This is a genomic window from Nostoc sp. (genome assembly GCF_036917675.1).
Lineage (GTDB): Bacteria > Cyanobacteriota > Cyanobacteriia > Cyanobacteriales > Nostocaceae > Nostoc.
Map to the genome: position 1 here is coordinate 1 of NZ_JBALCT010000067.1, position 57,671 is coordinate 57,671.

Sequence of the window (57,671 nt, forward strand, 5' to 3'; positions counted from 1 at the left end):
ATCACCCCCAATGGGCAACAGGTGATTTCTGCATCATTTGACAAGACCCTGAAAGTCTGGAATCTGGCAACAGGGGAGGAACTATTCACCCTCAATGGTCATAGTGACTCGGTAAAAGCCGTCGCCATCACCCCCAATGGGCAACAGGTGATTTCTGCATCATTTGACAAGACCCTGAAAGTCTGGAATCTGGCAACAGGGGAGGAACTATTCACCCTCAATGGTCATAGTAGCTGGGTAAATGCCGTCGCCATCACCCCCAATGGGCAACAGGTGATTTCTGCATCTGATGACAACACCCTGAAAGTTTGGAATCTGGCAACAGGGGAGGTTATTGCCACTTTCACAGGGGATAGTAACATCGATTGCTGTGCAGTTGCACCCGATCGCACGACAATTCTGGCAGGAGATGCATCAGGTAGGATGCATTTTTTGCGTCTTGAGAACATGATAGAGGGATGAGGGGAGAAATAATCTTATCTGCCAAAGATTTTATTGACAGTAATATTAACAACAATTATGAACTCGCCACCCAGACCACCCACTACTAATCATCTCAGAGGACATCCAACGGAATTTGAGCAAATCATTCAAGAAAAAAGCCACAACTTTGTCGGTCGTGAATTTGTTTTCACGGCTATTAACAACTTTCTCCACCACGATAACCAGGGTTACTTCACCATCATTGGCGCACCCGGTAGCGGTAAAAGTGCCATCCTCGCCAAATATGTGGCAGATAATCCTCAAGTGATTTATTACAATGCCGAACTTGAGGGTAAAAATCGTGCTGACGAATTTCTCGTAAATATCTGTACGCAACTAATTAATCAATACTCGCTTAATTACGCCTCCCTCCCTGATAACGCTACAGAGGGAAGTTGGTTTTTCTCTAATCTTCTCCAGCAAATCAGCGATAAGTTAGAACCTCATCAAAAACTGTTAATTGCCATTGATGGGTTGAATTGCATTGACCGCAACAGCCAACCACCTGGGACAAATCTGTTTTATCTCCCTCGCTATCTCCCGGATGGGGTCTATTTTCTCCTCACTCGTAGACCTTTCTTGCGGCAGAAGTCGGGTTTATTAATTGAAACGCCTTCGCAAAGTCTGGATTTAGCAGATTATCCCGAACAAAATCGGCGAGATATTCAAGCATATATTCAAAGTTACCTAACCCCCCTAACCCTGCTTCCCTACGAGGGAAGGGGGGGACAAGATTACTCCCCTCCCCTTGTAGGGGAGGGGTTGGGGGAGAGGTCAAATCTTAAATTTTGGCTGAGTAATCACCAAATTAGTGAGCAAGAATTCTGCGATCGCCTCACCACTTTTAGCGAAAATAATTTTATGTATGTCAGTCAGATAATAAGTGCGATACCTTCTCTAGGAGAGGCTACGCCAACGGTAAGCTTCTCTACGATACCCTCCGCGAACGCTAACGCAGAAAATTCCTACCCGGAACCTTTCCAGTACAATGAACTCCCGCCTAGTTTAGAAGCATATTATCGGCAGCATTTACACCAAATGATTCCACCCGAACAAGGGACGGAACATAGCACAGATGTGTTAAATGTCTTAATCCAGCAGCAAAAAGCAATCTCAGTAGAAGCGATCGCACAAATCATTGATACTGATGAATATGAAGTTGAGGAAGTTCTAGAAAGTTGGCTTGAATTCTTACACCAAGAACAAATTGACGGAGAAACCCATTATAGTCTCTATCATTCCAGCTTCCGTCATTGGTTAAGTACACAACAAATACAACCTGATGATTAACTATTGACTAATTCCTGCAATTCTTCTTTTAAAAATAACGGCTCATACCCTAATGCAAAAGCTTTGGAACTATCCAAAGAAACATCTACTGGTCTAGGTGCTGCCATTTTCACATCTTGTTGTCGGCAGGATTTAAGCCCTATAGTGGGGAGTTGAAATACCTCAACTAATATCTGTCCAAAATCGTAACGCGAAATCCGCTCTTTGCCACCTAAATGAATGATGCCGTTAACTTTTTCCAATACTAATAAAAGTCCTTTGGCGGCAGTTCTTCCACTTACTGGTGTGCGAAATTCATCTATAAATAAACTTAGTTCTTTTTCTGCTTGCAAAGTTTGAATAAATGGCTGAATAAAGCTTTTAGCTGTAGGTGTTGCTGCACCAAACATCAACGGCATTCGACACACTGCGGTCATGGGATACCTTTCTAGCATACCTGCTTCTGCGATCGCTTTTTGCTCACCATAAAGATTGACAGGACACACAGCATCTGTTTCTCGATAGGGGGCATTTAAGCCATCAAAAACTAAGTCGGTTGAGGTAAAAGCACAAGGAATAGAATTATCTGCACAAAATCCGGCAATATTGCAGGATGCTATGACGTTAATTGCGTGCGATTCTTCTGGGTGGGTTTGACAAAAATTTGGTTGCGAATGTGCAGCAGTATGAATAACTGCTGTTGGTTTAACATTACTAAATATGCGCTGCAATTCCTGAAAATCTGTTAAGTTCACTTTTAGCATTTTGATGCCAGGAATCTCTAGAGGATGGGAAAAATAAGTGCCATAAACTTCCCATTCTTGTTTTGCAAGCTGGCAAAGATGCCATCCTAAAAAACCACTTCCTCCGGTGATTAACAATTTTTTCATGTCTAATTGTAAACCGCTCAACAAAAAAATCCTTGTTATAGCAAGCTTCTATTCTACACTGAGTATTGGTGACAAAATACTATTGCAGTAATTCCTGAAAGCGTTTTTCACTACGCACTTTGCTAAAGTCTGGGTCAGTTTTTGCTAACTTCTTGTATTTATCAGGAACAAGCTGGATTGCTTTGTCTAAGTTCTCAATTGCTAATTCCAGATTGCTTTGTAATGCATAAGAGCAAGCTTTATTATAATATACTTGGTGCAAATCTTGCTTGATGGCGATCGCTCGATCATAAGATGCGATCGCATCTTGGTAGCGGTGCAGCTTTGTCAGAGCAATACCTCGGTTAATTAAGGCTTCATACTTGTCGGGTTTGATCGCGATCGCTTTGTCGTAAGATGCGATCGCGTCTTTATAGCGTTGCAACGATGTTAAGGCGATGCCACGATTATACCAAGCTTCATATTTGTCGGCTTTGATGGCGATCGCTTTGTCGTAAGATGCGATCGCATCTTTGTAACGTTGCAACGATGTTAAGGCAATGCCACGGTTAATCCAAGCTTCAGAATTCTCAACTTTGATGGCGATCGTTTTGTCATAAGCTTTTATGGCATCTTCGTAACGTTGTCCATCTAATAAATGATTGCCTTGATGAAAGAAATCTTCTGCTTTTTGTGTTGCCTTCGCTTCTATCAAAAGTTGGGTTACATTACTTTCTTGCACAACTTGCGTAGTATTTTCTGTCCATGACTTTGCCCCACCACTACATCCAAATGCGAAGAGAGCTATCAAGCCAGATGCAACGAAGCAGCGCTGAAAAAACATGCTGTACCTACAAAACTTATAAAATGATCTTAGAATCTGTTTGTTTTTTGAGTATTATCAAAATACACTAGTTTTTACCCCTTAATTTACTTATTTTTTGAGAAAGAACTTTGTTGACAATGCATAGAAGCTTCTTAAAATCAAGTGTATGTTACATTATCATATTAAATAGACATAAAGCAATTGCTTAGAGCTTATTTCAGTCAAAAAACGATAATTTGTGTTGCTATAGCAATCCGTGCAGGAGTTACGAACAAAAAGATCCCTGACTTCTTAAAGAAGTCGGGGATCTGAGCCTCTCGGTGGAGAGCGAATCAAAAAAGCAAAGGTATTAGAACAAGTTATCGGTTTTAGCGCAAACTCTAAATTTACCACTTGCATTTCTTGGATTTGCAATAAGTAGGTGGGCGTTAAAAAAGACAACTAAATTAAAAAATGTAAATCGTTTAAAAGCTTATATTCAAAGCCTTTTTGCTACTTTACATAAGTTTACATAGTTAGGTTTAATTATGCTTCGGATCTTTAATGTGAAATTAATTAAGTCAGAGGATTACAGGGCGGAGCCGGAGACTCCAAAAGCTCCGGGCTACATTGCATCCAAAAAACGATATTTCTACGGAGTTAGAGTTCAATTATTAACCACTAAAAGTGGTATCCCGGTTGAGTTTGTATTTATGCCTGGAAGGATTAGTGATCTTCGTGCATGGAATTAGGCATACATCTGTTTTTGCAAAAGTCAAAAACAGATGTATGCCTTGGTGATAATATACTCTATCTGTGCAACGCTTAACTAATCCCAAACACTGATTCAACAGTTGACTTAATCGAATCGCGTGCATCCTTTAAACTTTGACTAATAGGATGTTTTGCTTGCAAAAATGCGCGGGCACAATTGCGTCCCGGCATTCCTGAAATCGAACCGCCGGGATGAGTTCCTGCACCAGTCAAAAATAGATTATCAATTGGCGTTTTGTAGTTCGCTATTTCTGGCAAGGGACGGAAAAATATCATCTGATCTAAAGTCATGTCAACATGGTAATAATTACCTTTATATGCACCTAATCTTTCTCCTAGTTCTGCTGGACTTTCTACACGACGGGCGATAGTTGCAGTCTTGACATTCGGTGCATAGTCTGCCAACTTATCAATCACCCTATCTGCAACTTTGTTTTTCAATTCATCTGTCCAACCAGTACCTTTTAAACCAGTGCCTTCTGCACCGGCAATTTGATAAGGGGCAAAAAACTCAATCCATAGGGTGTGCTTACCTGGGGGTGCTAATGTGGGGTCTAAATAGCTAGGCATCACCAAATACATTGATGGATCAGCATCAGGAATCTCTCCCAAAGTACATTTACTATGAGCCTGTTCTACATGAGCTACAGAATCGGCAATTAAGATAGAACCAACGAGATATTCATCTTTGTGGGCGTGGTATGGAAAGCGCAGTGGTTCATCTAAAGCCAAATCTATTTTGAGGATGGTTTCGTTATTGTTAACGATGCGGCGTTCTAACCTTTCCCATAAATCTGGGTCGGCTGCATTAACATCGCTTTTATCAGTCATTTGCAAAAATAACCGCTTGGCATCAATATTAGAAATAACTCCGTGTTTAGCACGATATTCTTTACCACCCGCAACTCGCACAGCAACAGCTTTTCCATCATCAATTAAAACTTTTTCAACATGCTGATCTGTGAGAATAACGCCACCTTTACTTGTGACTAAATTCACCAAAGCTTGCACAAGTGCGCCAGTTCCACCGCGAGGTCTGGCCATTCCCGGATTATGACGCATTGCCATCATAATTGCACCAATGGCAAGGGTTTTTTGTGATGGTGGCGCACCAAGTTCTGATGCTAGTCTGGCTAGTGGCGCTTTCAAAAATTCTTCATCAAACCACTCGTTAAGTAAATCCTCGGCGCTGGTTAACATGGTGCGAATAAAGTCCAGCGTTTTGTTTGGAGAACCAATAACCGAAAATAAATCTTTCAGTTTGGTGATGTCGTAGTTACCAAGGATGTCTATAATTGACTTTGGCGGTGCATTAAACATGGGAATCATTGCACCTAGCGATCGCTGCCAAAAGTCTACAAATTCGGCGTATTTTTTGGCATCACGTTCACTATAACGGGCGATTTCTGCACAAGTCTTTTCCACTGACTTATGTCCTAAGAAATACTTACCATCAGGATGAGGACAGAAAACAACCGGATCGCACTCCAGATAATGCAAGCCGTATTTTTCTAATTCTAATTCTTCAACAACTGGCCCCAAGTGAATAAATTCATGGTCAATAGCACACAAATTAAATTTAAATCCCGGAGCTTCTTGGGGTAAACATTCTTCGGTTGTTGCTGCACCACCTGGAACAGAACGCTTTTCCAATAACAGGACACTATAACCAGCTTTCAGCAAATAAGCTGCACAAACTAGTCCATTGTGCCCAGCACCGATCAGCACAACATCATACTCTTGCATAGTTGTCATTTTTAAATTAAGTAGCTTTTAAAAGCTTATTAAACTTTTAATAAATTTACATCACTCCATAGTTACAAAAATTATCCTTAACTGGTGTCAATCCTACTAAGGAGATAGTTCAGTTAGTGATGATGGTATTTGCTTCAGTTGAGTTTCTACCAGAAGTATTAAACTCCCCTTTTCTACTTTTATCTCTTTAATATTGAACGCCATATCTTCCCATTTTAAATATGGCATATTCATCAATTCTTTGGCTTTCTGCATGAACGCTGTAACTAATTCTATTGAAATCCCGCCTCCCTCTGTGCAGTTAAAACTTTCCAACATCGCGGGTTGTGAATGAGTGCGGGGACGCGCGATCGCAGTGTAAGCTAAAAGGCGAGTATTTCCCATTTCCTTTAACAGCACCTTTCCCTTGCATTCTATTTTGCCATCACCAGGTAAAAATACCTGAATTTCTTCCGGCTCAAAACTCACAATTTCGCCATCTACATCAAAATCAAAGTTTTGCATCCGGCTGCGAACAAAGTCTGATGCCAAGGTGCGGTTAATATCGACTTCTGTGAGTATAATCCGAGCGATCGCATTTACTGGCTCATTGAGTTCTATTTGACCAAAAAGAGCGCTGAAGGGATTGATGGAAATACTATCTGTTTGCAGTTTTATTTCCTGTATGCGAATATCTTCTTGGATGACTAATCCAAGTCCAGCAACCGAAACACCATCCGCCTGTCCCTGAGCTATTTTCAACAGATCGGTTTGTACATCTATTTCTATTTTTTCTGCTTCATCTAGCTTTTCGGATATTCTCCTTTCAGCTTCCTGGGATAGAAATTTTTCTTCCAACCGATGCTCATCAGGCATGAATTAGTAATCTCCAAAATATCCTCTTACTATTTACTGTAAAGGCTAGTTCTGAAGAGCGAATCTATATTGGGGTAGATGTAAGTTGGAGCATGAAAATTTGCTGAACGCAACCATCAACCCCCGCACCATTAAAAAGTGGTTGTCTGTAGAATGGGAGACTTAAGCTGACGTTTACTCGTGACAACCATCTTAATAGGACGATTTGGCCCTGTCACCAAACCACGGCGTTTAGGTCGCACTTCACCATTATCAACTAATTCTAATTCAATGCTGGAAAGGATTTTAGCAAGTGCTAGCTTCATTTCCAACTGGGCAAATGCTAGACCAATACAACGCCTTGCACCACCGCCAAAGGGCAAATATTCATAGGGAGAAAATTGCTGTTCTAAAAAGCGTTCTGGTTTAAACTGCTTAGGTTGTGGGTATAAATCTTCCCTTTGGTGGGTCAAATAAATAGAACCAAGTAGGACTGTACCCGGCTCTAGTTCGTAACCGCATAACGTTATCGGTGTTCTTACTACCCTTGGAAAAGTTAGCATAGCTACTGGATAAATCCGCAATGTTTCGGAGCAAACAGCATTGAGATAAGGTAATTTGAAAACCGTGCTGGGGTCTGGGTTATCGCCCAAGCTATCTAATTCTTGCAGTAGCTTTTGGCGCACTGATGGTATTTTGTGAATCCAGTAAAATGCCCATGCTAAAGCTGTCGCTGTGGTTTCATGACCAGCAATTAACAGAGTCATCAATTCATCGCGCAACTCTTCATCAGTCATGGGTTGACCGGCTTCATCCCTAGCAGCCATGAGTAAGCTAAGAATATCCGTGCGTGATGAATCTCCTTGTTCTCGACGTTCCTGAATTTCCTCATAGATGAGTTGGTCAGCTTCTTGCTGAACGCGCATCCGTTTTCCCCAGAAGTTAATCGGGCCAAAATCCCTTTGCAAAGCTGGAAAATAGAGCAAAGCCACATTTAACCGAGAACTAGTTTTTTCTAAAAGATCGCCCAAAAAGTTCTGTAGTTTTTCGGCGCGAGGCCCTTCATGTAGCCCAAACACAGCTTGCATAATCACCCGCAGGGTAATGGCTTGGGTAGCAGACCGAATATTAAAGGGTTTGCCTATCTGGTATTGGCTAATGACTTTTTGGGTGACATCGGTAATCACTTGGCTATAATTCCGCATTCTTTCGCCGTGAAAGGGAGGCATTAACAACTGGCGTTGACGCTGGTGTTCTGCACCGCTAATGCTAATCACAGAATGCTTGCCTAGCAAAGGTTCAAACACCTGATTCAAATCACCAGGCGCTTCTAATTCCTTGGTATCATTTGTCAAAATTTGCTGTTGCGCTTGGGGATTGCTGACAATCACCAAAGGAGGAAGATTTTTGTCTAATCTGAGAGTAAAAATCTCGCCATAGCTTTTGGTACAAGCCTCCATAAATGACATGGGGGTGATAATCCAGCGCAGCATCAGTAAAAAGGCTGGAGTTTGCGGGCCATTTGGGAGTTTCATAAATTTTTTTGCTCCTTAAACTAACTGAAATTTTGGTTGCGTAACCATTTAAAGTTCTTATTCTAACGTTGCAAAAAAGCAATAAACTGTTACAACCTGAAAGATGTAAAATTTTTGTTAAATTCGACGAGCATCTACAGTTTCATTTGACTTTTCACGTTGTATGGAAAAACCCACGAAAAACCTAACCCCCTAACCCCCTTCCCGACACGGGAAGGGGGAAAATTTGAAGTCTCTCTCCTTTTAGAGAGAGAAATAGAAGTGAGGTTTTTCAGATGACCTGAATTGTCAGATAGTTTCATCTAATCGTTATAAGGTACTCAGCATGACTGCAATCTCCCCAAAGGCATCTTCAGCGCTTCCCGATTTTTCTGAAGGAATTCAATATTTTGGTGAAGCGTTACCAGATTTTAAAACTTATGGTGCAACACCTGCTATTGAGTCGGGCAAAATAGCGATCGCATCTCCCACAGACAAAGCAGCTGTATATCAAACTTTACTTGCTGCCGATGCCTTACGCTACCTAATTTTACAAGTCACCGCTAGTAAGGCTTCTGGGCATCCCGGCGGATTCGCCAGCCAAGCAGAAGCTTACGCATCTCTTGTCATGCTGGGATACAAGAATATTATCACTGAAGTCGGACACCACGCCCCTGGATTTTATAGTGCCATGTTCTTGGATCGATCGCTAGAGGATATGGGAATTTTTACAGTCCAACAATTGCGCGATCGCTTCCGAGAAAAGCATGGATTATTAGGACATCTTTCTGGTTTCATTCCCGGTATTCTCGCACCTGCAGGACCTTTGGGACAAGGGCAACACTTTGCAATGGCGGCTGCACTGTTGCACAAAGATAAGTTGTTCCCCTTTACAGTTGGTGATGGCGGATTGGGTGAACCATATATTGTAAGTGCGATCGCGCATTTTAATACTGCTTATCCTGCTGTCACCAACTTCTTACCAATACTGGTGTGGAACGGTTACAGCCAAGAACATCACAGTATGGTTTCCCTGAAAACCAATGAACAGATGCAAGCATATTGGCAAGGTAACGGTTTTGATCAAGTCGTGTTAGTTGATGCCAAAGATTTCGACGATCAAAACCAGCCAGGGGATTACGTTGATAGCACTGCCTTTTCCTTTGAGAAGCGGCTAGCATTTACTCAAGCAGTACTTTCCGGTGTAGATAAAGCAGCGCGATCGGCACTGGGCGGAAAACTTACCGTCTTCATTATTAAACAACTTAAAGGTGCAGGAGTCCACGCGCGGGGTGCAAAATCTCACAACCTTTATCCCAAAGATACGCTGAATGCACCTCATATTATCAGTGCATTGCAAACCCGTGCTTTGTCTGCGGAAGCTTGGCAATTAGTCAGAACAAATGCAGAACGCGCCGGTGGTGGCCCTGCGGCGAAAACTGTGGTGACAGAATTTGAATTTCCATTACCAGATTTAGGCGAATTACCTTTAGAAGAATATGCAGTTGGTGGCGAACCAAAAGTTTCCACAACAGCGATGGGACGATTGGTAGGAATAGTTGGAAAAAAAGATCAGAATTTCCTTGTCACCAATGCCGACGGTAACGAAGCATCAGGAATTGCCAACATCAACCAAGCATTAAAGATTATCCACCCTACAACCGATGACTTATATTATCAAGCACCAAATGGACAAGTTTATGAACCATTGAGTGAAGATGCTTGTGCCGGTTTAGCTGCGGGTTTGGCGTTAATGGGTGCGAGAACTTTGTGGTGTTCCTACGAATCTTTTGCCATCAACGGATTACCAATTTGGCAAACTGTGACGCAAGCAATGGCAGAATTGCGCCGTCAAACTCCCTCGACTATTACTTTATTCACAGCAGGCGCATTAGAGCAAGGGCGCAACGGTTGGACTCACCAACGTCCAGAAATTGAAGCTTACTTTGCTTCATTGATGCGAAATGGAAATGTTTTCCCATTATTTCCCCCCGATGCTAATAGTATTCAAGCCTGTTATGACTGGGCGTTGAAAACTAAGAATAAGGGAATTGTGATTACTGCAAGTAAATCGCCGTTGCCAATTCGCACAACTTTAGAACAAACTCGTCAAGGGTTGCGTGATGGTGCGGTGCTATTACATGAAGTCGCTGGTGATAAACAAGTTGTATTTGCTGTAATTGGCGATTTAACATTAATACCAGTATTTGAAGCTGCGGCTTTCTTAGAAACTGAAGGTATTGGTGCGAAGATTGTTTCTGTGATCAATCCTCGGCAATTGTACCGTAGCCATGATACCGCGTGGGAAACTTGTTCTCAAGCCGAAGGCGGTTTCTTAGATGATGCGAAATTTGCCGAATTATTTGATGGCGATGCGCTAATTGCTGTGACGGGTGGTGCTGCGGCGATGCTAGAACCAGTTTTGTTACGGAGTCAGGCGAAGCGCGATACTTTCGCGTGGAAGCGTGGGGAAACTACAGCGAGTGCTGGTGAGTTGATGGCCTTTAATGGATTGACTGCGGAAGCGTTAACGAAACGTGCGATCGCATTAGTGCATTAAAGGTAAAATTGTTTCTACTTTAATCGCATTTATACGTATACAAACGCTGAAAAATTGCGTTGCAATGCGTATATTTGCGTTTTTTTATTTAAGAGAACTTAGCAGACAGAAACAATGGGGGTAAATTTGCTGAAATCCGTTAACAAAAGTTAGTTTACGAGCTCAAAAGCTGCTTTTCAAGTCACAAAAGTTAGTTTACGAGTTCAAAAGCTGCTTTTCAAGTCACAAAAGTTAGTTTACGAGTTCAAAAGCTGCTTTTCAAGTCACAAAAGTTACTTTACGAGTTCAAAACTTGATTTATTTACAAGCCAGAACAAAGCGCGATACATTTTATTATGGAAAATATGGCGTTTAATGGATTGACTGTGGAGGGTTGAGGAAAGGTGCGATCGTTTTAGTGCATTAAGGCTAGAATTGTCTTTTATTTTATCGCATTTGTACGTATACAAACCCTGAAAAATTGCGTTGTATTGAAATTTAAATCAATAATTGAGGATAGCAAACCATATTTTCATTTATTTCTCGCAAAACAAATGTTAGGCTTAAGCCAAAATTACTACTTTCATAAAGATTAATTTTATCAATTCTATAAAATCCATCTTTTAGTAAATCTCCCAACTTTAGAGAAACTAATACAACATCTCCAGGATGTGAATATGCTTCTTTAGCTATAGGCTGCACCTTGAGATATATTACTTCTCCTAACCAGTTTTGATGTAACCCTTCGTTTGCAAAAACATTATCCCTATTTAAAATCATAGGCTTTTCATACCTCAAAGCTTGATACAGAAACTGATTGACGTTAAAAATAGAATCTCTTAACACAATCAAGCTCCTTATAAGCTTTCCTGTATAATATGTTTTTAAATCTTGTTGATTGAATAGTTCTAATTCTAAGTTACGTGTAATATCTGTGAAACTATTATTAATTATAGCTTGGCGATAATTTAAAACACAATTAAGTAACTCTTCTGGTCGTATAGAAGATTCAACACCACTCAAATTTTTAAGACAATCTTCTATTATATATATCGATGGATGATTTTTGAAATTTGTCTTTAATACATTTAAAGTATCACTTATTAATTTTAGTTCTGTTTCAGAATTGAATAACTTGTCTTTATTCAAAATGTAATTGTAATCGCTGTATGGGTTGATTGATAGTTGAGCATTAGGTAATAAATTATCTAAAACACATATTGCATCAGTTATGTGAAGTAATAAATTATGAACCTGCTCTAATATGTTTAATTCTTGTAAAGACAATAAGTAAGGATTTTGTTTTTGCTCTTTTGCTGAATGATTTGCGAGCAAGTAACCTAAAAATTGTCTATTTATTTGACTTGCAATTGTTGCAAGCATAACTTCTCTTCCTGATTTATCTAAGCGATAGAAGATTTCTTGAACTTTTTTTTTAAGGGGAAAAGACTGAATTAACTTACATAAATTATTAGTATCTTTTTGAATCGTCATGAAAAAAATTACCCTTTATCTTTGTTTTTTTCTTCTTGAAATATTGCCCTAATACGATCTTCAGAAACGGTTTTAGATAAATCTATCGGCTCATGCATTTCTTTAACAAAGTAAAAATGTGTTGTATAAATAAAATTTATTATCATGTTAGGTATTACTCTTTTACTAATGTTAATAAACTTTTCAATTACTCTCTTTTCTCCGGTTGAATCACTTCTTACAAATGGACTCCAAATTATAGGTTTATACCTAGAAAAATATCCAAGCACAAATAGCCCCATATACATATAGATGAGAAGTGGCAGTGTTATACAATTACTGACTTTTTTATGGTATTTTTTAAGAAAAACTTGGCCGAATACAGAATATTCAGTGATAAATTTACTTTCTATCTTTCTTCTTAAGAAAACATGACTATATTTAATATAAGGTGATTCTAATATTGGCTTTATGTATGTTGTATCAAAATATGATATTTTTGATAGCTCTTGCATTATATCTACATTTTTAAATTCCTGCTTGTCTATTCTTTCGACATAATCTTTTTGATCTTGCACAATTTCAACTGGAATAACATACGATAGAATATCGTAACATTCCTCAAAATCATTCTTTAATTCTGGAATTGAAGCTAAAATTTCCAGTAATGTCCATTTAGATTTACAGCCATACTGTAAAACGCTGATATCAGGACAAAATGATTTACAAAATTGAAATAAACCACCAGTAGTAGTTGCAAAAAATGGTGTGAACTCAATATCACCAAGTCTTGTTATACTGTTGCTGCTATTATCAAGTCTCATGCCATGATTTTCAATATTTATTTTTTTGCCAGATACAAGCATTGATGCTGCATACATAAGATTAACCGTTCCATAGTATAAAAGTAGTGGAGATGTATTAAGAGAGACTGAATTAGCAGCAGCAAAGTACTCTTGAGCTTGCAAAGTTGAACCAGAAATCAATTCTAAAAGCTCTTTATCATAATCTTGTATCCCATTTTTAGAAAAGAATCTGTCTATATTTGAGGGATATATAAAGTTTGAGAGCATTTGCCACTGCTCATAATCTGGATCTTCTGTAAAGATTTTTTGCATAATATATATTAAGTCGTACTGTAAGCGATCACAATTATAGCTTATGAACTATTTGACTCGACACGACTTTCAGTAACCATTCATATAATCTTTATTAGTAGATAAATCACTTGCCGCTTCAACACAACCAATGTATTCTTGAGCCAGAGTCAAAGCCGAAACCCCTGAATTTTTGTCTTGAGAAGATAACTTTTGCTTTTCCATTTTCGCAAGTAAAAATTCTACAAAATCTAACGCCTCTTGTTGCTTATCAGGAGGTAATATTCTTACCTTGTCTATAATAATTTCTTCAATGTTCATTTTCTCTAGCGTCTCGCCTAAACTAAATATATTTTAAACTTTAAAGCATTATTTGGCTGTATACCTTTCGCCGTGACTTCAGTTGTTAGGTACTCAAGAGGATAAATTTAGGAAGTGCGTAGACATAGCCAATCATATACATGGCACTGTTCACATTAATTTATCACGCGCGATCGCGCAATTTCTCTTCTTGCAATAGGACGCACTTGTATGCTAATGAAACAAGTGCCACAGTTTACCCATTCAATGTTACATTGAAAAAAGTTAATTTCCATCTTCAGTAAATCTTATGCTCAAAGTTTTACAAGCAACCTGTACTAACGGCGAAATTGTTCTGAATGAAAAACTTAGCCCTGAATTAGAAGGTAAAACTATACAAATTCTGATTTTGGAACCAAGTCAATCTAACCAACTACTTGATTATGGAGAATCAAAAATTGAGCATTTTTTAGCCCAAGTCAATAACTACTCTTTCCTACTTCCTCCAGATTATAAATTTAATCGAGAAGAAATATAACATATTTCGACTTCACTAATCACCTCACTCAGGTTTAAAAGTAGTCTATAATAGGGTCGTACCGAAAACTTTCCTCAATTTAGAAGTTAATCATGCTGATAAAATTTGAAGAAATATATAGAGATATTGATACTTTACCAGAAGAAGCTCAAATCCTACTACTTGATTTTATTCAGTTACTCAAAAAGCGTTATCCTCAACCAGAATCAGAAAATCATAGTCAGGAAAAAAGCCTCTATGAAAAGTTTGATGAAATTGGATTAATTGGTTGTTGTTCGGTTGACGAAAATTTATCAACAACTTATAAAGAAGTTTTATCTAATACATTAACAACTAAATATGATCATCGTTGATACAGGATTTTGGTTAGCTCTTATTGATAAAAAAGATACCTACCACGAAAGCGCAAAACAAGCTTTAAAAAAATATAATGAACGTTTAATTACAACATGGTGTGTTGTCACAGAAACCTGTTATCTTTTACTAATTCGCAAAGGAATTGACGCTGAAATTAATTTTATAAATAGTCTGCAACAAGAATTATTTACGATTTTTAATTTAGAACCTCACCCCTGCCTCCGGCTTCCCTCTCCTTACTAAGGAGAGGGATTGAGGGTGAGGTTTGATCTTATATTTAATTACGCCTACCTACTTATATTTATTCTAGACCTCGACTATACAAAATTAATTTATTATGAAATTTCAAGTAATTTTTACTTTTGATTCAGAATATGAAGGCTATGTTGCTGAGGTTCCTGAGCTTCCAGGCTGCGTGAGTCAAGGCAAAACACTAGATGAGGCAATTGAAAATATTAAAGATGCCATTACGGGATATCTCCATGTCCAAGCTAAACATGGCAAACCTTATATTGTTAAGGAATCGCAAGTGTTTATCGGAGAAGTTGTAGTATAAATGGGACGTTTATCAAATATCTCTGGTAAAGAAGCTGTCAATATTTTTGAAAAGCTTGGTTATGTATTAGATCACCAAACGGGAAGCCACATGATACTTTGGCGTGAATCAAAACCAACTTTATCAATTCCCAATCATCGGGAATTAGCACCTGAGTTACTTAGAAGTTGTTTGAAAAGTGTTTCGCTGTGACTTTAGGCACTTTTAGATCCCCCCTTAAAAAGGTTACGTATACACACAAGTCGAAAAATGCTCTACCCACATTTTTCTCGGAGTGAAACTGTCACGCAGACAGGTAATCCCGCCCAGAACTGAAGTTCAGGGCTGATAGCTGAAGTCCACTCAAGTGGACTGAATTGATCATTTAGTCCACTTGAGTGGACTTCAGCTATGAGACTCGGAATTCATTCCGAGGCGGGATAGAAACGCAGTGCGAGATTTATTAATAAAGATATGGCTGCGGCAAAACTTGTGTGTACACCGTAGCTTAAAAAGGGGGATTTAGAGATATCTAGAACTTTTGATACTGATTCGCATTGACAGAGAAATTGGCAAGCGTGGGGCTGATAAAGATTGGGTATCAAACAGAACCTGTTGAGCAAACGATACTAGTCCAAAGTTCAGCCATGAATCCCGCTTGATTAGGGTGAATATTAAACTACTGTTTAGCGATTGGGTTCAAGTGGTTTTAATGATCAAAAAAGTTGATAATATCTATAAGTTGCAAAAGTTTTGGATTAGCAGAGTAGATTATGACATTGAAAAACACCTTTGGTGAATATAGTTTTGTCACTAAAGTAGACGTTACGAATCTGGAAGCTAGTGTCGAGTGGTACAAGTCCAAGCTCGGATTAGTTCCTGAACCCAAATATGACACTCCTAGCTGGAAACAGTTCAGTCTCCCTGATATTGGGCGCGTTGCAATTGGACTAAACTTAAGTAACTCAGTTGAACCAGGTAGTACTGTTAGTACCTTTGTTGTAAACGATATAGTTACTGCTCGTCAAAACCTGATTGAAAAAGGAGTTGAAGTTGGACCAATTACAGATGTAGGTCATGGAGTGCAATTATCTGTCTTTAAGGATATTGACGGAAACTTGTTGGGGCTACGGCAAAATCCGCAGTCTTAACCATTAGCTACTGAAATCGGCGATTAGGCAGCAACTAAACTCATGTTGCTGCTTCTTGATCTCGTTCCCATGCAAAGCTAGGAATGGCTGATTAGAGGCTCTGGCTCCAGTCAGAGCCGCCTAGAGGGATGTACTAAGATCCTTGGTTGTGCTAACTATAAGAGCAAAAGACGCTTTTAAAATATCCTCTCAGAGGTATTTTAATTTTCTCCCTTTTTATTGAGTATAGAATCACACAAAAGATAGAGGTGTTAACCGACTTAAGTTGATTATTATTAACAACATATAAAGAAATATTACAGAAAGGAGTCGGCTATTAGCATCCAATTATCAAATAATATCGTCATCCCAAAATGGCATGATTCCAACATTGCCCTTGATCTAAAACGTGCCAGGGAAATTGCTGATTATTGTGCAAACAATGCCAGCGCTATAGATTGCAATAGTGCTTTTCCCAAGCAGGAGTTTGAACTGATTGCTAAGGCTGGGTTGTTGGCTGCACCATTGGCGAAAGAATTAGGCGGCTGGGGTGCAGGAATTGATGCTAATGTTACCTACGAGCTTTTAATGCTATTAAAACAGATAGGGCATGGCAATCTGGTAGTTGGCCGAATTTATGAAGGACATATCAACGCCCTGCAACTGATTCAGACCTTTGGTACTGTAGAACAAATCACAAGCTACGCTCGTGATGCCCGCGATCGCCATAAAATATTTGGTGTTTGGAATGCTGAAGCCTCTGATGGTGTCAAAGTAATTCCTTTTGAGAATGGACGTTATCGCCTAGAAGGTTCTAAAACGTTTTGTACTGGTGCAGGCCATGTTGAACGTCCTTTCGTGAATGGAGTATTGCCAGAAGGCGGTTGGCAAATGTGCATTGTGCCAATGGAGGAAGTGACAACAGTTAGTGATCCATCTTGGTGGCAACCTTCTGGGATGCGAGCTACTGCTAGTTACAAAGTTGATTTTAGCGGTGTCGAGTTGGAGCAGAGCGCTTTAATCGGCCAGCCAGGAGATTACTTTCGCCAACCTTGGTTGTCTGTGGGGGTGATTCGGTTTGCTGCTGTGCAATTAGGTGGGGCAGAAGCATTGTTTAACCTGACTCGCCAGTATCTCCAGAAGTTGGAATATACAAATGATCCCTATCAACAGGAACGGCTTGGTAGAATGGCGATCGCTATTGAAAGTGGTAATCTCTGGCTGCGGGGGGCTGCGGATCAGGTAGCAGCCTATGCGCCAGTATTTGGTGGCTATCCTACAGATCCCCACCCGCAAGCAGACCAACTCGTAGCTTATGCAAACATGGTGAGGACAGCAATTGAACAAATTTGCATTGATGTGATGCATTTGTGTCAACGTTCTGTTGGGACTCGCGGCTTATTACCACCAAATCCGATGGAACGCATTATCCGAGATTTGACTCTATATCTGCGTCAACCGGCTTTTGATGCGGCCTTGGCAAATGTCGGTCAGTATGTCTTGAAGCAAAGTAATCCGGCTTCAATGCTTTGGAATGATGAATAAGTTCGGCTTGATTACATCACCACTAAGCAATCCTAGTGTTTTGCCCTGGCGTTCAGTTAACGAGATCGCTTGTAGTCGGGCGCTAATCGTTGCACCCCATCCTGATGATGAGACGTTAGGTTGTGGGGGTGCGATCGCTCTGTTACGGTCTTTAAATTGTCATGTGCAAGTTTTAGTTATCAGTGATGGTACTCTTTCACACCCTCGTTCCCAGAAATATCCCGCAGAGAAACTTCGGGATTTACGGGAAGCGGAAACGCTATCAGCATTGAAATTATTGGCTGTAGAGATTAATGATGTCACCTTCTTGAGAATGCAGGATGGGTCAATTCCAACACAGTATGAAAGTGCAGTAGCGAGTTGTGGTGCTTACATCACAGAAATCGCCCCACAAATTATCTTTTTACCGTGGCGATATGACCCTCACGCAGACCACCGAGCGACGTGGAAGTTAATTCATGCAGTGCTGGATGATTTGCGCTTATCCCCCCGATTGATTGAGTATCCTATTTGGGATTGGGATTCAGACCAACGGGGGAGTCTGCCCGCGTCTGTTCAGGTGACAAGCTGGCGGTTAAATATTAGCACGGTGGTGGAGTTAAAACAGCAAGCGATCGCTGCTTATCGTTCCCAAATTACAGACTTAATTGACGATGACCCAGAAGGCTTTCGCCTGAGTGCCGAAATGTTAGCGAACTTTACTCGGCCTTGGGAAGTTTATATAGAGGAAATCCTATGAACCCGTTACAATCAGACTCCTTACCACCCAGCTACTTCGATAAACTCTACAGCGAAGCTCCCGACCCGTGGAAGTTTGAGACAAGTGAATACGAAGCTAACAAATATGCTGCCACGATCGCAGCTTTACCCAAAGAGCGCTATCGGTCTGCCTTTGAAATCGGTGGTTCTATTGGCGTTTTAACTGAGAAGCTACAAGCGCGTTGTGACAGATTGTTCTCAGTTGATGTATCAGAACTGGCGCAGAATAGAGCAAAAGAGCGTTGTCAGCATCTCTCCAATGTCAACTTCCAGATTATGCCTGTCCCAGAGGAATATCCTGATGAGATGTTTGATTTAACTCTAGTCTCAGAAGTTGGCTATTACTGGGGCTGGGAAGACCTGAAAAAATCCCAACAGTGCATTTTAGAACACCTGGAACCTGGAGGACATTTACTATTAGTTCATTGGACACTCTATGCCCGTGATTATCCGTTGAGTGGGGATGAAGTTCATAACTCGTTTTTTGAGTTGATCCCAAATAAACTGCGGCATTTAAAAGGTCAACGCGAGGAAGAATATCGACTTGATTTATTCGAGCGAGTCTAAGAAATCAAACCTCACCCTCAATCCCTCTCCGTGAGTTCGGAGAGGGAAGCCGGAGGCAGGGTGAGGTTTTATATTTAATTTGACCCACTTACTTAGCACCTGTTCAGTAATAACGAGAGCTAATATCATGTCCCTTTGATTACTGATTAAACCCAAAGAACCCCTCCCCGCCAAAGCTACGCTTCGTCTCCCCTCCCGAAGAGCTCTTAGGGGTTGGGGGTGCGGTTCTTTTATTATGGGTAGTAATTTGGCAGACATGATATAACCCCTTAGCAATTACTGACGCAAACTCTCAAGACGCAAGCGCAAATCCTTAATTGCTTGTTCAATTTCCACGTATTTCCAGCGCGAAGCCCAAGTTTGATCTGACTGCTGGCGTTCTTCCACTTGTTCAAACAACTGACCAAAGGTATAAGGTTGGCTCAATTTCTCCACAAGCCATTGGGTTGAAACTCCCAGCATCTCTGCCAAAGATACAAGGCTGTAATGACTTGGCTGATAGCCATTGAGAGCGCACCCCCACATCACCCTTAATTGGCGACGTGCAACAAAACGAGTTTCGATAGCCCCTGCTGGCTCGACTACAAATGGTTGCTGTTGCCTTCCCATTTCTATCCATTTACTCAGTTGATTTGCTAAACCAACATTGGTACGTCCGATTTGTCTTGCCGAAGTTACTACCCGCACTAGGGAACTGTGACGAAAACGGGCATTTACCCGTACCAAGGCACGGTAAAAAGCTACATCTTCGGGAGTCCGCACTGCCGGTAAGCCTCCTGCCAGTGCATACATTTCTGCTGTTACTGCCAAACTTGCTCCATAGTGTTGATAGTGGCGGGGAAAGCTGTCATAAGGGTCGGGATCAAGATAAGTTTCTAATTCGGTAATTAAATAGCGGTAGCCTACTTCACGCAGATAGCAAGCTCTGGCGTAAGGGTCTAGATTAGCACGACCAACGCGCTCAACAAGAATTCGCCCACCTACAGCATCAGCACCACAGTTAATTTCGTATAGGTTGGCAGCAATCCAAGTTGGGCTTACCTGCGAGTCTCCATCAGTTGAAGCAATTACCCCCCTTGTGCGTCCTAAGCTACACAAACGGCGGTATGCTTCATCCATCAAAATCTGACGCACTCGACCAATATAGGCTTGTGCAGGAGGCAGAGTTTTTTCAACTACATGCAGTGCTATATCTGGATGTTGTTGAGCGAAAGTCCGGGCTATATCTGCTGAATCATCACTACAATTATTTGCTAACAAAATTATTTCGTAGCGTCTGGGATCTAAAAACTGTCCTTCTAGATCAACTTGATGTATTAGGGCAGTAAGGGTTGCTGCCAACGTCTGAGCTTCATTGCGAACTGGAACAATTACACAAACTTCACAATGCGGTGACGGCGGTATTTTGACTAAAGGTTGAGAAAAGTCTTTATCAAGTTGTACAGATGGAAAGTCAGCAACGAAAAACAAGCGCTTACTTTCCATAAAAACCATTTTTCCATCTCCAGGAACAGCGACACAGTATATTCATCTACAGTCGAAAAGTATTAATATTTGTAACTCTATTTTCGATATTTTCTCATTTATTTGGAATCTACCTACAGTATGATTAGTGATGATTCCAACTCTCTGAAACATCAGCTATCAAATACTAACGTCTGTCTGCTCTTACTAAAAGCTTTACTAATTAAGCCATAGGCTTTATATAGTCTTCATATATTTTTGCTAACTTCAAATTTCAGACTAAGAAATCATACCTAAGTCATCTATTTGAGTTAGATATTTTACTAATAATCAGTCTGAGGAATGAGACTAATAATATTACATATTCTTAATATGTGTATTTTAATAGTAACCAAATTAGACCAAAGCAGATTTATGCAAAACTTAAACCAAGATTAATAACCATCTTTGCATTGTCTGTAGTTCTGTTGTATCTGGCGAATGGAGCGCTACTACCTTTAGTTAATCAAGAGTTATAATTTATTGATATATCTGGATTTCAAGCATTTTTGAGCCTTTGGTGTACTTTCCTTGTCATGTATGGGTTTGAGGCTTATTTCTGCCTCAAAAATGTTTAAGTCCCGTTAATCCCTTCGTGAAAACTTATTTTCCCTAAAGACACAACTAGACCTAATACGCAATCAGCCCTTCAATAGAGAAAGGCGATCGCTAGAAATACCCTCACGCTAGAGGTGATTAATCAAGTGTCTTCCTAAGATGAACATGAAGACGCAGATATTGCGAACTCCGGTTCTGTCCACTTCCAGCTAGCACTCATCGATCGCGGCATCCAAGTTAAAGTCATCACCGAATACACCCCACCGGATGGAGTGATCAAAGATGCGATCGCCAAAGTTTTTGGCGAATCACCCGAACAGCAGCGAGGAGACGATTTATGCCGCTTCAAAATGCTGATGGAAACGGGCAAGATTGCGACAACATAAGGTCAACTAAACGGCAAAGGATAAATATTCAAACCAACTCCGTAAATAGATTTCAGATTTCACGAACAACTTAACTTAAGGAAACTCAAGCAATGAAAGCAGTTTGTTGGCAAGGTACGAACAAGGTAGAGGTTGAAACCGTACCCGATCCCAAAATTATTAATCCGCGTGATGCGATCGTGAAAATCACCTCAACAGCGATCTGCGGTTCTGATTTACATTTGTATAACGGCTACAACCCCGCGATGAAACCGGGCGACATCTTGGGGCATGAATTCATGGGAGAGATCGTTGAACTAGGTAGTGCTTTTAAAAATGGAAATATCCATAACAAAGGCAAAGCCCTTGCCATCGGCGATCGCGTCGTTGTCCCCTTTACGATTTCCTGCGGCTCGTGTTTCTTCTGCAATCGGGATTTATCGTCGCTGTGCGATAACTCCAACCCCAACGCTTGGATGGCGGAAAAAATCATGGGTTATTCCCCATCGGGTCTTTTCGGCTACTCCCATTTGACGGGGGGCTACGCAGGAGGTCAAGCGGAATATGCCCGTGTTCCTTTTGCCGATGTCGGGTTATTCAAGATTCCCGATGGACTAGCAGATGAACAAGTCCTGTTTTTCACTGATATTTTCCCTACTGGTTATATGGCAGCCGAAAATTGTAACATCGAACCAGGCGATACGGTTGCGATTTGGGGTTGCGGCCCAGTTGGGCAATTTGCGATTAGAAGTGCCTTCATGCTGGGGGCTGGGCGCGTCATTGCCATTGATCGCGTTCCCGAACGGCTCCAGATGGCAAAAGACGGTGGAGCAGAAATTTTGAACTATGAAGAAATCGAGGTGGGTGAAGCCCTCAAAGAAATGACTGGGGGTATAGGTCCCGATTCGGTGATGGATGCGGTGGGAATGGAAGCTCACGGCATGGGTTTGGAAGGCTTCTATGACAAGGCGATGCAAGCGGTGCGACTGGAAACCGATCGACCCAATGTATTGCGTCAAGCGATCGTTGCCTGTCGCAAAGGTGGCACGGTGTCGGTTCCCGGTGTTTACACAGGCTTTGTAGACAAGATGCCGATGGGTGCTTTTATGAACAAAGGCTTAACCATGAAAACTGGACAGACGCACGTCCATCGGTATTTGCAGACGCTACTTGATCGCGTTCAAAATGGCGATATTGACCCCTCGTTTGTAATCACCCACAGTCTACCGCTAGAGCAAGCTCCGCACGGCTACGAAATCTTCAAACACAAGAAAGACAATTGCATTAAGATCGTCCTGAAGCCAGGTCAGGCTGCTTGAAACCCACGCTCTATAAATACCGCCCCAGATAGTTTCTGGATACAGCAAGATCAAGATCAAGTTCCCGTATAAGTGGCTTCCAAAGAATAAAGTACTCAGCACTTGGTAATGATAATTATTGTAGAGGGTGGGAGTCAGGGCTGCCGTTTTTGATTCGCATTAATCGGGAAACGGGCTAAGGCAGTACCCAGAAAGACTTGGCTGGGCTTGGTGTGAGTATGCCTGACTCGACGAATGGCACTAATATAAGCCCAAAGCCTTGTGTTGCCTCGTTAAGAGCCTGAAGGCTCTTAATGTATTCTGAGAGGGTTGCTGCCTCTGGTCAAGAAAGCTATGGTGTACACACAAGTCATCGAATTACCCAAAATAAAAGAAAAACCTCACCCTGTCCTGACTTTAATCCCTCTCCTTACTAAGGAGAGGGACAGGTTTTGCACAAGCAAAACCAGGGTGAGGTTTCTTTGGGCTATTCGATAAACCGTAAATTGCGTCAACAGAGACTTGTGTGTACACGGTAGGGTCAAGAAAGAGCAGGCAAAGCCTCCCAGACTACGAACCAGTCAGGGCAGGGGTTATATCTTAACTTAGTGCCATTCGCCTCTTACTATTAATATAGTCATATATGAATATGCTTTACCACTCTGATATATGCAATTAGATGGTTGAAAAGAGATTTGCTTGAATGTTTTAATATTATTAAATAATTTGCAATTAAATTTCAGTCTATTCTGAATAGACTATCAGTAATTTTTGTAAGTTAATAATTTTTAGCTAAGTGGTAATTTCAAATATGGAAAATACATTAATTGATAAAACCTTCCGTGATAGCGATGGCAAAATTGTTTTAGCTCAGATGCCAAACCTACCACTTATTGTTTGGATAGTAAGCACTATACTTGCTCTAATTTTTACAAGTGGCAAAATCAATACGGTATTAGACCTACTAGCAAATGGCTCCTTGTTCACTTGGGCGTGGCTGGAATTATTTCAAGGCGTTAATTATTTTCGCAGAGCGTTAGGTCTTGCGGTATTAATTGGTTTTATGGTATCAAAAATTCAGTGGGCATAATCACTTACTTAAGGCTAACCTCAATAAACAAGGTGAGAAGTTGCTAAAAGGTAAGCACATCAGGGAAAGTTGATGAGTAAATTAGTAAAGTTGTTGTTCTAGGAATTGTGCCAAATAATTCAGTTACCTTGAAAGTTAAAAGGTGAATTTGTCATGATGGGAGAAATTACCTATCGACTATTAACTCAGCACACAAGATGACTGAAGCAACAGTAACTCGTCCCAACATCTACGTCCAGGAAACTAGGCCAACGATTCATTACCTGGTGGCAATGTCCCAACCAGAAACCCATCTGTTTGAGGTGACTTTACGCCTTGTCGATTACCCCTCGCCGATTCTCGATTTAAAATTGCCGGTGTGGACACCGGGTTCCTACTTAGTCCGGGAATACGCCAAGAATTTACAGAATTTTGTGGCTTTTGCAAAGGATAAGCCTTTACCTTGGCGAAAGATCAGTAAAAATCACTGGCAGATAGACAAAACAGGTGTTTCCGAATTAACTGTACGTTACCGCGTTTTTGCGAATGAGCTATCGGTACGAACAAATCACTTAGATGCCACCCACGGTTATTTTAACGGTGCGGCACTATTTTTTAGAATATCGGGCTGGGAGAACCAACCCATTCGCGTTACCATCGTACCACCACGCCCCGAATGGCAAGTAACTACGGCCTTGCCACCCATTGCTGAGGAAACGAATACTTTCTTGGCTGGCGATTTTGATACTCTTGTTGATACTCCCTTTGAGATTGGTAGCCACAAATTGTATAAATTTGAGGTTTTGGGAAAACCCCATGAACTGGCAATCTGGGGACAGGGTAATTTTCAAACCCAGCGATTGATTGCTGATATCCAAAAAATTGTTCAGGTTGAAGCGCAGATGTTCGGCGGTTTGCCCTATGAACGATACGTGTTTCTGCTACATTTATTTAGTCAAGCTTTTGGCGGTTTGGAGCATAAAAATTGTTGCTCCTTAATTTACCAGCGTTTTGGGTTTCGCGCTCAGGATAAGTACGATCGCTTTATCCAATTGGTAGCACACGAGTTCTTTCACTTGTGGAATGTCAAGCGAATTCGCCCAAAAGCATTAGAGGTTTTTGATTACGATCAGGAAAACTACACACCATCATTGTGGTTTTGTGAAGGCACTACTAGTTACTATGACTTGTTAATTCCTTTGCGGGCGGGAATTTATGATGTTAAGTCGTATTTGAATAACTTGGGCAAAGAAATTACCAGATATGAAATGACACCGGGACGCAAGGTACAACCCGTTTCCGAGTCGAGTTTTGATGCCTGGATAAAACTCTATCGTCCAGATGCTAATAGCGGTAATTCCCAAATTTCCTATTATTTAAAAGGAGAAATGGTATCGTTATTGCTAGATTTACTGATTCGCTCTACTCACGACAATCAGCGATCGCTCGATAACGTCATGCAGAAAATGTGGCAGCAATTTGGACAAGCTGAAATTGGCTATACTCCAGAACAGTTGCAGGAAGTTATCGAATCTGTCGCCGGAATCGATTTGACTGATTTCTTTAAACGCTACATTGATGGCATTGACGATTTGCCCTTGAATCAGTACTTAGAACCCTTTGGCTTGCAGTTGGTAGCTGATCAGCAGGAAGAACCTTACCTGGGTGTGAGAATAAATACAGAGAATGGGCGGGAGATGATTAAGTTTGTAGAGACTGGTTCACCTGCACAAATAGGAGGAATTGATGCAGGTGATGAGTTGTTAGCAATTGATGGGATTAAGGTAATGGGGAATAGTTTAAGCGATCGCCTGAGAGATTACCAAGCAAACGATACAATCGAAGTCACAGTTTTCCACCAAGACGAACTGCTTACTTCTGCCATCACCCTCACGTCATCACGTCCCACTCGATATCAAGTAAAACCAGTTGAGCATCCTGATTCCACACAGCAGAAAAACTTTGCTGGATGGCTTGGGGTTGCGATCGCAACTGTTTGATAAAGGGCATTGGGCAATTCAATTTTGGATTTTGGATTGACGATTTTGGATTAAATTTCAATCTAAAATCCAAAATCTAAAATCTAAAATTCTTACTCCCCACTCCTTAGCGCTAAGGCGTTCTCACCGCCCCAGAATAAATTAAACCCCGTTGCAGATCCAGTGTTATAATCGCCCCATCCCGAATCGCCTTCGTTGCCTGCTTCACGCCGACAATTACTGGCACACCGAGACGTAAGCCAATCACTGCTGCGTGACTTGTGAGACTTTCCTCTTCCGTAATAATCCCCGCAGATTTCCGAATTGCCTCAACAAAATCCGCACTAGTCCGGGGTGCAACCAATATGTCTCCGTGATTAAAGTTACTAACATCCATGCCAGTATTAGCCACCCTGGCGCGACCACTTACTGAACCTTGTCCCAGTCCAATCCCGTGACCTAGTATTGCCGTTACGACCTCTACCTTAATCAAATCTGTGGAGCCGGAAATTCCCTGAAGTGTGCCAGCAGTCATCACTACTAAATCTCCCTCAGACAGTAACTTCAGTTCCTGAGCTACGTTGATCGCAGCTTGAAATGTCTGACCAGTGGAAGGTAATCCTAGTACTAACAGAGGTTTTACTCCCCACACCATTTGTAGCTGTCGCGCCACATTCACATGGGGTGTCACTGCCAAAATCGGTGTCTGGGGACGGAACTTAGAGACATTGCGAGCTGTTGCCCCAGTTTGGGTTAGGGTCATGATTGCTGCTGCGCCTAGTTGTTCGGCAATTTGACCTACAGCTTGACTAATCGCATTGGGAATCGAGCGTCGGGCATCTCTGGAAGAACGTAAGTTTAAGTGTTGGACTTCTTCCTGCTCCATCCGTTCGGCAATCCGTGCCATCGTCGCCACTGCTTCTACAGGGAAGCTACCCACTGCGGTTTCATTGGAGAGCATCACCGCATCCGTGCCATCTAAAATCGCATTTGCCACATCCGACACTTCAGCGCGAGTCGGACGGGGATTGCTCACCATGCTGTCTAACATCTGGGTGGCAGTGATGATGGGAATCCCCAAGCGATTTGCTGTGGCAATTAGCCGCTTTTGGAGTACGGGAACATCTTCTGCTGGCAATTCCACCCCTAAGTCGCCTCTGGCAACCATCACGCCATCACACAAAGCCAGAATCGCCTCCATTTGTTCTATGGCTTCGTGCTTTTCAATTTTGGCAATCACTGGCACTTGCTTGCCTGTACTGGAAATTAGCTCTTTAATTTCGATCATGTCCTGGGGATTGCGGACAAAGGAAAGCGCCACCCAATCTACACCCTGATCTAGACCAAACATCAGATCCTCTCGGTCTTTGTCGGTCATTGCCTTAACTGACAGGTAAACGCCGGGAAAGTTTACGCCTTTGTTGTTAGAAAGTTTACCAGGCACGGTGATGCGACAATGCAAATCACCTTTGTCGCGGTTAATTTCCTCCACCACCATTTCGACTCGTCCATCATCAAGGAGGATTTTTGCGCCAACTGGGACTTCTTCGGCTAAATAATCGTAGGTGACGCAGCTAATTTCCTGCGTACCTACAACCGGGCGATTTGTCAAGGTGAAGCGATCGCCTTTTGCCAAAACTATAGACCCATTGTCAAACTTCCCCAAGCGAATTTTTGGGCCCTGCAAGTCTTGGAGAATAGCCACTGGCTGATTTAATTCAAAGGCAGTTTGCCGAATTAAGCGAATACTACGCTGATGGTCGGCATGAGTTCCGTGGGAGAAGTTTAGCCGCAGCGTCGTGGCTCCCGCTTCAATAATCGCCTTGAGCATTTCAGGACTGCTAGTGGCGGGGCCAATAGTAGCGACAATTTTTGTCCGGCGCAGAGAATCTCTTAATTGCATAGGGGCTGAAATTAGGGAGCTATCTGGGAAGTCATCGTAACTTAAGTGGCATCTCCTTTTCAGTTACTGCTATATCAATAGATATAAACAGTTAGAGAGGGTTTATGGGAGAGTGAGGTTATCGGATAGACTAGATATAGTACATCAATCTTGTATTTATCGTCCCGAAGAAGTACTTTATCCCATCAACCTCTTGCCAATTGTCATACCCCACTTATCAGTAAATATTAGTCCTCGTCTGGAATCATAGCGTTATTCATCTGCTGATATGCAAAGCGCTAGATAAATATTGCTATACAAAACGTTACAAAAATTTATTATACATTAATATTTAATGTATATTCGTAATGTTTGCTCAAGAAGGAGTCAATTTTAGAAATGATCACATCGGAGGCACAAAAGCCACTGACAATCCCACCCAAGGAATTTTTAGCGCCTCCTGGTGATTTCAATCCCACGCTGCTGCTGTTTTTGGTAGCTGTGGCAATGCTGGTGTTATCTAGCTTTGGTTACTGGCTTTGGGAATGGCCGCACTGGCTGTGCTTTAGCGTTAACACGATTGCCTTGCATTGTGCTGGAACGGTAATTCATGATGCGTGTCACCAATCTGCCCATCGGAACCGGATGATTAATGCGATGTTAGGGCATGGCAGTGCATTGATGCTAGCTTTTGCTTTTCCAGTATTTACACGGGTGCATTTACAGCATCATGCCCATGTTAATCATCCGGAAAACGATCCAGATCATTATGTCTCTACTGGTGGACCGCTATGGTTGATTGCGGTGCGATTTTTATACCACGAGGTATTTTTCTTTCAACGGCGACTGTGGCGTAAATATGAGCTATTAGAATGGTTCATCAGCCGTTTAATTGTCGGTGTAATTGTTTATATATCAGTTCAGTACAACTTTTTGGGTTACATCCTCAATTTTTGGTTTATACCGGCTTTTGTGGTGGGGATAGCACTAGGATTATTTTTTGATTATTTGCCCCATCGTCCTTTTGCGGAGCGCGATCGCTGGAAAAATGCTCGTGTTTATCCTAACCCAGTTCTCAATATTCTGATTATGGGACAGAATTACCACTTAATTCATCATTTGTGGCCTTCTATTCCTTGGTACAATTATCAGCCCAGCTATTATCTCATGAAGCCCCTATTAGATGAAAAAGGATGTTATCAAACTTCAGGATTGTTACAGAAAAAAGATTTTTTTGAGTTTGTTTATGACATCTTTCTAGGAATTAGGTTTCATCATCACAAAGAATAGATAATTTGGGATTACAGTTAGTAACTTTATGGACAATTCCAGCAACTTGAATCTAACAAGCGATCGCTCGCTATGAGCGAAATAGCTCAACTATTGTCGGCTTAGTCACTTTCCCCATAGCGTTGCGAGGTAATTCTTCAACCGTCAGAATTTGGGTTGGTACCTTATAGACAGCCAATCGCTCTTTTGCCCAACTCCTGAAAGATTCTAATGTTAAAGGTTGTGACCGTTGCAATACTAACGCAGCACAGACCCGTTCACCCCATTCTATATCTGCAACCCCAACCACTGCACATTCCTGAATATCTGGATGCGATCGCAACACTTCTTCAATTTCTAAAGCTGAAACTTTATACCCTCCCGTTTTGATGATATCCACACTCATCCGTCCCAGAATACGGTAGTTGCCGTTCTCAACTACGGCGGTATCTCCAGTACAGAACCAGCCATCTTGGAAGGCTTTGGCGGTTGCTTGGGGGTTTTGCCAATATTCTAGAAACACTCCAGGTCCTTTAACTTGGATTTCTCCTGGTGTTCCTGCTGAGACTAACTCCCCGCTCTCATCCACTAACCTGACTTCAACATCAGGTAGAGGCTTTCCGACATATCCAGACAACCGTTCACCGTGTAAAGGGTTCGATAGCGCCATGCCAATTTCCGTCATCCCATATCGCTCAAGCAGAAAATGGCCGCTGATGGTCTGCCACTTTTCTAAAACTTGAACTGGTAACGCCGCCGAGCCAGAAACCATCAGGCGCATTTTAGCACAGCCTTCTGACATACTTTTTTGGCTTTCCCTAGAGCTAGTTTCCCAAGCAGCAATCAGCTTCACATAAATTGTTGGTACTGCCATAAATAGGGTTAAGTCACCGTCACAAATTCGGTTCCAAACGGTTTTGGGATCAAACTTGCTTAACATCTGACACTCCGCCCCAGCCCATAAAGCACAAGTCAGTATGTTAACAATCCCATGAATATGATGTAGTGGCAGGATATGCAAAATGCGATCGCGCAGCGTCTCCCCAGGAGAATCGCTAGATGTCCATTCCCAAGCGGTGATTAAGCTAGTCACTTGCGCTTGAATATTTTGATGAGTTGTAACCACACCCTTCGGTTTACCTGTTGTACCGCTCGTATAGAGAATTAAGGCGCGTCTAGTGATATCTACCTCTGGGAGACGACCAACATTAGATGGGAGCGTTTCTGAGGTGAGGATAAATCGCAAATTTTGTTCAGTAGCGAGCGATCGCAGTATACCCTCAAAATTGGGATGAGCAACAATAATCGATGCTCCACAATTGGTAATGACATACTCTAATTCTGGTCGCGGGTGGGAAATACACAGAGGTACAGCTATGCCACCAGCCCGCCAAATCCCCCATTGAGTGGCTACATACTCAAACCCTGGCGGGATGAGAAAAGCAACTCGCTGCTCCTGTAAATCTTCTGTATTCTCAAGAAGACCTGTTGCTATTTGACTAGAAGTGTGCAGCAAATCCCGATAGGTAAATGCTCCGTCCGTTGTAGCAATCGCCGTTTTCTCGTTGTGTGCTTCAGCACGAATAATCAATGGGAGATTCACGTTTTTTTACCGATTTAGGGTTAATTCAATCTACTTACTGTAAGTAGTATATTTTGATTTGCTTTCGACTGATAGGCTCAGATCCCCGACTTCTTCAAGAAGTTGGGGATCTTTTTGTTCGTAACTTAATAAATGCTACAACCAACGTTGTTTTTTAGCATAAGTAATGCTACAAATCACAATTAATGCCATCACGCAGATCACAGCAGGATAAGCCCAAGGTTGCTCTAATTCCGGCATATATTTGAAGTTCATACCATAGAAACCAGACATGAAAGTGATTGGTAAGAATATGGTCGAGAGGATAGTCAAGCGATTAATTCGTTCACCGGTTTTGCTAGCAATATTATCGCGTTGAATTTCCATTAATTCTGACATCCAGGCTCTCAGAGCTTGATATTCTTGCCAGAGTTTATCAACCTGATGAACCAATTCTTGACTGAATAGTTCCTTCACTGGCTGGGTGATCCATTGGAAATCTTCGCGATCCATAATAGCCATAAGTGACTTGATGCTTTGAAAATTACGGCGTCCCGAACGAGTGGATTGCCTCATCGTGGCAATTTTTTGGTACGTTGATTCATCACCAGAATTTTCTAAAACTTCATCTTCTAAATCATCAAGTTTTCTAGAAATATAGTCAAATACAGTTTCGTAATTATTCAAAACATCTTTAAAAATGAGATAAAAAAGATAGTCAATTCCCAATTTTGGAATATCTAGAGTTCGCTTTTGCAGATTATTAGCTAGAATACTTAAAATTTTTAGTTCAGTGATTTCAAAGGTGATGATAAAATTATTTCCAACCACAATATTGCCACGCGCAACCTCAAACTCGTGATTTTTTATTTGAGGAGTTAGAATTTCATAACTGTCAAATAAACAATCTTCTACGTCTTCATCAATTCCTAGAGGGGAATGGTTGAAAATCATGTTAACACGAGATGGATTGAGTCCAAAGTGCTTGATAATTTTGGCAGTTCCAGTGCGATCGCGGAAGTGAATACACCGCAACCAAATATTCTGAGAACTATCAATCTTTTTCAGTACCGTATCGACATCCCAACTGGTGAATAATTCCAGGTTATTTTGAGAAAAAGTGAGGAGAATTAGCATATAGCAATCCTGCTGGCATTATCGGATCTTGGGGCTAGATGGATTAAATCTTACCCTAGCAGGACTTACGCAAACAATAGCTGAAACCCTTATTTTTACGTAGGGGCAATTCATGAATTGCCCCGGAGGGCGTCTAGTTTTGCGTAAGTCCTACCTAGGTCTGATAGGGCCACTTTGTTTCAAATTTTATTACTGATCAGACGAGTCCCCTTGTCAATAGGTTTTGAGATGCGCTAACCCTGAGATATATCTAAAAATTTCCTCCAATCAGACTGTATATCAGCCCAAGCAGTACAATTAAAGTCACAATTACATAGGTATAATCTTTTAGTCGCACAAAGGCTAACAGCGAAAAAATAACTCGTACAACTGGAGTAGCAATCAGCAGCAGTAGTCCTAGTTGAATAATGCCTCGGTTATGACCTGATAATATTGATGTTTTTACCCCAGATGGAGTGCGAAACTCTGCTGGTTCTCCCCGAAAAATTTGATAGTTGCTTAACTTCGGATCAATTTAAATTTTTAACTGCTTATGCGTCCTCGTCAAGAAATTACCGAGATGTTCTCAACCTTCGTTGAGTTGGAAAAAGACAGATTTAGCAAATGGTTGATTGATATCAAACTACGTCGAAGCATTCAAAATTGCTTGGAGTCTTCACCATTTGTCCATAACTCAGAAAACTTTTGGGCGTTACATTGGCATAAGCGTTGGCGATCGCAATCTAATCGCCTTGCTACAATGCATCTGTCTGCTTATTTACAAGAACCAAATTATTGGGCTGCTAAAAAAACAATTGCAAAATTTACAAATGGTCAACACAGCCTAGCAGATTATTTTCAAATGGCGAATGCTGAAATCGAAATAATTCTCAAAAACTTTAACCCAGAAAAATGCTCTAGTTTAAAAGTCTATGCCACTATAGCAATTCCTAGTCGGTTAAAAGACATTTTACGCCAACGTAAGGAAGCTGATATCTGCACAAATTGGGCATTATTACGCAAAGTGAGCAAAAAGCAGTTTTTAGAAGCTCTTGATAAAGCTGGATTATCACCTTCTGTAATTGCCCAATATCGTTTAGCCTGGACTTGTTTCAAAGAACTTTATGTGCAAAACCAACCAGGAGGCACAAAGGCACTACCGCAGCCAGACGGCCAGCTTTGGGAAGCGATTGTCAACCTCTATAACCGCGAATGCCAAAGTCAATTAACTCAACCTACTCCACAATGCACCAGAGAAAAAATTGAACAGTGGTTAATCCAGGCAGCTATCTACGTGCGTACTTATCTGTTTCCGCCTGTTAGTTCTCTAAATTTAGTCAGATCAGAAGATGACGGCAGAACAACTCTTGACTTGCCAGATCCATCTTCTGACTCATTAATCGCTGAGATGATCGCCCAAGAGGATGCCCAAAACAAACAAAATCAACAATGTCAGATTCAAGATATATTGTTAAAAGCTTTACAAAATCTTGAGGCGAAAACCCAGGAAATACTTAAACTTTACTACCAACAGGGGCTGACTCAGCCACAGATTGTACAACGCCTACAAATAAGTCAGCCTACTGTTTCTCGTCGGCTGCTCAAAGCTAGAGAATCAATGCTGAAAGCATTGATCGAATGGAGTCAAGATACGCTTAATATTTCTGTGAATTCCAACCTAGTTAATGATATGAGTACCGCTTTGGAAGAATGGTTGAAAGTTAAGTATGGGGAATCTAGCTGACGTTATGAAAGATGAGGTAGTAAAAATGACTTCTGCTTTTACAGAACCGCAGGAACTATTGTTAGAAATATCACCATCATTACAAAAAAGTTCTTGGCAAGAAAGCCAAGTTTACGCCACACCTAGCAGTCGCTGGCGTGCTTACATGAATCAAATTTGCCTTCATGGGTTTTTGAATTGGGTAAAAGCTGAATATGTTCCAGAAGCAAGTATCTGGTACAGTTCCCCTGGTATTCCTGCTTTTTGGGAATTTGTCAATGGTACAGCAATTTTGTTAAAGGAGAAGCGAGTCGTTTTAATTCCCAGCGAGGCAATTGATGATAGCGAGTTAGAAGTTCCTCAAGAATGGGTAGACATTCCCAGTTGGGCAGCAGACTATTATTTAGCAGTACAAGTTACACCAGATGGCGAGAGTGTAAAATTTTGGGGCTACATAACCCATACTGAACTTAAATCACTGGCAGACTATGACCAAGTAGATAGGACTTATTGTATAGATGCACGGCATTTAATTAAAGACCTTAATGCTTTTTGGATGACCTACCAATTTTGTGGAACAGAGGAGATGAAAGCTGCGATCGCACCACTACCAGAATTATCGACTGCTGAAGTAGAATATGTGCAGCAGCTGTTAAGCAATTCTTCAGTGGCATTTCTGAGATTAGCAGTACCATTTACAACCTGGGGAATGCTATTAGAGAATGAACAGTGGCGGCAATGGTTGTATCAACAGCAACAGCGATGTCTACGACGATCTGCCCCTACGCAATTTTCCGAAGTTCAAGTGAATCTTAGTGGTTGGCTGGAGCAGATTTACGATGCTTCTTGGCAAGCTATAGAGACTTTTTTTGAGCAAAACTCCAGTAACCTAGCTTTTAATTTCCGCAGTTCTTCTGGGTTAAATGCTACCCCGATCAAACGCGCCAAGCTGATTGACTTGGGAATGGAAATAGAAGCTCAAAAAGTTATTTTATTAGTTGCCTTAATCACTAAGGCTAACCAACAAGTTAGTATTCGCGTCCAGCTACATCCAGCTTGTAATCAACCTTACCTACGCGCTAATATCAAGCTAGTTTTACTTTCAGATCAAGAGGGAATAATTCAACAAGTACAAGCAAGAGTTCAAGATATCTATATGCAATTGAAACTCTTTAATGGGGAAGTGGGAGAATGTTTTTCTATCCAGGTTGCTCTGAATAATTATCAAATAACAGAAAATTTTATGATTTAGTCATTAGGTGCTAGCAGCCTCAAATTGGTATTGATTAGTCATTAGTTAATCACGAATAGCAAAGTTCACTTGACTTATGAGTAAGCTAGTTGTCTTCAGCTTCTTGGGAGGAGATTTAAATAAAGGATTTCCTGTTGTCACGGCTCAACTTTGGCATCATAATCAATTTTTACTCCTAAAATTAACAGGCAGTTTGCCAGCACTACCAGAATTAAGCGAACTCTACCGCAGATGGCAGCTACTCTACGCATCTGTCCATCAGCGCTTGGGTAGCAATCAACGGATAAAAGTGCATTCGCAAGATATAATAACCAATATTTCTGTCAATGACTTCGATGAAGTGTGTCAACAGCTGCAAGCACATATTAATGCCTGGTTAAAATTTGAGTCATTTCAGAATATTGAGCGGCAGTTGCGGACTCTACTTAGTCGGGATGATGAAATTAGAGTCGTTATTGAAACGAATATAGTTCTACTGCATCGGTTGCCTTGGCATCTGTGGAATTTTTTTGAAGATTATCCTAAAGCTGAATTAGCTTTGAGCAATCATGAATATGCGTCTCCTCAAGTATTGCCAAAATCTCCTACAGCTAAAGTCAATATTTTGGCAATTTTAGGCAATAGCGTTGGGATTGATATTGACCAAGACGGCGCCTTATTACAAGGTTTAACAGATGCCAAAACTACGTTTCTTGTCGAACCAACACGTAAAGAACTTGATGAGTATCTATGGAATCTAGATTGGGATATTCTATTTTTTGCCGGACATAGCACTACTATTGCTGATGGAGAGATAGGAGAAATTTACATCAATCAGACAGAAACTTTAACAATTCCCCATCTGAAAAATGCACTTAAGACAGCAATTAGTCGCGGCTTAAAACTGGCAATTTTCAATTCTTGTAACGGAATTGGTTTGGCACGAAATTTAGCTGATTTAAATATTCCCCAAATGATTGTCATGCGGGAAATAGTGCCAGATTTCATAGCACAGGAGTTCTTAAAAAACTTTCTTATTGCCTTTGCAGGTAGCAAACCATTTTACTTGGCTGTACGAGAAGCACGAGAAAGACTTCAAGGATTGGAAAATGAATTTCCTTGCGCCAGTTGGTTGCCAGTCATCTGTCAAAATCCTACAACTGTTCCTACTACGTGGCAAGAACTATGTGGCAATGTTGGTGATCCTAAATTTCTGGGTGAAGTTTCGACAAAAGGTAAAATTGCAACACCAAAATCTAAACTTTTGACTGTACTACTTAGTACTTTTATTGTGGCTGTTTCAACAATAGGTTTGAGATATTTGGGAGTCTTTGAGAAAATCGAACTGCAAACTTTTGACCAAATACTGCGACTGCGACCCAAAGAAGAACCAGATCCAAGGTTGATAATTGTAGAAATCACTGAAAAAGATATTCAATCTCGACAAGAGACAACATTAGGGCTGAAATCAATTTCGGATAGTACCTTAGCGACATTGCTTAATAAATTACAAAAGCATCAACCGCGAATTATTGGATTAGATATTTACAGAGACTTTGCCGATCCACCGAATAAGTTACAACCAATAAAACTTTCCACAGAAATTAGCAAAAAGAATGTTGTTGTTGCCTGCAAAATCCCCGATAGTAAATATGACTCCCAAGGTGTTAAAGCTCCGAAAGAAGTACCTGTAGAACGTCAGGCTTTTACTGATGCAATTGCAGACCCAGATAGTATCGTCCGTCGCCAAATTTTGATGTTGCCACCAGAGCCTCCTCTGACTTGTACAACGACTAATTCGCTCTCGTTGCTATTAGCTACTCGTTACTTATATGATGAAAAAATTCAACCTAAATTTAATGAAGATTATGTACAGTTTGGCTCTAAAGTATTTAACCGCTTAAAATATGGTCGCAGTGGTGGGTATCAACAGGGAGTTGATTTAGGCGGAAATCAAATACTTATCAATTATCGTAATACTGATTATCAGACAGTTTCCCTTGAAGATATATTAAGCGATAAAGTTAATCCTTATCTATTTAAAGATAAGGTAGTTATCATTGGAGTGACAGCTAACACTCTCACCGATACTTGGTCAACTCCCTACACTGCTACACAGCAAAATCACCAACCAATACCAGGGGTATTTATACAAGCGCAAATGGTTAGCCAAGTTTTGAGTGCAGTTTTAGACCAACGTCCAATTCTTTGGGTTTTGCCTTACTGGGGCGATATTCTCTGGATATGCGGCTGTTCTGTAGTTGGGAGTCTGATTATTTGGCGCGTTCGTTCGGTGTCAGAGAAGGGATGCGCCATAGTTGCGATAGTTGTCATTTTATATGGAGTTTGTGCGATCGCTCTTTCAAAACAAGGGCTATGGATACCATTTATTCCTTCTGCCTTTGGCGTAGTTGTAAGTGGTGTTTTAGTTCAATACCGTTGCCAAATTAAGAGGGTTCAACGCCTGTAGAAACGGGATGAATACGTCCTAAAGAAGTAAGCTTGGCAAAAATCTGGGTTAATAAAATAGGCTCATTGATCTGCTCCCCAAGCCGGACCATGAAAGAACTGTGAGACTCCTGTTGAGCATTCAGAGCGCAGATGAGTGCAATAATTAACTGTATTTAAATCTATATTCGCAGAGAGATTACAATCATGCGTAAAATACTGGTAATTAAATCTTAGAAGATGAGGAGAAAGAATTAATGACAATGAACAATCAACTCAAATCTCGACAATTGAGCATGGTGGTGACTTTATTGACAGTGCTGTTCCTAAGTAGTTGTGGTCAGAAACCGGAATCATCTACTAGCACTACTCCTCAAACACCAACTGCGATTGCTCCAGCTAGTCCTGTATCTAGTCCTGTATCCAGTCCTGTATCTAGTCCTGTCCCTGGTGGAACTTCTAGCTCTAAGAAGCCAGCATCGGCGAATAAAGCAGCAGTTTTAGCAGCAGCACAAAATCTCGGAGTGAAACCACAAAACGAAACAACTTGCCCAAGTGATGCACAGGTAAAAGGCAAAATTACGAATAAGAGAGGCAATATTTATCACCTTCCCAAAACCTTAGATTACGAAAAAGTCAAACCGGATATTTGTTTTAAAGACCCAGCAACAGCACAACAAGCCGGTTTCCGTGCGCCTAAGTGATCTAAACAGGGCAAAGGCAGTTGATTTTTGAAATACTCCGTGGAGGTAAAGACTTTTGCCTACAGTCAAAGAAATTACTTTGTGAATTCAACCTACCGTTATGCGATGTTTTTTTTGTGAGCGCGACTTTTTTGAAGCTGCGTGGATTTGGGAGTAGTCTGCCTAATTAAGTCAGATGAGCCGAGAGGCGAATGGCACAAGGAAGTAAATTAAGTAAATTAAGCGATCGCCCTACACAGTATCATCCAGAAAGCCGCACTCACAATCGCAACGGTAGGCATAAGAGCTTTAGTTAAAAATGTAACTGAAACTGAACGAGAAACATCATAAGGACTACTGTATGGAAAAGTAAAGTAGCAAATCTTAAAGTGTTGTTGAGTATTCTTGTTGACTGTTTATTGAATTGCCACCGGAGTAGATGCCCTGGACTCCTACAGAATATGGTCGCTGGTAATGGGGTGCTAATGAGGGAAAACCTGGGGATAGAGGAAGAACCGCGTAGTTTACCGCCAACTCTTGGAGACGCACTGTTAGGTCGGCATCGCTTGCTCAGGCGAGGTGTAGTCTGGGAGCAGCAAAAATCGATTCTCCCAGGTTGGCGAAAGTATTGCTTATCTGGGCTATTGGAGTGATGACTTGGTGGGAAAGGTGTGCGTATTATCTTTGAGCAAGGGTGATATTAAGAAGTCATTTAGTTAATTCTTAAGCAATGCTTAATTTGTCTAATTTTATAATGACGAAAGCCTCTGTTACTGAGTTAGAGGTTGTCTGCGATCGCTGAAAAAAGAGGATGTAGTCAAACAACATAATGAAATATTCTGATTTCACTCAAGAAAACTCGGCTATGCTTCTGATTGATCATCAAGTTCGCACGATGAAGCTTGCCACACCAGCAGTTTTTGGCTATGTGTGCGGCGTATTTGCCTTATGATCATCATAGAAAAATCTCATTGTTAGCAAAATGTCCGAGCGTAGTTACGCCATTCTAGGAACTGGTGCATTAGGTGGCTTTTATGGTGCCAAACTGCAAAAAGCTGGTTTAGATGTCCACTTTCTGCTGAAGAGTGATTATGAATATGTCAGTAAATCTGGTTTGGTTATTGAGTCAATTGATGGTGATTTCACCCTGACTCAAGTTAATGCCTACAATGATGTAGAAAAAATGCCACAATGCGATGTGGTGGTGGTAGCACTAAAAACGACCCAAAACCATTTATTGCCGCAGATTTTACCGCCACTCGTCAGGGATGATGGGGTAGTGTTGGTATTGCAAAATGGACTGGGGGTGGAAGAAGAAGTTGCCAAAATAGTTGGCAATGTCAGCATCATTGGTGGGTTGTGTTTTCTCTGTTCCAATAAAGTCGAAGCAGGACATATCCGCCACCTCGACTATGGACAAATTACACTAGGAGGATATGCTTCTGGCTATGATTCTACTGGGATTACAGATAAGATGCAGCAAATTGCCAATGACTTCAAGAGTGCTGGTATTTCAATGGAATTAGCTGAAGACTTATTACTAGGGCGATGGAAAAAATTGGTGTGGAATATTCCATATAATGGACTGTCTGTAATTCTCAACGCTAGAACAGATGAATTAATGTCCTATGTCCACACCCGCAAATTAGTTGAACAGTTGATGTATGAAGTTGCAGCAGGTTCCAAAAGTTGCGGACGCATCATTCCTGATAGCTTCATTCAAACAATGCTGGATTACACCGTGAAGATGAAGCCTTATCGTACCAGCATGAAAATTGACTACGACCAAAGGCGGCCTTTGGAAGTAGAAGCAATTTTTGGGAACCCATTGCGGAAAGCGCATTCCTCTGGTGTGGATTTACCGCAGATTAGCTGTATATACCAGCAGCTAAAGTTTTTGGATGAGAAAATAAGAGTGGAAGATCGAGAAAACGCTTAATTTATTCTGCTACTCTGCACCAAATTTGATAGAACAGGCTTAACCATCTAGCGCCAGGCTTGCCTCCTACGAAAGTATCGCTTTCTTAAATAGTAGACTTCTTGCATAAATCAGAAATAAGAACCCCACCCCGCCAAAGCTACGCTTTGTCTCCCCGCTCTTCGAGAGGGGACTTTTGCAAGAGGTCTAGTGTGTAGTGTCTGAAACTAAGGCATCTGTACCATCCTGGCTGCCATGCGAGATTTTATAGTTTCTATTGTGTTTCTTGAAAGTTCGATGTTCATCATTTCGCATCCAAAAAACTGCTACGAATAAAGTAGTCAAAATAAGTATTCAGCAATTTAGTATCTACCGGAGGACAGATAATCAAACTTTCTGCCAGTGCGGTCTGCGTTGCTTTACAGCTAATTTCCGGTTCTCTAGCTTGTTGATGCTCTGGAGAATTTTTGAGAAAGAAAGGCAAAAGAGGATATAAAGGATTTGATTGCGAGCGAGCTTGGTTACTAAGCTGTGACTGCCAATTTTGATAAGAAATATGCTTAATGGGATAGCCTAAAGAACGAATAAAATCAGTTAGCTGATTCCAAGAAATAGGTTGAGGATTGTTTAAATGGAAAGATTTACCAAGAGCTTCGCGTTGTCTTGATAAATAGACAATGCTTTTGCTGACATAATCAACAGGAGATAAATCTAATATATCAGTTATACTAGCCATGCTTCCCATTTGGATGCAACCTTTAATCATTCGACAAATAACATCATCTGTATACCAAGCACCTGTTTGACTATGACCGGAAATGAAGGGTGGTCTGTAGATAGAAACGGGAATACCTCGCGAGCGTGCAATAGTAGCTAATTTTTCTGCAACCCATTTACTTTGAGAATAGGAAAGTTTCATTCCAGAGCTATGAGCAAGTGGGTCTGATTCGCTAACTGTTTTTCCAAAATAAAAAGATGACTCAAAAACAGCAACGGTAGAAATATGATGTACTGGTTTAACTTTACCAAAACTTGCCAATCGGAAAATTTCTTGTGTTCCCAAAACATTACTAGGTTTTAAAGCCTCATAGGGATAAACATAATTTAGCCAAGCTGCACTATGATAAATTACATCAATTTTACTAGCAATCTTTTGAAAATATTCGGTTGACAAACCCAAATTAAATTTTGATAAATCGCCTAAAACCGGAATAATTCTGCTCCGAAAAACCTCTTGCCAAATACCATAATATTCTAAGTTATTTTGCACTTTAATTTGAGCAGAATCATTATCAGTAGCACGAACTAAGCAATAAATATCAGCTTGAGTTTGTTGTAGAAGCTCTTGCAGTAAAAAAGCTCCCAAAAATCCCGTCGCTCCTGTAAAGAAAATAGCTCTTGGTTCGGTAATAAATGAGTCATAATTATGTTCTGGGTAGATTGCATGGTCTAAAATCACCTCAGCTTCTAAATCTATGACATCATTAGTCGCAATGCTTTTTGATGTTAATTCTTCAAGCAATAAATTTACCAATTGATGAATATTTGACCCTGCCAGCAAATTTTCTATAGGTAAGTTTACACCAATTTCGGTATCAATCCGGTTTTTCAGGTCGATATTGCTCAGAGAATTTAGACCCATTTCATTTAATGGCTTTTGTAAATTTAGATATTGGGATTCATCTAACCCTAAAACTTTGACAACTTTTTCTCTAATGTAGTTAACCAAAAGTTCTTGGCGTTTTGTTTCGTCAGATGATGCTAATTGTTGAAGCAACTGCAAATTTTGGGTCAATTGAGGTTCTGGTGGTTTTTCTCCTATATTTGCTATTTCTCGTTGCACTAAAAGCCGACGCAAAATTTTACCAGAAGCTGATTTGGGGATTTTATCGACAATTTCCAACCGACGAATTCTTTTATGTGGTGCAACAAGTCCTGCTACAAATTCCATAATTTCCCCAGTAGTAGCTTTGCTTTTGAGGACAACAAAACCTTTAGGAACTTCACCCGTACTTGGATGTGGACTGGGAATGACAGCAGCATCAGCGATCGCTGGATGGGATAACAATACAGCCTCTAATTCTGCTGGCGCAATTGGATATCCGTTGTATTTAATTAACTCTTTAATCCGGTCAACTATGTAAAAATAACCATCTTCATCTACATAAGCTATATCACCAGTGTGAAACCAACCATCAGCATCAATTACTTTTGCCGTCGCATCAGGGTTATTTAAATACCCTTTCATCACTTGCGGACCGCGAATCCATAGCTCCCCTTGCTCATGGCAACCCAAGCGTTTCTCTGTTTCAATATCTACAATTTGACATTCAGTATTTCTCATGCAGGGACCAACAGAACCGGGTTTGATTTTTTCACGTTCGTCAGGGTTGATATGCGTTACTGGGCTGGTTTCTGTTAAACCGTAGGCTTGCTTGACGACACAATTTAAACGCTGTTCGCATTCCCAGGTCAGTTCATTACCCAGTGGAGCAGCTGCACAGGTAATTATCTTTAAGCTAGAAAGGTCGTATTTATCTACTATTGGTTGTTTTGCTAAGGCTAAGACTATCGGAGGTACTAAATGAGCGCGAGTAATTTTATACTTCTGCACTAGTCTCAAAAAAGTCTCTAAATCAAATTGCGGCATCACAACTACGGTAGCACCGCAATAAAGGCTATAGTTTAAGAAAATTTGCAGTCCGTAGATATGAAAGAATGGGAGAATGCCAATAATTGTATCTGCTGAACTTATCAACTCGCGGTTTGAAAGTTGGTACACATTGGCTGCTAGATTATAGTGTGTCAGTGTGACACCTTTAGGCAAACCAGTTGTGCCACTAGAATAGGGCAAAGCAACCGCGTCTTCTTTGGGATTAATTTGTACTTTTGGTACTGAGTCACAATCTTCTAAAAGTACAGAAAATGGGATTGCACCCGCAGCGTTACCAAACACAAATACTGATTCAACTTTTGAGTGACTAGCGGCCTCTAATGCGCGTTCTAGCAGTTCCGGTACTGTCAGCAAATATTTAGCACCAGCATCATTTAATTGATATGCCAGTTCGCTAGCTGTATAAGATGGATTTGCCGTACTGCTAACTCCACCTAAACTAGCGATCGCCTGAAAAGCGATTGGATATTCTAGACAGTTAGGACTATAAATAGCAACTACATCCCCTTTAGAAAAACCCCTCGCAGCAAAACCAGCAGCTACTTTCCTAATTGAGTCTGCTAGTTCTCCATAAGTTATCGTTCGACCAGTTAGCCCGTCAATCATCGCTGGTTTGTCAGGAAATTCTATCACTCGTTGCAAGACAATTTCCGTTAGGGGCTGTTCAGGGATAGAGATATTTGGTTCTGTACTGCGAAAAATCATGGGGTTTCCTTAGTTGAGTAATGTAAAACTAAGCTGTTCCACATTTAACTTGCATAATTATGGCGGACAAGATGCCCACCCCACAAGACTTTCATTGAAATGTTCGTAAACATCACAAATCCGCTATCAACCTTGCTTTACGGAGCAAGAATTGCAGTACAGTTTCTTCGCGGCTAATAATATCAACTCTGCCATCCATACCCAATTGAATTTGACATTTCTTTGTAGTGCGACCTAATGCAAGTTTTTCTGGCTCAATTGTGACTTCGTAAAAAGCACCTACAGCAGTTGCTTTTGGGGTAGAATTTGTATCAGCATTTGTATCATCTTTTTGCGAACTAATAGCATCTGGAGCGATCGCTTTCACTTTGCCTTTGAGAGTGCCATAATCGGGATAAGGACAAGCTGTGACTCGCATTTGCACTTCTTGATCAATTTTTACCTTACTTTTAGCCTCAGATCCGATCGCTGCTTTGATAACTAAAGGTGCATGACTGGGAACAATTTGGACAACTTCCTCCCCTACACGTACAGTTTGACCGGGGTTTCTCAAATTTAGCTTGGAAATAATCCCGTCTGCTGTAGCGGTAATAGTAGTTTGCTTCAGGTCGATTTCAGCTTGCTTGAGTTCGTTCTCTTGGCGCTCTAATTGTTTTTCAGTTTCAATTTTCTCCTTGAGGAGTATTTGACGTTCTCTTTCTAAGGTTGCTTTGTTCACTTCCCCAGAGGCTTTTTCTTGAGCAATGTGTTCAGTTGCCATTGCTACATCTGCATTGCTTGGGTTGAGAGCTACTTGAGCGCGAGATCGCCTAGCAATAGCCCCTAAAACAGCTTGTTTTAGCCGTTCATTTGTTTTTTCTTGGGCTTTATAAGTTGCTTTTTGCGCCTGTACAGCTTGTTGTTGCTGTTTCACAGCCAGCTGTACTTCTTCTAGTTGATCGCGGGATAATGCCCCTTGTTTAGCAGCACTGTCATATCGGTTCTGTTTTGATGTCGCTGCTCCTAAAGCAGCTTCAGTAGCGTAAAGATTAGCTAGTGCTGATTGTAACTGTGCTTGCCCTGCATATAATTCTTCTTGGGCTATTTTGATGTTGGCTTCTGCTTCTTGGACTTCAGTGATAGTGGTAATTTTTTTGTCTTGATGATCGCGATCGCGTCCCTTCAATTCAGCTTTCGCAGAGGCGATAGTCCGATTAGCGCGATCGCTTTCAGCCCGAATTTGACTATCTATTGCATTAATTTGAGGAACGGTTTGAATTAGTTGTAACCTAGCTTGTTGAATATTGGTTTGCAGCTCGGTTTTTTTGGTTTGCAGTCGAGAGTCATCAATAGTGGCAATTATATCTCCTTTTTGCAGCGTTTGATTTTCTTTGACATAAATCTGCATTACCTGTCCTTCTATTGCAGCCTGCACAATTGGCAATTCACCGGCAGGACGGACAACAGCTTGTCCTTTGACAGTAACTTTATATTTAACAACCGCAGCCACAGGAATAGCTAACGACAATACAAACACGATAAATAGTCCGCCAAATGTAGTCCAACGGCTAATTGGTGGAAGAAAATCGTTGTCTTGAACTGGGGGTAAAAAATTGGTTTGAGAGTTACTAATCATAAGTGCTGAGTATATTTAAATACGCTTTGGTTAAGGAAAATTGTAGGTTGGGTTGAGACTTTGCGAAACCCAACAAACCTGCCCAAATGTTGGGTTAATGTTGGGTTTCGTTCCTCAACCCAACCTACGCGGCTAATCATAAATGCTGAGTATATGTGAAATGTTCAATAATATCATGTCCGGCAAATTACCCATAATAAAAGAACCCCTCCCCGCCTGCGGGGAGGGGAGACAAAGCATAGCTTTGGCGGGGTGGGGTTCTTCTGGTTTAATAAGTAAGTGGACATGATATAACTAGTTCCGAATAACTAAAGAAGATTTAAAACCATTCCCAGAAGGATAAATCTCATTAATAAAGCTTAAATGCTCTCCTGGAATATGACGTAATTCTTCTGGAGTGCCTTGAGTTTTTAGGTGTCCATCTTCAAGCAACACAATCCAATCAGCCCGTTTGATAACTTGAGGACGGTGGCTAATCATAATTGTGGTTTTGCCTTGACGGTGATTAAGTAATCTATCCAAAACTTTCGTTTCACTTACTGGGTCAAGAGCGCCTGTAGATTCATCTAAAATTAATACAGGTGGGTCAGTAACAATTGCTCTAGCTATAGCTAACCTCTGCCTTTGTCCGCCAGAAAGATTTGCACCAAATTCGCCTAAAACAGTTTGATATTTATCGGGTAATTTACTAATAAATTCATCTGCACCAGCAATCTGACAAGCTTTGACTATCTCTTCAAAACTAATATTGGGATAACTGAAATGAAAATTATCAACAATCGAACGGCTCCAAAAATGAGGTTCTTGGGGAACTAATACTACTTGCTGCCGCAAACATTCTAAAGATAAGTCTTGCTGGTTGTATAAGCCATAACGAATATTACCAGATTGCACTTTGTATAAGCCAGTAATTAATTTGCCAAGGGAACTTTTACCACAGCCAGATTGACCGATTAAAGCTATTACTCGACCACCAGGGATAGTTAAAGAAAAATTTTCTAACAGGTCAGTTCTACCAGCATGGTGAAAGTTAACTTGAGAACAAGTAATATCTGCATTGCCAGGAATTTCTGCCCAAGGTTTTTTAAAGTCATTTTCATCTTCTGGGGTAGCATCTATGACTTCTGTCAAGCGTTGAACGACAATTTGAGCAGTGATAAATTGATCAATTAGCCCGACTACTGACGATAAAAAGCCAAGAAAGCTGCCACTCATACCACTGTACGCCAGCAGTTGACCGATGGATAATGTCTGATTAATCACCAAGCTAGAACCTAACCAGAGGATGCCAATACTCGTCAATTTGGAAAGAATACTAGTGACTGTGCTGCTATAAAGCCCTAACTTCATCGTAGTCCAGCCTAAGTTAGCAATGCGACCAAAATTTGTCTGATATTCTTGCCAAGCTTGATCTGTAGCTTGGGTGGTTTTGAGGACTTGAACACCGTGAAAGGTTTCGACTAAAAAGCCTTGATTTTCCGTACTTTTAACGATGAGACTGCGGGTTTTACGGCGCAAAGCGGGAAGAAAAAGCAGGTTGACTCCTGTGACGATGACAAAGGCGGCGAGGGAAGCTAGAGTCAGTTCCCAACTATAGAAGATCATGAAACCCAAGGAAACCAGAGCTACAAAAAATTGACTGGGCAAACCAAGAACAATTTGGGAAACTAGACTATTGATGGTATGAACATCAGCAATCCGGCTAACGACTTCCCCACTGCGACGCGCTTCAAAATATGATAAAGGTAAGCGTAACAGTTTTCGACCGTATTCTAGAATTAGCCCGTATTGCAACCGTTGACCAAAATGACCAATCAGGTGAGATTGTACTAAACCAATGGCATTTTGAATTAGGTTCATGGCAATAACGCCAATTGCCACCGTTGTTAGCAGTTGGGTATCTCCCCGCACTAGCACGTCATCGGTGAGGAGTTGCATCATTAAAGGGGAGGCGAGGGACAACAGCCCGATCGCAAAGTTAATTGCGATCGCCTGAATCAGAAGGTTACGATAGGGTAATATCCGGGCAATGAAGCGCCCAAAACCGCCAATTTTATCTTCTGATTGCTCATAGAAGCGGCTGTCGTCTGGCATCAGTAGCAGCATCACACCATCACTCCAACCCGCCATTAACTCTTTTAAGGTGAGATAACGGATACCAACTGCGGGATCAGAGATAATACATTTTTTCCCCTTTAGCCCGTAAAATACCACCCAGTGGTAGCCTTTCCAGTGAATGATGGCGGGCAAGGGAAGTTCATTTAATTTCTCTAGTACTTCTGGAGTGGCTTGGACTTGACGAGCATGGAATCCTAGAGTTTCTGCTCCCCGTCTCAAACCTAGTAGTGTGGTTCCCCGCAAACCTGTGCCCACTGCTTCTCGCACCCGGTTGAGGGCAAAGGTGCGTCCGTAGTGTTTGGAAACTGTGGCAAGGCTTGCTGCACCACAGTCTTCCTCACTGTGTTGCAATACGCTGTTGTATTTCATTGTTTATAGAACTTACGCAGTATACAAATTGTCTATTATGTGAATAAGGATATTTGGTTGTCTCAGAGTATTGTCTGTCGATTTTAACCGGGTGATGGTGGCTTTACAAATGCGACGCCGAATAGCCCGTCGTAGACATCGCTACGGACTTGTGTTCTGAACCAACGGACTTGTGTTCTGAACCAACGGACTTGTGTTCTGAACCAATAGACTTGTGTTCTGAACCAATAGACTTGTGTTCTGAACCAACAGACTTGTGTTCTGAACCAACAGACTTGTGTTCTGAACCAACGGACTTGTGTTCTGAACCAACGGACTTGTGTTCTGAACCAACGGACTTGTGTTCTGAACCAACGGACTTGTGTTCTGAACCAACAGACTTGTGTTTTGAACTAAGGGACTTGTGTTCTGAACCAATCGTTATGCACATAATAGCCATTTCGTACAGTGCCTAAGTCCTGGTTTTATGATTAAAGTAAGTAAACAATGAACAGTTATCAGTCAAAAGTGAATAACTGCTAACTGAAGTTATTGATATTAAGTAACTGATAGCTGAACATTGTTAATACTGCCTCAGAAATGTATACTCTAAGGCAGCTTTCCATTGGGCAAAAATCCCTATAACGGCGGCAGGATAATTAAATGTAAGAGGAAGAATTAAGAACTAGATAAGACCAGTTAATAAGTTAACTCCTCCCCTACATACCGTCATAGTAAGAGTTTCACGTTATCAAGCGTGCCATTCTACTCTGAAGCAGCTTTGGCCTCTAGACAAAAATCGGATCGTTGAAAGTGTTAGCTCAACCTACCCGATCCTCTCGAAGGATGAGATTGAATCATTAGGAATTATACCAAGACCAATATTTGCATAACGTCCTGGTCCCAAATCGGCAGAAACACCCCTAAATTGAGAATCTGTGAAGAATCTCCAAGTACCCTCGTTGACTACAATCGAGGTAACACGGTCATTTACATCGTTGCCCACATTTCCAGTACCTTCGTTTGTCTGCACTAACAGATTCCCAAAATTGTCGTTATCGTAGAGTTCCAATGCAGCACCGCCAGAAACAGCAGCAGCAGTTTCATGGGAAAGGTCTTGCACACCTTTGATGCTGTAAAAGTCTTGGGTTTGGTTGTTGATGTTAGACATTTTTTTTCTCCTGAGTTTCAGATTGTGTTTGTAACTGAAGGTTAAGCTTGTTTGCCTTTCCTCTGATTCTTAATTGGTAGCAGTGAGGTTGGTTTATTCACGGCTGAGAATCAGAGGTTTTTAGCTGAACCTTCTGATTCTTAATTGGTAGCAGTGAGGTTGGTTTATTCACTGTTGAGAATCAGAGGTTTTTTTGCCTTCGCCTTCTAATTCTTAATTGGTAGGAGTGACATGATTCTATTCACCGTTAGAAATCAGGCGTTTTTGTCTGGCTTTCCCTTCTAATTTTTAATTGGTAGCAGTGACATGATTTTCTTCACTTGATTCAGTAACGCAAATTTGGTAATATCCTCTCTTGTGCATAAGTTGATTGTCCTAACACTTACAAGACTTACGCATTGACAAGAAACTGACTACGTGCATTCAAGCCCACTTTCTGTTTGAGATGTTCGAGGATAAAAGGCGTGAGGTACAGATTATCTTAAGGGCACAGCACTGCTGTGCCCCTACCTTTGTACTTCATTTACCTGAAAAACGCTGTAAATACTGTAGGCATCGCCTGTTTTTTCCTTGTTTCTTTACTGCACTTTTTGTCAATGCGTAAGTCCTGATTTCTACTCTTAATTAAGGCTGACAAGCTAAATTTCCTTTTCTATAGGAGAGTGCAATGTCTTTTAAAACTGCGCGTTTGGACTGGTTACAAGGTCTAGGAATTGCGATTGGGAGTGGGTTCATCGCTTTACATGCAAATATCTCAGTCGCTCAAATCACCCCAGACGGCACTCTGCCAAATAATTCCAATGTGAAATTAGAAGGTAATACCAGGATTATTGAGGGTGGAACCACAAGAGGGGGTAATCTGTTCCACAGCTTTCAGGAATTCTCTGTTCCCAATGGCAGTACTGCTTTCTTCAATAATGCACTGGATATTCAGAACATCCTGACACGAGTAACAGGTAAGTCAATTTCTAATATTGATGGCTTAATTCGTGCTAACGGTAAAGCTAACTTATTCCTGCTCAATCCCAATGGTATTATTTTTGGACAAAATGCCCGGTTAGACATTGGCGGCTCATTTTCTGCAACTACGGCAAGCAGTTTCAAGTTTCCTAATGGGAGTAAATTTAGTGCTACTAATCCCCAAGCACTGCCATTATTAACAGTGAATATTACACCTGGGTTGCAGTATGCAGCAAGTCAGCCAGGGGCAACTATTACCAACACCGGAAACTTAGTATCCCCACAAGACTTGACACTAGTAGCTGACAAACTTGATTTGCAGGGACAGCTAAAAGCAGGAAGAAATTTAACACTGCGAGCTACTGATACAGTTCGGGTGCGAGACAGTGTGACAACTCCGTTTTTAGCTCAAGCAGGTGGTAATTTCACAATTGCAGGAAATCAAGGAATTGATATTCTGGCGCTGAATCACCCAACGCTGACATCGTTTGTGAGTGGGGGTGATTTTAGCTTAATTAGTGATGGAATTATTTCTCTTGATGCTCGTTTGAAGAGTGGTGGGAATTTTTCGCTCAGGAGTGTATCGGGGGGATTAGCAAACTTTGTGAGCCTTTATGATCCAATAATCAGCAGTAATGGCGATGTGGATGTTGCAGCTAACTATACAGGGGCATCGTTGTTAGTTGAAAGCAAGGGAAATATTCGCTTTCAGGGTGATATAAATATTACTAGACCGGATACTAGCACTTTACCTGCTGGACAAGATACTGTAACTTTAAGCAAAAGTACGGCGTTAATTATGCGTTCTGGGCAGAATACTCTAGCTTATGGTGGTGTCAATTCTGGTAGAGTACCTGCGTTTAGTAGTGGAACTGTGCCAGAGGGAATTACGCTAGGTAGAAATCTGCGCTTAGAGCAGTTTAATGGGGCTGGGGGAATAGTTGACTTGTCGGCGGCATCCGGGGATGTGAGTACTCAGAACATTAGTACTAATGGGGGCGCGATCGCTATTAACAGTGCTGGGGCGATTGAAACCAATGGACAAGACTTGGTTACAATTAATGGCGCGAATAATGGAGGTGACATTAGCTTAAAAGCTACCAACGGCAACATTACTACTAATAGTTTGTTCTCTTACTCGCGTTCTGATTCTGGCAATACGGCAAATGGAGGCAACATCAGCCTTGAAACTGCTAACGGCAGCATTACCAGTGCTGGTTTTTACTCTTACTCTTACTCTTACTCTTACTCGAAATCCGGCAGTACAGAAAATGGGGGCGCGATTAGCTTAAAAGCCGCTAACGGCATTACCACTGGCCATTTTGACTCTTCCTCAGACTCTCGTTTTGGCAGTGCAGTAAATGGGGGTGTAATTAACCTTGAATCTAACAACGGCAACATTACCATTGGCGATTTGTTCTCTTACTCATACTCTCCTGTTGATAGTGCCGGAAAAGGTGGCGCGATCGCCTTCACTGCCAATGGCAATATTACCACGGGCGGTATGAACTCAGAAGCAGGGGGTACTGGCAATGGCGGAGACATCACACTCAGAAGTCTTGCAGGAGCTATTGATACAACTAAAAAAGCTATCACATCCCAAATTCGCCAAGGTTTAAATGGAACTGGGCGTGCAGGAACAATTGTTTTTACTGCTTTAGGTAACATTACCACGGGTTATATTAACTCGTCTGATAAACTAGCTCGTGGTGGAGATATTACCCTGGTTAGTAAAAATGGAGAAGTCCGGGTTAACGGCTACATCAGCACGGATACTTATGGTTCAAGTAAAGGAGGAGACATTAACATCACCGCTGACTCACTCTTCTTAACTGATAACGCTTTACTATCAACCAGCACCTTTGGACAAGGGAATGGGGGTACAGTCAATATTACTGCCAGCGATACAGTTTCCTTGGAGGATCAGGACGTGGATCAATACTTAACTGGGTTAGCAAGCGTTGCGGGATCTGGATCTGTAGGCAAAGGTGGTGACATTAAGATTCAAGCTGAACATCTCTTCATGAAGAATAATGCTGCAATAGATGCGGATGTAGAACGAACCGCACAAGGAAAAGGGGGAGATATCAATTTAGATATCAAAGGTACCATCTTACTTACTACAGAAGAGACTTATGCTCAAAAAGGGGAATCAGCCCGAATTACTTTAGGTGTGCAACCAGGGGGCATAGGTTCAGGTGGAACCCTTAAAATCAAAACAGGTTCTTTATTGCTAAAAAACGGCGGTATAATTAAAGACAGCACTCAAGGACAGGGGAACGCCGGAAATATCAAGGTTAATGCTGACGTTGTTGATATCTCAGGCAGCGTTCCCAGTAGTGGCCTACCCAGTGGGTTATTCACCAGTACCAACACAACTGGTAAGGCAGGCGACATTATCATTGATACTCAGACATTCCGAATTTCAGATGGAGCGGCTTTGAGCGCCCGCACCAATGGGGATGGACAAGGTGGCATTATCAGGGTGAATGCCACTAACACTTTTGAAGCAATCAATGGTGGACAATTGGTATCCACAACATCTGGTAAGGGACAAGCAGGCGATATCTTTGTCAAAGCCACAGATCGGTTGACTATCTCTGGGACAGATATAAACTACAACGATCGCATTGCCAAATTTCCCAACAACAATCCATTAGTTGCTAACGACATCAGAGGAACAGGCGCTGCCAGTGGTCTAATTGTTAACAGTACTGGGTCAGCAAATGCAGGCAATATTGAAGCCACAGCAGGGTTTATCTATTTGAACAGCCAGGGAAGAATTACGGCTGAATCTGCATCAGCAGGTAAGGGTGGCAATATCACACTGAATGTGGGAAAATTACTGCTGCTGCGCCGTGGCAATAGTAGTCAAATCTCCACTACTGCTGGATCTGCAAGTGGTGGTGGCGATGGCGGTAACATCACCATCAACGCCCCTAATGGCTTTCTTGTTGCAATCTTGAATGAAAATAGCGACATCACAGCCAATGCCTTCGAGGGTCAAGGGGGTAAGATCAAGATTAGAGCGCAAGCCGTCTTTGGTATTCAACCCCAGAAACAGCAAACCCCTCAAAGTGACATCACTGCCAGTTCTAAATTGGGAATCAATGGCACGGTACAAATTAATACACCTGATGTAGATCCCAGTCGCGGCTTAGTCGAACTCCCCACTAATCTAGTTGATGCTTCTAGGCAAATTTCCAATGCCTGCACACCTGGAACTCGGCAATTCCAAAATACATTTGTGGCAACAGGACGCGGCGGACTACCGATTAGTCCCACTGAACCATTACAAGATTCAAGTACTGTGTCTGCCTGGGTGAGATTAAAATCAAAACCAGAAAACTCGGCAAACACAACAATTGAACCACAAGTAACAGCAATTTCAACTACTCCCAAAATTGCTGCTACTCAAATAGTGGAAGCTTCTGGCTGGGTAATTGATCGCAATGGAAATATAGAACTAGTAGCACAAGTTCCTCAACTCAACCCCCACAGCCCTTGGCAAACACCTGCTTCCTGTCCTGTATCTCAGGGAGGTGTGAAATATGGCAAAACTTCAGCTGCCAAAGCGAGTAATTAAATTTGCCGTAACTCCCGTAGTCCTATTTACCCTTGCTGTTTTCCTGACTATTATCCCTAGCACATTTGCTAAACAACAAAAAGCAAATTCACCAAACGGGTTTGACATCCAAACCAATCAACCCCCATCTGCAACACCACAGCCACTTCTTCAGCAAGGAGAAGCACTTTATCAAGCTGGACGCTTTACTGAAGCAGTGGCTATTTTACAACAAGCTGTCCGTACTTCTCAACGAGAAAGCAATAACCTCGCACAAGCCGCAGCGCTGACTAACCTCTCTCTTGTATATCAGCAACTCGGCTCGTGGAAAGAAGCTGATGCAACTATTGATAATAGCTTAAATTTACTTGGCTGGGATGAGATAAATCAAAAGTTAAATGTCAACAATCCAAAGTCTGAATTGTTAGAAATTCTTGCACAAACTCTAAATATTCAGGGGGAATTGCAACTAGCACAGGGACAAACTGATGCTTCTGTGAAAACATCACAACAAGCAGAGCAAATCTGGAAGAAATTAGGTGACAATGCTGGAGTAACGCACAGCCGTGTTAACCAAGCACAAGCCCTACGAGTTGCTGGTTTTTACCGCCGTAGCTTAGATATATTGAATCAAGTCTCCCGACAGTTACAAGCTCAACCTGACTCTCTTGTAAAAGTAACAGCTTTACGATCGCTTGGTAATGTCTTACAACAATCAGGCGAACTTGAGTTATCCCAGAAAATCTTACAACAAAGCTTAGAAATCGCTCAACGTCTGCAACTGCCTCTAGAAATTAGTTTGACGGAATTTAGCCTCGGTAATACTGCTAGGTCGTTAAGTAATATTAAAGGTGCGATCGCTCATTATGAAAATGCTGCCCAAATTGCACCAAACCCTCTGGCCAAAGTTCAAGCCCTGATTAATCAGCTGAGTTTGCTGGTCGAAAACGAACGAATCACGGAAGCAAAATCATTAATACCCACAATCCAATCTCAAGTCCCGAATCTGCCTACCAATCAAGCTGGTATTTATGCACGGATCAATTTTGCTCAGACTTTGACGACAATTAGTAACAAAAAAGACATTGCAGAGATTCTGGGAAGTAGCGTTCACCTAGCCAAAATAATCGGCGATGAACGTGCCGAATCCTATGCAATAGGCAGCTTGGGAGAAGTTTACGAGCAGAACCAACAATTGCAAGAAGCACAAGATTTGACGCAGCAAGCGTTGTTTATGGCTCAAAAAATTGATGCCTCAGATATAGCTTATCGCCTTGAGTGGCAGTTAGGACGCTTACTCAAAGCACAGGGAAATATCCCAGCCGCCATATCTGCTTATGATGCTGCTGTCACAACTCTTCAATCTCTTCGCAGCGATTTAGTTGCGGTTAATCGAGAGGTGCAGTTTAATTTTCGCGATCGCATAGAACCGCTTTATCGGCAGTCTGTAGAGTTAATTTTACAAGAGAAAGGACAAGGAAAGCCTGATTTAGATAAAGCACGTCAGCGAATGGAAGCCTTACAACTTGCAGAACTCGACAACTTTTTCCGAGAAGCTTGCTTGAGCAACCAATCTGTGGTATTGGACAAAGTAGTAGATCGAGACAACCCGAATACTGCTATTTTATATCCGATTATCCTAGATAAGCAGTTAGAAATTATTATCAAACTTCCCAAGCAACCGTTGATACATAAAACTTCTAAAGTCAACCATCAGCAAGTAGAGCAAATTATTACAAAAATACGAGAGACAATAGTCGAACCCGATGCTCATCAGCAATTTCAAGCAGTTTCTCAACAGCTTTATAACTGGTTAATTAAACCAGTCGAAACAGACCTCAAAAATAGTAAAGTGAATACTCTAGTCTTTATCCCAGACGGGTTATTGCGAAATATACCGATGTCTGCATTATATGATGGCAAAGAGTATTTAGTCCAAAACTACTCTGTAGTTATTAGCCCCGGACTGCAACTATTTACTCCTAAACCTCTGGTACATAAAAAATTAAATGCCCTGCTTGGAGGACTATCGCAACCACCCAAAAACGAAAAGTTTGCACCGCTTCCCAACGTTAAGGTTGAACTGAAATTAATTCAGGAATCAGGCGTATCGACAACTACATTATTGGATAAAAACTTTACCAGTACGACTTTAGAAAAAACCATCAACGCTCAACCTTTTAGAGTTGTTCACTTGGCAACTCACGGTCAATTTAGCTCTAAAGCTAAAGACACTTTCATCTTAGCTGCTGATGGACGCATCAATGTAAGTGAATTAGATAGCTTGCTCAAAAGTAGAGAGCAAAAACGCACAGAGCCAATTGAATTGCTTGTTTTGAGTGCTTGCGAAACAGCAGCAGGAGATAACCGAGCTGCATTGGGATTAGCAGGGGTTGCCCTGCGTGCTGGTGCGCGGAGTACTTTAGCCTCCCTATGGGAAATTGGCGATAACTCTACAGCTTTGTTTATTGATGAATTCTACCGCCAGTTAGTGCAGGGTAAAACTACGGCAGAAGCTTTACGTTTTGCTCAATTAAAACTACTTGAATCCCCCGAATACAAACGTCCAATGTACTGGGCACCCTACGTTCTAGTTGGTAATTGGTTGTAGAGATTTAGGCTTATAGATATTTTGCTGGATATTAAATTATTGGCGGGTTGGTAAATTTACTATCGGAGCCTTAGCAAGATTATCTAAATTAATGGATTGCAATAAACTTTGCCAATCTTCTTGAACAGATGCATCATTAGAATGAGAAATGCGTATTTGTGCTAGCATATTTAAGGCATCAAACCAAATCCCTTTTTCAGCATAGATTATAATCTTTTGTCGAGGATTAGTTGCTGCTTCTAATTGTTGCATAACACGAGAATCTAAATTGATTCTTTTAATATCCCCTTCTACATACAGAGGAATACTTCCTGGCTCTTGCTTACAATGTACTTTTAAATACCAGCGATATGTCTGATCTACTTCTAATGAAGCAACAGTCTTAGGGAGAGAAATACCAATGATACTGGGCTTTGAAGGTAGCGCGATCGCATTTCTATAAACATCATTTTCGGCGCTATCCTGTAAGCTAAATTCAGCGCTTGAGTTAGACAAATCCTGAGTGTACGGGATGTAAAACCAAAACGTAGGCCGTTCAGAAGTGGTTAGTCCCTCTACAATCCCGATAATTGATTTATTTGTCTGTCCGGCAACCTTTTGTTCCTCTTGAAATGGTACTAAGGCGGTGAGCGGGGTTGGAACCGCAGGGCAATTATCTCGACTACCCATTCCTGCTCTCCGCCCAGATACAGGACTTAACCGAGCAGGTGCTTTTGGCAAAATAAAAACTGGACTAGAGGTAGGTTGCTGAGGTGAAGCAGGTGTTTTTACTGCTTGTGCAGGCTGTTTATTAGTGACTGGTTGTTTAGTTTGATCTGTTGCTTGTGCTGGATATTGGATAGTGCTGATCAAAATCAGAGCAGTAGTTAAGATCCATTTCATTGACTTAACGAGGTAAAATTTTTGCTTGTTGCGATCGTTATCATAAAGGTCAGCGTAGCATTTTGTTAAATTAGCGATCGCCATTTTTGAGGGAATTTCCAGATTTTGACTTACAGCTATTTTCAGGTAAATAGACCACGCAGTAAGGGCACTTTGACATACTGGCTGCCAATTCTCTGGAATTGCCTGATTTTTTGGTTGAGTACTGATTCTTTGGATTACTTGCTCAAGTTTTTGAGCAAATAATTCAATTGGCAATGTTCGCAATCGTTCTGACACTGCTTGCACACTCACTTCCATTGGTTCCACCCATAAGAATCCCTCTTGTGACAATACCCTTTGTACTTCTCTTAAGCCTGGAATTTGGCGATACACTAAACTCACAACGATTGGCAAAATATTGTCATTCATTTAATTCCATCAATTCTTTGGTTTTCAAATCAGCCGCTATCGGTTGAGAACATCCTTCAATCTGAGGAGAGATAGAGCAAATTGCATCTGTCGTTGTTTCAAAACAATTTGATAACCCAATTATTTTTAACAATCCTGAACGTTCTAGTAGTTGTTTAACTTCGGGTTGTAAACCTGTGAGAATTAAGCGGCAATCGTGCCGTTCCAAGTCGTGGTAAATATCCTCTAAAGCTACTAACCCAGTTGTGTCCATATTTGGCACAAACCGCAACCTGAGAATTAAATACTTGACTTCCGGTTGATGGCGGAGGAAGGTAACAAAACGTTCAGCAGCACCAAAAAATACGGGGCCATCTACCCGATAAACGGCAATTTCCTTACCTAATTCCAAAGGAGTACCAGGAGGAAATACTTCGGTTTCAGGTATTTTGACTAGGCTTAAATCGCTCATCTGTTTGATGAACAAGGCTCCGGCTGCAATCAATCCCACTTCTACAGCCAGAACTAAGTCAAACAAGATTGTCACTAGCCAGGTGAGAATCATCACAGCAAAGTCAGAGTAGGTAGCACGCATCAATAAACCAATGGCTTTCCACTCAATCATCCGCACGCTAACTACCATCAAAATCCCAGCAAGTGCTGCTAAAGGAATCTGTGCTGCTAGGGGTGCTAAAGTTAAAATAATAATGGCTAAGGCTACACCGTGAATTACCCCAGATAGTCGGGTTTTAGCGCCAGAACGGACATTGATAACAGTCCGAGCGATCGCACCTGTTGCCGGAATACCACCAAAAAATGGCACAATGATATTTGCCAATCCTTGACCAATTAATTCGCGATCGCT

The 57,671-nt window shown here is 41.4% G+C and carries 46 protein-coding genes and 2 pseudogenes (1 of these 48 running past the window's edge); 26 read left to right on the forward strand and 22 right to left on the reverse strand.

All coding sequences use genetic code 11. The annotated features are described in order from the left end of the window. Both V7K31_RS25465 and V7K31_RS25470 read left to right on the forward strand, forming a co-directional pair. Window positions 1–462: WD40 repeat domain-containing protein (locus V7K31_RS25465; protein ID WP_335097889.1), on the forward strand; the 462-nt coding region annotated here is incomplete at its 5' end. Window positions 463–519: 57 nt separating this feature from the next. Beyond that, complete coding sequence (locus tag V7K31_RS25470) at window positions 520–1,773, forward strand: ATP-binding protein (RefSeq protein WP_335097891.1); 1,254 nt, start codon at window positions 520–522, stop codon at window positions 1,771–1,773. On the opposite strand, the gene V7K31_RS25475 is transcribed toward V7K31_RS25470, so the two are convergent. Together V7K31_RS25475 and V7K31_RS25480 are read right to left on the reverse strand one after the other, a co-directional pair. After that, window positions 1,770–2,642: an SDR family oxidoreductase gene (locus V7K31_RS25475; RefSeq protein ID WP_335097893.1), complete on the reverse strand. Its 873-nt coding sequence runs from the start codon at window positions 2,640–2,642 to the stop codon at window positions 1,770–1,772. The genes V7K31_RS25470 and V7K31_RS25475 overlap by 4 nt on opposite strands. 79 nt (window positions 2,643–2,721) lie before the next feature. Continuing rightward, entirely contained in the window at window positions 2,722–3,465 is a 744-nt protein-coding gene (locus V7K31_RS25480; RefSeq protein WP_335097896.1) for a tetratricopeptide repeat protein, read from the reverse strand. A 512-nt stretch (window positions 3,466–3,977) separates the two neighbouring features. Here V7K31_RS25480 and V7K31_RS31970 point away from each other — a divergent pair. After that, window positions 3,978–4,175 (forward strand): annotated as a pseudogene (locus V7K31_RS31970) (hypothetical protein); the annotation flags it as partial. A gap of 76 nt (window positions 4,176–4,251) precedes the next feature. On the opposite strand, the gene crtO reads toward V7K31_RS31970, so the two are convergent. The 3 genes from crtO to V7K31_RS25495 all read right to left on the reverse strand — a co-directional run bounded on the left by crtO (window position 4,252) and on the right by V7K31_RS25495 (window position 8,324). Then, on the reverse strand, window positions 4,252–5,946 hold the full coding sequence (gene crtO / locus V7K31_RS25485; RefSeq protein ID WP_335098289.1) for a beta-carotene ketolase CrtO: 1,695 nt from the start codon (window positions 5,944–5,946) through the stop codon (window positions 4,252–4,254). A gap of 105 nt (window positions 5,947–6,051) precedes the next feature. Further along, window positions 6,052–6,810: an LmeA family phospholipid-binding protein gene (locus V7K31_RS25490; RefSeq protein ID WP_335097898.1), complete on the reverse strand. Its 759-nt coding sequence runs from the start codon at window positions 6,808–6,810 to the stop codon at window positions 6,052–6,054. A gap of 131 nt (window positions 6,811–6,941) precedes the next feature. Beyond that, window positions 6,942–8,324, reverse strand: coding sequence for a cytochrome P450 (locus tag V7K31_RS25495; RefSeq protein WP_335097901.1), 1,383 nt, complete (start codon window positions 8,322–8,324; stop codon window positions 6,942–6,944). Window positions 8,325–8,649: 325 nt separating this feature from the next. On the opposite strand from V7K31_RS25495, the gene V7K31_RS25500 reads away from it, so the two are divergent. Next, window positions 8,650–10,863 carry a phosphoketolase gene (locus V7K31_RS25500; RefSeq protein ID WP_335097903.1) on the forward strand — a complete coding sequence of 738 codons (2,214 nt, stop codon included), beginning with the start codon at window positions 8,650–8,652 and terminating at the stop codon, window positions 10,861–10,863. Window positions 10,864–11,340: 477 nt separating this feature from the next. On the opposite strand, the gene V7K31_RS25505 is transcribed toward V7K31_RS25500, so the two are convergent. From V7K31_RS25505 to V7K31_RS25515, 3 genes are all read right to left on the reverse strand, one after another. Further along, window positions 11,341–12,336 carry a hypothetical protein gene (locus V7K31_RS25505; protein ID WP_335097905.1) on the reverse strand — a complete coding sequence of 332 codons (996 nt, stop codon included), beginning with the start codon at window positions 12,334–12,336 and terminating at the stop codon, window positions 11,341–11,343. An 8-nt stretch (window positions 12,337–12,344) separates the two neighbouring features. Continuing rightward, window positions 12,345–13,433 carry a YaaC family protein gene (locus V7K31_RS25510; RefSeq protein ID WP_335097908.1) on the reverse strand — a complete coding sequence of 363 codons (1,089 nt, stop codon included), beginning with the start codon at window positions 13,431–13,433 and terminating at the stop codon, window positions 12,345–12,347. A gap of 69 nt (window positions 13,434–13,502) precedes the next feature. Then, window positions 13,503–13,733, reverse strand: coding sequence for a DUF2281 domain-containing protein (locus V7K31_RS25515; RefSeq protein ID WP_335097910.1), 231 nt, complete (start codon window positions 13,731–13,733; stop codon window positions 13,503–13,505). Between the two features lie 289 nt (window positions 13,734–14,022). On the opposite strand from V7K31_RS25515, the gene V7K31_RS25520 reads away from it, so the two are divergent. From V7K31_RS25520 to V7K31_RS25560, 9 genes are all read left to right on the forward strand, one after another. Then, window positions 14,023–14,250, forward strand: a complete 228-nt coding sequence (locus tag V7K31_RS25520; protein ID WP_335097913.1) for a hypothetical protein — start codon at window positions 14,023–14,025, stop codon at window positions 14,248–14,250. A 92-nt stretch (window positions 14,251–14,342) separates the two neighbouring features. Next, window positions 14,343–14,603 (forward strand): DUF2281 domain-containing protein, encoded by a 261-nt coding sequence (locus V7K31_RS25525; RefSeq protein ID WP_335097915.1) that lies wholly within the window; start codon window positions 14,343–14,345, stop codon window positions 14,601–14,603. Continuing rightward, complete coding sequence (locus V7K31_RS25530) at window positions 14,590–14,850, forward strand: type II toxin-antitoxin system VapC family toxin (protein ID WP_335097917.1); 261 nt, start codon at window positions 14,590–14,592, stop codon at window positions 14,848–14,850. The genes V7K31_RS25525 and V7K31_RS25530 overlap by 14 nt, the downstream gene beginning before the upstream one ends. 94 nt (window positions 14,851–14,944) lie before the next feature. Next, window positions 14,945–15,163 carry a type II toxin-antitoxin system HicB family antitoxin gene (locus V7K31_RS25535; RefSeq protein WP_335004823.1) on the forward strand — a complete coding sequence of 73 codons (219 nt, stop codon included), beginning with the start codon at window positions 14,945–14,947 and terminating at the stop codon, window positions 15,161–15,163. Beyond that, window positions 15,164–15,355, forward strand: coding sequence for a type II toxin-antitoxin system HicA family toxin (locus V7K31_RS25540; protein ID WP_335097920.1), 192 nt, complete (start codon window positions 15,164–15,166; stop codon window positions 15,353–15,355). A gap of 560 nt (window positions 15,356–15,915) precedes the next feature. Beyond that, entirely contained in the window at window positions 15,916–16,293 is a 378-nt protein-coding gene (locus V7K31_RS25545) for a VOC family protein (protein ID WP_334942786.1), read from the forward strand. Window positions 16,294–16,692: 399 nt separating this feature from the next. After that, on the forward strand, window positions 16,693–17,817 hold the full coding sequence (locus V7K31_RS25550) for an acyl-CoA dehydrogenase family protein (RefSeq protein WP_335098291.1): 1,125 nt from the start codon (window positions 16,693–16,695) through the stop codon (window positions 17,815–17,817). Beyond that, window positions 17,807–18,556: a PIG-L deacetylase family protein gene (locus V7K31_RS25555; RefSeq protein ID WP_335097922.1), complete on the forward strand. Its 750-nt coding sequence runs from the start codon at window positions 17,807–17,809 to the stop codon at window positions 18,554–18,556. The genes V7K31_RS25550 and V7K31_RS25555 overlap by 11 nt, the downstream gene beginning before the upstream one ends. Continuing rightward, window positions 18,553–19,143 (forward strand): class I SAM-dependent DNA methyltransferase, encoded by a 591-nt coding sequence (locus V7K31_RS25560; RefSeq protein ID WP_335097925.1) that lies wholly within the window; start codon window positions 18,553–18,555, stop codon window positions 19,141–19,143. The genes V7K31_RS25555 and V7K31_RS25560 overlap by 4 nt, the downstream gene beginning before the upstream one ends. Before the next feature lie 276 nt (window positions 19,144–19,419). Here the strand turns inward: V7K31_RS25560 and V7K31_RS25565 are convergent, their stop codons facing one another. Next, window positions 19,420–20,628, reverse strand: coding sequence for a glycosyltransferase family A protein (locus tag V7K31_RS25565; protein WP_335097928.1), 1,209 nt, complete (start codon window positions 20,626–20,628; stop codon window positions 19,420–19,422). A gap of 730 nt (window positions 20,629–21,358) precedes the next feature. Next, on the reverse strand, window positions 21,359–21,553 hold the full coding sequence (locus V7K31_RS25570) for a hypothetical protein (RefSeq protein ID WP_335097930.1): 195 nt from the start codon (window positions 21,551–21,553) through the stop codon (window positions 21,359–21,361). A gap of 129 nt (window positions 21,554–21,682) precedes the next feature. Here V7K31_RS25570 and V7K31_RS25575 point away from each other — a divergent pair, with 129 nt between their 5' ends. The 3 genes from V7K31_RS25575 (at window position 21,683) to V7K31_RS25585 (ending at window position 25,936) form a co-directional block, all read left to right on the forward strand. Further along, window positions 21,683–22,888: a zinc-dependent alcohol dehydrogenase gene (locus V7K31_RS25575; RefSeq protein ID WP_335097933.1), complete on the forward strand. Its 1,206-nt coding sequence runs from the start codon at window positions 21,683–21,685 to the stop codon at window positions 22,886–22,888. Window positions 22,889–23,678: 790 nt separating this feature from the next. After that, on the forward strand, window positions 23,679–23,957 hold the full coding sequence (locus V7K31_RS25580; protein ID WP_335097936.1) for a hypothetical protein: 279 nt from the start codon (window positions 23,679–23,681) through the stop codon (window positions 23,955–23,957). Window positions 23,958–24,154: 197 nt separating this feature from the next. Next, window positions 24,155–25,936 carry a M61 family metallopeptidase gene (locus tag V7K31_RS25585; RefSeq protein ID WP_335097938.1) on the forward strand — a complete coding sequence of 594 codons (1,782 nt, stop codon included), beginning with the start codon at window positions 24,155–24,157 and terminating at the stop codon, window positions 25,934–25,936. A 112-nt stretch (window positions 25,937–26,048) separates the two neighbouring features. On the opposite strand, the gene pyk is transcribed toward V7K31_RS25585, so the two are convergent. Continuing rightward, on the reverse strand, window positions 26,049–27,818 hold the full coding sequence (gene pyk / locus V7K31_RS25590; RefSeq protein ID WP_335097940.1) for a pyruvate kinase: 1,770 nt from the start codon (window positions 27,816–27,818) through the stop codon (window positions 26,049–26,051). 378 nt (window positions 27,819–28,196) lie between these two features. Between pyk and crtR the strand changes: the two genes are divergently transcribed. Further along, the gene (gene crtR, locus V7K31_RS25595) at window positions 28,197–29,087 is read left to right on the forward strand and encodes a beta-carotene hydroxylase (RefSeq protein ID WP_335097943.1); all 891 of its coding nucleotides are present in this window, start codon (window positions 28,197–28,199) and stop codon (window positions 29,085–29,087) included. A gap of 70 nt (window positions 29,088–29,157) precedes the next feature. Here crtR and V7K31_RS25600 read toward each other — a convergent pair whose 3' ends face one another. The 3 genes from V7K31_RS25600 to V7K31_RS25610 form a co-directional block, all read right to left on the reverse strand. After that, a complete protein-coding gene (locus V7K31_RS25600; protein WP_335097945.1) occupies window positions 29,158–30,669 on the reverse strand; it encodes an acyl-CoA synthetase in 1,512 nt (503 codons plus the stop codon). A gap of 135 nt (window positions 30,670–30,804) precedes the next feature. Next, window positions 30,805–31,785 carry a magnesium transporter CorA family protein gene (locus V7K31_RS25605; protein WP_335097948.1) on the reverse strand — a complete coding sequence of 327 codons (981 nt, stop codon included), beginning with the start codon at window positions 31,783–31,785 and terminating at the stop codon, window positions 30,805–30,807. A gap of 250 nt (window positions 31,786–32,035) precedes the next feature. Continuing rightward, window positions 32,036–32,299, reverse strand: coding sequence for a DUF1634 domain-containing protein (locus V7K31_RS25610; RefSeq protein WP_335098294.1), 264 nt, complete (start codon window positions 32,297–32,299; stop codon window positions 32,036–32,038). Between the two features lie 18 nt (window positions 32,300–32,317). Here V7K31_RS25610 and V7K31_RS25615 point away from each other — a divergent pair, with 18 nt between their 5' ends. The 7 genes from V7K31_RS25615 (at window position 32,318) to V7K31_RS25645 (ending at window position 39,788) form a co-directional block, all read left to right on the forward strand. Then, window positions 32,318–33,508, forward strand: coding sequence for a sigma-70 family RNA polymerase sigma factor (locus V7K31_RS25615; RefSeq protein WP_335097951.1), 1,191 nt, complete (start codon window positions 32,318–32,320; stop codon window positions 33,506–33,508). Window positions 33,509–33,533: 25 nt separating this feature from the next. Beyond that, complete coding sequence (locus V7K31_RS25620) at window positions 33,534–34,739, forward strand: DUF1822 family protein (RefSeq protein WP_335097954.1); 1,206 nt, start codon at window positions 33,534–33,536, stop codon at window positions 34,737–34,739. Between the two features lie 76 nt (window positions 34,740–34,815). Next, window positions 34,816–37,188 carry a CHASE2 domain-containing protein gene (locus tag V7K31_RS25625; protein WP_335097957.1) on the forward strand — a complete coding sequence of 791 codons (2,373 nt, stop codon included), beginning with the start codon at window positions 34,816–34,818 and terminating at the stop codon, window positions 37,186–37,188. Between the two features lie 235 nt (window positions 37,189–37,423). Further along, entirely contained in the window at window positions 37,424–37,870 is a 447-nt protein-coding gene (locus V7K31_RS25630; RefSeq protein ID WP_335097959.1) for a sunset domain-containing protein, read from the forward strand. 440 nt (window positions 37,871–38,310) lie between these two features. Continuing rightward, on the forward strand, window positions 38,311–38,502 hold the full coding sequence (locus tag V7K31_RS25635; RefSeq protein WP_335097962.1) for a hypothetical protein: 192 nt from the start codon (window positions 38,311–38,313) through the stop codon (window positions 38,500–38,502). 176 nt (window positions 38,503–38,678) lie between these two features. Further along, window positions 38,679–38,801 (forward strand): hypothetical protein, encoded by a 123-nt coding sequence (locus V7K31_RS25640; protein ID WP_335097964.1) that lies wholly within the window; start codon window positions 38,679–38,681, stop codon window positions 38,799–38,801. Between the two features lie 30 nt (window positions 38,802–38,831). Then, window positions 38,832–39,788, forward strand: a complete 957-nt coding sequence (locus V7K31_RS25645; protein ID WP_335097966.1) for a putative 2-dehydropantoate 2-reductase — start codon at window positions 38,832–38,834, stop codon at window positions 39,786–39,788. 283 nt (window positions 39,789–40,071) lie between these two features. Here the strand turns inward: V7K31_RS25645 and V7K31_RS25650 are convergent, their stop codons facing one another. From V7K31_RS25650 to V7K31_RS25670, 5 genes are all read right to left on the reverse strand, one after another. Further along, complete coding sequence (locus V7K31_RS25650) at window positions 40,072–43,146, reverse strand: thioester reductase domain-containing protein (RefSeq protein ID WP_335097969.1); 3,075 nt, start codon at window positions 43,144–43,146, stop codon at window positions 40,072–40,074. 112 nt (window positions 43,147–43,258) lie between these two features. Further along, window positions 43,259–44,761 carry an HlyD family efflux transporter periplasmic adaptor subunit gene (locus V7K31_RS25655; RefSeq protein WP_335097971.1) on the reverse strand — a complete coding sequence of 501 codons (1,503 nt, stop codon included), beginning with the start codon at window positions 44,759–44,761 and terminating at the stop codon, window positions 43,259–43,261. Window positions 44,762–45,055: 294 nt separating this feature from the next. Continuing rightward, window positions 45,056–47,248, reverse strand: a complete 2,193-nt coding sequence (locus V7K31_RS25660) for a peptidase domain-containing ABC transporter (protein WP_335097974.1) — start codon at window positions 47,246–47,248, stop codon at window positions 45,056–45,058. 103 nt (window positions 47,249–47,351) lie between these two features. Then, window positions 47,352–47,678, reverse strand: a complete 327-nt coding sequence (locus tag V7K31_RS25665) for a hypothetical protein (protein ID WP_335097977.1) — start codon at window positions 47,676–47,678, stop codon at window positions 47,352–47,354. 375 nt (window positions 47,679–48,053) lie between these two features. Next, complete coding sequence (locus V7K31_RS25670) at window positions 48,054–48,398, reverse strand: beta/gamma crystallin-related protein (protein WP_335097980.1); 345 nt, start codon at window positions 48,396–48,398, stop codon at window positions 48,054–48,056. Window positions 48,399–49,065: 667 nt separating this feature from the next. Between V7K31_RS25670 and V7K31_RS25675 the strand changes: the two genes are divergently transcribed. Further along, a complete protein-coding gene (locus tag V7K31_RS25675; protein WP_335097982.1) occupies window positions 49,066–52,944 on the forward strand; it encodes a two-partner secretion domain-containing protein in 3,879 nt (1,292 codons plus the stop codon). Continuing rightward, window positions 52,910–55,534: a CHAT domain-containing protein gene (locus V7K31_RS25680; RefSeq protein ID WP_335097984.1), complete on the forward strand. Its 2,625-nt coding sequence runs from the start codon at window positions 52,910–52,912 to the stop codon at window positions 55,532–55,534. Before V7K31_RS25675 ends, V7K31_RS25680 begins: the two co-directional genes overlap by 35 nt. A 36-nt stretch (window positions 55,535–55,570) precedes the next feature. Here the strand turns inward: V7K31_RS25680 and V7K31_RS25685 are convergent, their stop codons facing one another. From V7K31_RS25685 to V7K31_RS25695, 3 genes and pseudogenes are all read right to left on the reverse strand, one after another. Beyond that, window positions 55,571–56,500, reverse strand: a complete 930-nt coding sequence (locus tag V7K31_RS25685) for a DUF928 domain-containing protein (RefSeq protein WP_335098296.1) — start codon at window positions 56,498–56,500, stop codon at window positions 55,571–55,573. 51 nt (window positions 56,501–56,551) lie between these two features. After that, window positions 56,552–56,815, reverse strand: a pseudogene (locus V7K31_RS25690) (IS4 family transposase); the annotation flags it as partial. A 4-nt stretch (window positions 56,816–56,819) separates the two neighbouring features. Further along, window positions 56,820–57,671, reverse strand: partial view of a SulP family inorganic anion transporter gene (locus tag V7K31_RS25695; protein ID WP_335097986.1) — the 3' portion only. 831 nt of this gene lie beyond the right edge of the window; only the last 852 of its 1,683 coding nucleotides appear in the window; the start codon falls outside the window, past its right edge; its stop codon occupies window positions 56,820–56,822.

What these genes read in the sequence shown, in the direction of transcription:
- V7K31_RS25470 (WP_335097891.1), top strand. Translation starts at nt 520, where the DNA reads ATGAACTCGCCACCCAGACCACCCACTACTAATCATCTCAGAGGACAT.
- V7K31_RS25475 (WP_335097893.1), bottom strand. Translation starts at nt 2,642, where the DNA reads ATGAAAAAATTGTTAATCACCGGAGGAAGTGGTTTTTTAGGATGGCAT.
- V7K31_RS25480 (WP_335097896.1), bottom strand. Translation starts at nt 3,465, where the DNA reads ATGTTTTTTCAGCGCTGCTTCGTTGCATCTGGCTTGATAGCTCTCTTC.
- crtO (WP_335098289.1), bottom strand. Translation starts at nt 5,946, where the DNA reads ATGCAAGAGTATGATGTTGTGCTGATCGGTGCTGGGCACAATGGACTA.
- V7K31_RS25490 (WP_335097898.1), bottom strand. Translation starts at nt 6,810, where the DNA reads ATGCCTGATGAGCATCGGTTGGAAGAAAAATTTCTATCCCAGGAAGCT.
- V7K31_RS25495 (WP_335097901.1), bottom strand. Translation starts at nt 8,324, where the DNA reads ATGAAACTCCCAAATGGCCCGCAAACTCCAGCCTTTTTACTGATGCTG.
- V7K31_RS25500 (WP_335097903.1), top strand. Translation starts at nt 8,650, where the DNA reads ATGACTGCAATCTCCCCAAAGGCATCTTCAGCGCTTCCCGATTTTTCT.
- V7K31_RS25505 (WP_335097905.1), bottom strand. Translation starts at nt 12,336, where the DNA reads ATGACGATTCAAAAAGATACTAATAATTTATGTAAGTTAATTCAGTCT.
- V7K31_RS25510 (WP_335097908.1), bottom strand. Translation starts at nt 13,433, where the DNA reads ATGCAAAAAATCTTTACAGAAGATCCAGATTATGAGCAGTGGCAAATG.
- V7K31_RS25515 (WP_335097910.1), bottom strand. Translation starts at nt 13,733, where the DNA reads ATGAACATTGAAGAAATTATTATAGACAAGGTAAGAATATTACCTCCT.
- V7K31_RS25520 (WP_335097913.1), top strand. Translation starts at nt 14,023, where the DNA reads ATGCTCAAAGTTTTACAAGCAACCTGTACTAACGGCGAAATTGTTCTG.
- V7K31_RS25525 (WP_335097915.1), top strand. Translation starts at nt 14,343, where the DNA reads ATGCTGATAAAATTTGAAGAAATATATAGAGATATTGATACTTTACCA.
- V7K31_RS25530 (WP_335097917.1), top strand. Translation starts at nt 14,590, where the DNA reads ATGATCATCGTTGATACAGGATTTTGGTTAGCTCTTATTGATAAAAAA.
- V7K31_RS25535 (WP_335004823.1), top strand. Translation starts at nt 14,945, where the DNA reads ATGAAATTTCAAGTAATTTTTACTTTTGATTCAGAATATGAAGGCTAT.
- V7K31_RS25540 (WP_335097920.1), top strand. Translation starts at nt 15,164, where the DNA reads ATGGGACGTTTATCAAATATCTCTGGTAAAGAAGCTGTCAATATTTTT.
- V7K31_RS25545 (WP_334942786.1), top strand. Translation starts at nt 15,916, where the DNA reads ATGACATTGAAAAACACCTTTGGTGAATATAGTTTTGTCACTAAAGTA.
- V7K31_RS25555 (WP_335097922.1), top strand. Translation starts at nt 17,807, where the DNA reads ATGATGAATAAGTTCGGCTTGATTACATCACCACTAAGCAATCCTAGT.
- V7K31_RS25560 (WP_335097925.1), top strand. Translation starts at nt 18,553, where the DNA reads ATGAACCCGTTACAATCAGACTCCTTACCACCCAGCTACTTCGATAAA.
- V7K31_RS25565 (WP_335097928.1), bottom strand. Translation starts at nt 20,628, where the DNA reads ATGGAAAGTAAGCGCTTGTTTTTCGTTGCTGACTTTCCATCTGTACAA.
- V7K31_RS25575 (WP_335097933.1), top strand. Translation starts at nt 21,683, where the DNA reads ATGAAAGCAGTTTGTTGGCAAGGTACGAACAAGGTAGAGGTTGAAACC.
- V7K31_RS25580 (WP_335097936.1), top strand. Translation starts at nt 23,679, where the DNA reads ATGGAAAATACATTAATTGATAAAACCTTCCGTGATAGCGATGGCAAA.
- V7K31_RS25585 (WP_335097938.1), top strand. Translation starts at nt 24,155, where the DNA reads ATGACTGAAGCAACAGTAACTCGTCCCAACATCTACGTCCAGGAAACT.
- pyk (WP_335097940.1), bottom strand. Translation starts at nt 27,818, where the DNA reads ATGCAATTAAGAGATTCTCTGCGCCGGACAAAAATTGTCGCTACTATT.
- crtR (WP_335097943.1), top strand. Translation starts at nt 28,197, where the DNA reads ATGATCACATCGGAGGCACAAAAGCCACTGACAATCCCACCCAAGGAA.
- V7K31_RS25605 (WP_335097948.1), bottom strand. Translation starts at nt 31,785, where the DNA reads ATGCTAATTCTCCTCACTTTTTCTCAAAATAACCTGGAATTATTCACC.
- V7K31_RS25615 (WP_335097951.1), top strand. Translation starts at nt 32,318, where the DNA reads ATGCGTCCTCGTCAAGAAATTACCGAGATGTTCTCAACCTTCGTTGAG.
- V7K31_RS25620 (WP_335097954.1), top strand. Translation starts at nt 33,534, where the DNA reads ATGACTTCTGCTTTTACAGAACCGCAGGAACTATTGTTAGAAATATCA.
- V7K31_RS25625 (WP_335097957.1), top strand. Translation starts at nt 34,816, where the DNA reads ATGAGTAAGCTAGTTGTCTTCAGCTTCTTGGGAGGAGATTTAAATAAA.
- V7K31_RS25630 (WP_335097959.1), top strand. Translation starts at nt 37,424, where the DNA reads ATGACAATGAACAATCAACTCAAATCTCGACAATTGAGCATGGTGGTG.
- V7K31_RS25635 (WP_335097962.1), top strand. Translation starts at nt 38,311, where the DNA reads ATGGTCGCTGGTAATGGGGTGCTAATGAGGGAAAACCTGGGGATAGAG.
- V7K31_RS25640 (WP_335097964.1), top strand. Translation starts at nt 38,679, where the DNA reads ATGAAATATTCTGATTTCACTCAAGAAAACTCGGCTATGCTTCTGATT.
- V7K31_RS25645 (WP_335097966.1), top strand. Translation starts at nt 38,832, where the DNA reads ATGTCCGAGCGTAGTTACGCCATTCTAGGAACTGGTGCATTAGGTGGC.
- V7K31_RS25650 (WP_335097969.1), bottom strand. Translation starts at nt 43,146, where the DNA reads ATGATTTTTCGCAGTACAGAACCAAATATCTCTATCCCTGAACAGCCC.
- V7K31_RS25655 (WP_335097971.1), bottom strand. Translation starts at nt 44,761, where the DNA reads ATGATTAGTAACTCTCAAACCAATTTTTTACCCCCAGTTCAAGACAAC.
- V7K31_RS25660 (WP_335097974.1), bottom strand. Translation starts at nt 47,248, where the DNA reads ATGAAATACAACAGCGTATTGCAACACAGTGAGGAAGACTGTGGTGCA.
- V7K31_RS25665 (WP_335097977.1), bottom strand. Translation starts at nt 47,678, where the DNA reads ATGTGCATAACGATTGGTTCAGAACACAAGTCCCTTAGTTCAAAACAC.
- V7K31_RS25670 (WP_335097980.1), bottom strand. Translation starts at nt 48,398, where the DNA reads ATGTCTAACATCAACAACCAAACCCAAGACTTTTACAGCATCAAAGGT.
- V7K31_RS25675 (WP_335097982.1), top strand. Translation starts at nt 49,066, where the DNA reads ATGTCTTTTAAAACTGCGCGTTTGGACTGGTTACAAGGTCTAGGAATT.
- V7K31_RS25680 (WP_335097984.1), top strand. Translation starts at nt 52,910, where the DNA reads ATGGCAAAACTTCAGCTGCCAAAGCGAGTAATTAAATTTGCCGTAACT.
- V7K31_RS25685 (WP_335098296.1), bottom strand. Translation starts at nt 56,500, where the DNA reads ATGGCGATCGCTAATTTAACAAAATGCTACGCTGACCTTTATGATAAC.